50 protein-coding genes and 4 pseudogenes (1 of these 54 running past the window's edge) are annotated in these 57,671 nt (G+C 64.4%); 28 read left to right on the plus strand and 26 right to left on the minus strand.

Annotation, left to right across the window (positions count from 1 at the left end; translation table 11 throughout):
* The 3 genes and pseudogenes from FOY51_RS21845 to mftA form a co-directional block, all read right to left on the minus strand.
* Positions 1-165: pseudogene (locus FOY51_RS21845) on the minus strand (mycofactocin radical SAM maturase); the annotation flags it as partial.
* Positions 162-473 (minus strand): mycofactocin biosynthesis chaperone MftB, encoded by a 312-nt coding sequence (gene mftB, locus FOY51_RS21850; protein WP_149432389.1) that lies wholly within the window; start codon positions 471-473, stop codon positions 162-164. The pseudogene FOY51_RS21845 and the gene mftB, both read right to left, overlap by 4 nt.
* Before the next feature lie 2 nt (positions 474-475).
* Entirely contained in the window at positions 476-571 is a 96-nt protein-coding gene (gene mftA / locus FOY51_RS21855; protein WP_149432390.1) for a mycofactocin precursor MftA, read from the minus strand.
* 234 nt (positions 572-805) lie between these two features.
* Here mftA and mftM point away from each other — a divergent pair, with 234 nt between their 5' ends.
* The gene (mftM, locus tag FOY51_RS21860; protein ID WP_235916631.1) at positions 806-1,711 is read left to right on the plus strand and encodes a mycofactocin oligosaccharide methyltransferase MftM; all 906 of its coding nucleotides are present in this window, start codon (positions 806-808) and stop codon (positions 1,709-1,711) included.
* A gap of 19 nt (positions 1,712-1,730) precedes the next feature.
* On the opposite strand, the gene FOY51_RS21865 is transcribed toward mftM, so the two are convergent.
* From FOY51_RS21865 to FOY51_RS21895, 7 genes are all read right to left on the minus strand, one after another.
* A complete protein-coding gene (locus FOY51_RS21865; RefSeq protein WP_371830480.1) occupies positions 1,731-2,426 on the minus strand; it encodes a MadR family response regulator transcription factor in 696 nt (231 codons plus the stop codon).
* On the minus strand, positions 2,423-3,853 hold the full coding sequence (locus FOY51_RS21870) for a MadS family sensor histidine kinase (protein WP_149432392.1): 1,431 nt from the start codon (positions 3,851-3,853) through the stop codon (positions 2,423-2,425). Before FOY51_RS21870 ends, FOY51_RS21865 begins: the two co-directional genes overlap by 4 nt.
* Positions 3,850-5,157, minus strand: a complete 1,308-nt coding sequence (locus tag FOY51_RS21875) for an iron-containing alcohol dehydrogenase (RefSeq protein WP_149432393.1) — start codon at positions 5,155-5,157, stop codon at positions 3,850-3,852. The genes FOY51_RS21870 and FOY51_RS21875 overlap by 4 nt, the downstream gene beginning before the upstream one ends.
* A gap of 112 nt (positions 5,158-5,269) precedes the next feature.
* Complete coding sequence (gene madC, locus FOY51_RS21880; protein ID WP_149432394.1) at positions 5,270-6,769, minus strand: MadC family VWA domain-containing protein; 1,500 nt, start codon at positions 6,767-6,769, stop codon at positions 5,270-5,272.
* Between the two features lie 2 nt (positions 6,770-6,771).
* Positions 6,772-7,872, minus strand: coding sequence for a MadB family AAA-type ATPase (locus tag FOY51_RS21885; protein WP_149432480.1), 1,101 nt, complete (start codon positions 7,870-7,872; stop codon positions 6,772-6,774).
* A gap of 100 nt (positions 7,873-7,972) precedes the next feature.
* Positions 7,973-9,244: an NDMA-dependent methanol dehydrogenase gene (gene mdo / locus FOY51_RS21890; protein ID WP_149432395.1), complete on the minus strand. Its 1,272-nt coding sequence runs from the start codon at positions 9,242-9,244 to the stop codon at positions 7,973-7,975.
* 200 nt (positions 9,245-9,444) lie between these two features.
* Positions 9,445-10,866, minus strand: coding sequence for a neutral zinc metallopeptidase (locus FOY51_RS21895; protein WP_149432396.1), 1,422 nt, complete (start codon positions 10,864-10,866; stop codon positions 9,445-9,447).
* A gap of 150 nt (positions 10,867-11,016) precedes the next feature.
* Here FOY51_RS21895 and lpqN point away from each other — a divergent pair, with 150 nt between their 5' ends.
* Entirely contained in the window at positions 11,017-11,757 is a 741-nt protein-coding gene (lpqN, locus tag FOY51_RS21900) for an envelope biogenesis lipoprotein LpqN (RefSeq protein WP_149432397.1), read from the plus strand.
* 7 nt (positions 11,758-11,764) lie between these two features.
* Here lpqN and FOY51_RS21905 read toward each other — a convergent pair whose 3' ends face one another.
* On the minus strand, positions 11,765-14,836 hold the full coding sequence (locus tag FOY51_RS21905) for an ATP-binding protein (protein ID WP_187776424.1): 3,072 nt from the start codon (positions 14,834-14,836) through the stop codon (positions 11,765-11,767).
* A gap of 165 nt (positions 14,837-15,001) precedes the next feature.
* On the opposite strand from FOY51_RS21905, the gene FOY51_RS21910 reads away from it, so the two are divergent.
* Positions 15,002-15,652 (plus strand): LppU/SCO3897 family protein, encoded by a 651-nt coding sequence (locus FOY51_RS21910; RefSeq protein ID WP_149432399.1) that lies wholly within the window; start codon positions 15,002-15,004, stop codon positions 15,650-15,652.
* A gap of 65 nt (positions 15,653-15,717) precedes the next feature.
* Positions 15,718-18,339 carry a helix-turn-helix transcriptional regulator gene (locus FOY51_RS21915; RefSeq protein WP_149432400.1) on the plus strand — a complete coding sequence of 874 codons (2,622 nt, stop codon included), beginning with the start codon at positions 15,718-15,720 and terminating at the stop codon, positions 18,337-18,339.
* 5 nt (positions 18,340-18,344) lie between these two features.
* Here the strand turns inward: FOY51_RS21915 and FOY51_RS21920 are convergent, their stop codons facing one another.
* Positions 18,345-20,168 carry an ATP-binding protein gene (locus tag FOY51_RS21920; RefSeq protein WP_187776425.1) on the minus strand — a complete coding sequence of 608 codons (1,824 nt, stop codon included), beginning with the start codon at positions 20,166-20,168 and terminating at the stop codon, positions 18,345-18,347.
* A gap of 209 nt (positions 20,169-20,377) precedes the next feature.
* Here FOY51_RS21920 and FOY51_RS21925 point away from each other — a divergent pair, with 209 nt between their 5' ends.
* From FOY51_RS21925 to FOY51_RS21935, 3 genes are all read left to right on the plus strand, one after another.
* Complete coding sequence (locus tag FOY51_RS21925; RefSeq protein ID WP_149432402.1) at positions 20,378-20,749, plus strand: hypothetical protein; 372 nt, start codon at positions 20,378-20,380, stop codon at positions 20,747-20,749.
* 1 nt (position 20,750) lies between these two features.
* The gene (locus FOY51_RS21930) at positions 20,751-21,653 is read left to right on the plus strand and encodes a hypothetical protein (protein ID WP_149432403.1); all 903 of its coding nucleotides are present in this window, start codon (positions 20,751-20,753) and stop codon (positions 21,651-21,653) included.
* A gap of 74 nt (positions 21,654-21,727) precedes the next feature.
* Complete coding sequence (locus tag FOY51_RS21935; protein ID WP_149432404.1) at positions 21,728-22,534, plus strand: hypothetical protein; 807 nt, start codon at positions 21,728-21,730, stop codon at positions 22,532-22,534.
* Here the strand turns inward: FOY51_RS21935 and FOY51_RS21940 are convergent, their stop codons facing one another.
* A complete protein-coding gene (locus FOY51_RS21940; RefSeq protein WP_149432405.1) occupies positions 22,535-23,203 on the minus strand; it encodes a GntR family transcriptional regulator in 669 nt (222 codons plus the stop codon).
* Between the two features lie 84 nt (positions 23,204-23,287).
* Between FOY51_RS21940 and FOY51_RS21945 the strand changes: the two genes are divergently transcribed.
* Genes FOY51_RS21945 through purU form a run of 5 tightly spaced genes read left to right on the plus strand, consistent with a single transcriptional unit; the run spans position 23,288 to position 29,052 of the window.
* Complete coding sequence (locus FOY51_RS21945) at positions 23,288-24,490, plus strand: sarcosine oxidase subunit beta family protein (protein WP_149432406.1); 1,203 nt, start codon at positions 23,288-23,290, stop codon at positions 24,488-24,490.
* A gap of 15 nt (positions 24,491-24,505) precedes the next feature.
* Entirely contained in the window at positions 24,506-24,781 is a 276-nt protein-coding gene (locus FOY51_RS21950; RefSeq protein WP_149432407.1) for a sarcosine oxidase subunit delta, read from the plus strand.
* Entirely contained in the window at positions 24,778-27,624 is a 2,847-nt protein-coding gene (locus FOY51_RS21955; protein ID WP_149432408.1) for a glycine cleavage T C-terminal barrel domain-containing protein, read from the plus strand. The genes FOY51_RS21950 and FOY51_RS21955 overlap by 4 nt, the downstream gene beginning before the upstream one ends.
* Positions 27,617-28,207: a sarcosine oxidase subunit gamma gene (locus FOY51_RS21960; RefSeq protein WP_149432409.1), complete on the plus strand. Its 591-nt coding sequence runs from the start codon at positions 27,617-27,619 to the stop codon at positions 28,205-28,207. The genes FOY51_RS21955 and FOY51_RS21960 overlap by 8 nt, the downstream gene beginning before the upstream one ends.
* A complete protein-coding gene (gene purU / locus FOY51_RS21965; RefSeq protein ID WP_149432410.1) occupies positions 28,204-29,052 on the plus strand; it encodes a formyltetrahydrofolate deformylase in 849 nt (282 codons plus the stop codon). The genes FOY51_RS21960 and purU overlap by 4 nt, the downstream gene beginning before the upstream one ends.
* Here the strand turns inward: purU and FOY51_RS21970 are convergent.
* Positions 29,045-30,526 carry a cytochrome P450 gene (locus FOY51_RS21970; protein ID WP_235916636.1) on the minus strand — a complete coding sequence of 494 codons (1,482 nt, stop codon included), beginning with the start codon at positions 30,524-30,526 and terminating at the stop codon, positions 29,045-29,047. The two genes, purU and FOY51_RS21970, sit on opposite strands and share 8 nt — an antisense overlap.
* An 81-nt stretch (positions 30,527-30,607) precedes the next feature.
* Here FOY51_RS21970 and FOY51_RS21975 point away from each other — a divergent pair, with 81 nt between their 5' ends.
* Positions 30,608-31,351 carry a TetR/AcrR family transcriptional regulator gene (locus FOY51_RS21975; RefSeq protein ID WP_187776426.1) on the plus strand — a complete coding sequence of 248 codons (744 nt, stop codon included), beginning with the start codon at positions 30,608-30,610 and terminating at the stop codon, positions 31,349-31,351.
* Here the strand turns inward: FOY51_RS21975 and FOY51_RS21980 are convergent.
* Positions 31,312-31,677 (minus strand): nuclear transport factor 2 family protein, encoded by a 366-nt coding sequence (locus FOY51_RS21980; protein WP_149432411.1) that lies wholly within the window; start codon positions 31,675-31,677, stop codon positions 31,312-31,314. The two genes, FOY51_RS21975 and FOY51_RS21980, sit on opposite strands and share 40 nt — an antisense overlap.
* Before the next feature lie 132 nt (positions 31,678-31,809).
* On the opposite strand from FOY51_RS21980, the gene FOY51_RS21985 reads away from it, so the two are divergent.
* Positions 31,810-32,592: a helix-turn-helix domain-containing protein gene (locus tag FOY51_RS21985; RefSeq protein WP_149432412.1), complete on the plus strand. Its 783-nt coding sequence runs from the start codon at positions 31,810-31,812 to the stop codon at positions 32,590-32,592.
* Between the two features lie 98 nt (positions 32,593-32,690).
* The gene (locus FOY51_RS21990; RefSeq protein WP_149432413.1) at positions 32,691-34,082 is read left to right on the plus strand and encodes an NAD(P)/FAD-dependent oxidoreductase; all 1,392 of its coding nucleotides are present in this window, start codon (positions 32,691-32,693) and stop codon (positions 34,080-34,082) included.
* Here the strand turns inward: FOY51_RS21990 and FOY51_RS21995 are convergent.
* A complete protein-coding gene (locus FOY51_RS21995) occupies positions 34,079-34,435 on the minus strand; it encodes an ArsR/SmtB family transcription factor (protein WP_149432414.1) in 357 nt (118 codons plus the stop codon). The two genes, FOY51_RS21990 and FOY51_RS21995, sit on opposite strands and share 4 nt — an antisense overlap.
* 166 nt (positions 34,436-34,601) lie before the next feature.
* Between FOY51_RS21995 and FOY51_RS22000 the strand changes: the two genes are divergently transcribed.
* Together FOY51_RS22000 and FOY51_RS22005 are read left to right on the plus strand one after the other, a co-directional pair.
* On the plus strand, positions 34,602-36,029 hold the full coding sequence (locus tag FOY51_RS22000; RefSeq protein WP_149432415.1) for an NAD(P)/FAD-dependent oxidoreductase: 1,428 nt from the start codon (positions 34,602-34,604) through the stop codon (positions 36,027-36,029).
* A gap of 16 nt (positions 36,030-36,045) precedes the next feature.
* On the plus strand, positions 36,046-36,525 hold the full coding sequence (locus FOY51_RS22005) for a DinB family protein (protein ID WP_149432416.1): 480 nt from the start codon (positions 36,046-36,048) through the stop codon (positions 36,523-36,525).
* A gap of 464 nt (positions 36,526-36,989) precedes the next feature.
* Here FOY51_RS22005 and FOY51_RS22010 read toward each other — a convergent pair whose 3' ends face one another.
* From FOY51_RS22010 to FOY51_RS22045, 8 genes are all read right to left on the minus strand, one after another.
* On the minus strand, positions 36,990-37,439 hold the full coding sequence (locus FOY51_RS22010; RefSeq protein ID WP_149432417.1) for a DUF6158 family protein: 450 nt from the start codon (positions 37,437-37,439) through the stop codon (positions 36,990-36,992).
* Positions 37,436-37,765: a ferredoxin gene (fdxA, locus tag FOY51_RS22015; protein ID WP_149432418.1), complete on the minus strand. Its 330-nt coding sequence runs from the start codon at positions 37,763-37,765 to the stop codon at positions 37,436-37,438. The genes FOY51_RS22010 and fdxA overlap by 4 nt, the downstream gene beginning before the upstream one ends.
* Before the next feature lie 11 nt (positions 37,766-37,776).
* Positions 37,777-38,778: an NAD(P)/FAD-dependent oxidoreductase gene (locus FOY51_RS22020; RefSeq protein ID WP_149432419.1), complete on the minus strand. Its 1,002-nt coding sequence runs from the start codon at positions 38,776-38,778 to the stop codon at positions 37,777-37,779.
* Positions 38,778-40,349, minus strand: a complete 1,572-nt coding sequence (locus FOY51_RS22025; RefSeq protein WP_149432420.1) for a benzoate-CoA ligase family protein — start codon at positions 40,347-40,349, stop codon at positions 38,778-38,780. Before FOY51_RS22025 ends, FOY51_RS22020 begins: the two co-directional genes overlap by 1 nt.
* Positions 40,350-40,353: 4 nt before the next feature.
* Positions 40,354-42,042, minus strand: coding sequence for a 2,3-epoxybenzoyl-CoA dihydrolase (gene boxC, locus FOY51_RS22030; protein WP_149432421.1), 1,689 nt, complete (start codon positions 42,040-42,042; stop codon positions 40,354-40,356).
* Positions 42,043-42,075: 33 nt separating this feature from the next.
* A complete protein-coding gene (locus FOY51_RS22035) occupies positions 42,076-42,438 on the minus strand; it encodes a hypothetical protein (protein ID WP_149432422.1) in 363 nt (120 codons plus the stop codon).
* Between the two features lie 2 nt (positions 42,439-42,440).
* A complete protein-coding gene (gene boxB / locus FOY51_RS22040; protein ID WP_149432423.1) occupies positions 42,441-43,922 on the minus strand; it encodes a benzoyl-CoA 2,3-epoxidase subunit BoxB in 1,482 nt (493 codons plus the stop codon).
* A gap of 112 nt (positions 43,923-44,034) precedes the next feature.
* Positions 44,035-44,898 carry an amidohydrolase family protein gene (locus FOY51_RS22045; protein WP_149432424.1) on the minus strand — a complete coding sequence of 288 codons (864 nt, stop codon included), beginning with the start codon at positions 44,896-44,898 and terminating at the stop codon, positions 44,035-44,037.
* 173 nt (positions 44,899-45,071) lie between these two features.
* Here FOY51_RS22045 and FOY51_RS28020 point away from each other — a divergent pair.
* From FOY51_RS28020 to FOY51_RS22065, 5 genes and pseudogenes are all read left to right on the plus strand, one after another.
* A pseudogene (locus FOY51_RS28020) lies at positions 45,072-45,632 on the plus strand (PaaX family transcriptional regulator); the annotation flags it as partial.
* Between the two features lie 45 nt (positions 45,633-45,677).
* A pseudogene (locus FOY51_RS28030) lies at positions 45,678-45,938 on the plus strand (PaaX family transcriptional regulator C-terminal domain-containing protein); the annotation flags it as partial.
* 76 nt (positions 45,939-46,014) lie between these two features.
* Complete coding sequence (locus FOY51_RS22055) at positions 46,015-47,673, plus strand: AAA-type ATPase lid domain-containing protein (protein WP_149432426.1); 1,659 nt, start codon at positions 46,015-46,017, stop codon at positions 47,671-47,673.
* A 91-nt stretch (positions 47,674-47,764) separates the two neighbouring features.
* A complete protein-coding gene (locus FOY51_RS22060; RefSeq protein WP_149432427.1) occupies positions 47,765-49,225 on the plus strand; it encodes an aldehyde dehydrogenase in 1,461 nt (486 codons plus the stop codon).
* 33 nt (positions 49,226-49,258) lie between these two features.
* Positions 49,259-50,365: an NDMA-dependent alcohol dehydrogenase gene (locus FOY51_RS22065; RefSeq protein WP_149432428.1), complete on the plus strand. Its 1,107-nt coding sequence runs from the start codon at positions 49,259-49,261 to the stop codon at positions 50,363-50,365.
* Between the two features lie 9 nt (positions 50,366-50,374).
* Here FOY51_RS22065 and FOY51_RS22070 read toward each other — a convergent pair whose 3' ends face one another.
* Both FOY51_RS22070 and FOY51_RS22075 read right to left on the minus strand, forming a co-directional pair.
* On the minus strand, positions 50,375-50,767 hold the full coding sequence (locus FOY51_RS22070; RefSeq protein ID WP_149432483.1) for a PaaI family thioesterase: 393 nt from the start codon (positions 50,765-50,767) through the stop codon (positions 50,375-50,377).
* Between the two features lie 244 nt (positions 50,768-51,011).
* Positions 51,012-51,716 (minus strand): hypothetical protein, encoded by a 705-nt coding sequence (locus tag FOY51_RS22075; RefSeq protein ID WP_149432429.1) that lies wholly within the window; start codon positions 51,714-51,716, stop codon positions 51,012-51,014.
* 128 nt (positions 51,717-51,844) lie between these two features.
* Here FOY51_RS22075 and FOY51_RS22080 point away from each other — a divergent pair.
* The 6 genes and pseudogenes from FOY51_RS22080 to FOY51_RS22105 all read left to right on the plus strand — a co-directional run.
* Positions 51,845-52,849, plus strand: a pseudogene (locus FOY51_RS22080) (FecCD family ABC transporter permease); the annotation flags it as partial.
* Between the two features lie 2 nt (positions 52,850-52,851).
* Positions 52,852-53,901 carry a FecCD family ABC transporter permease gene (locus tag FOY51_RS22085; protein ID WP_353961384.1) on the plus strand — a complete coding sequence of 350 codons (1,050 nt, stop codon included), beginning with the start codon at positions 52,852-52,854 and terminating at the stop codon, positions 53,899-53,901.
* Entirely contained in the window at positions 53,898-54,773 is an 876-nt protein-coding gene (locus FOY51_RS22090) for an ABC transporter ATP-binding protein (RefSeq protein WP_149432431.1), read from the plus strand. The genes FOY51_RS22085 and FOY51_RS22090 overlap by 4 nt, the downstream gene beginning before the upstream one ends.
* A 78-nt stretch (positions 54,774-54,851) precedes the next feature.
* Positions 54,852-55,268, plus strand: coding sequence for a BlaI/MecI/CopY family transcriptional regulator (locus tag FOY51_RS22095; RefSeq protein WP_149432432.1), 417 nt, complete (start codon positions 54,852-54,854; stop codon positions 55,266-55,268).
* 63 nt (positions 55,269-55,331) lie between these two features.
* Complete coding sequence (locus FOY51_RS22100; protein ID WP_149432433.1) at positions 55,332-56,282, plus strand: M56 family metallopeptidase; 951 nt, start codon at positions 55,332-55,334, stop codon at positions 56,280-56,282.
* A 252-nt stretch (positions 56,283-56,534) separates the two neighbouring features.
* Positions 56,535-57,671, plus strand: partial view of a DEAD/DEAH box helicase gene (locus FOY51_RS22105; RefSeq protein ID WP_371830481.1) — the 5' portion only. It continues 441 nt past the right edge of the window; 1,137 of the gene's 1,578 nt are visible here — the first part of the coding sequence; its start codon is at positions 56,535-56,537; the stop codon falls past the right edge of the window.

Below are 57,671 nucleotides of genomic sequence, written 5' to 3' on the forward strand. Positions count from 1 at the left end.
CAACTCCCGCGGATCACGACGCCCCGACGACGACAAACAATGCACACACGACAAATTGCACGCATACGTCAACTCCCACGTCAAACAAATCGGAGCATCGAGCCCCAACTCGAACTGATCGACGAGACGGCCTACGCGCGGGGTGGGTTCGAGCACTGTTGTCATGGTGACGTCCTCTCAGGAAGTGGGGCGGAGTCGCGAACGAGCATGTGCGAATCGACGAGTGTCGACAACGCACGGACGTAGGTCGCCCGTGCGTTCGGCGCGATTCCGAGACTGTCGAATGCGGTTGCCGCATCGGCAGATCGGTCCAGCGACTGCACCAGTTCGACGATCGTTCGGTCTTTCAGGAACGACAATTTGCGGGTGCCGAAGTGGTAGAGCAGAGCACCGAACGATTCGGATCGAAGCGCTACCTGTGGATGCAGCCGCCAGCGACCCTCCAACTCGAATTCGATGCAGTCGGTGGACATGGTCAGTAGACCCCGCACATGCCGTCGATGGATACTTCCTCCACGAGCGTCTCTTCGACGAGATCCGCGTCGGTCACTGTCTCGTTGCGATCGGACATGATTGCCTCCGGTGTTGTGGGCGATACCTATGTGTCGTAACGGTATTGACGGCCGTGGGTCGTGGGAAGGCACGTGCGCCGATCCCGTCCGATGCTCAGCCCAAGACCGACCGATCGGGTAGGTAGCACGAGCACGATCTCCACCCGTTCGGCCGGATCGACAACACGCACATGCGATTAGCGTGTGATCGAAGCAGTAGTTCCGATCCGAAGGGCGCGTCGATGTCGGTCGCCATGCAGGCAGTAGATAGCGAGCTCGAGCCGGTCTCGGCATCCATCGATCCCATGTCCGAATGCCACGACGGCGAGTGGAACGTCGACGGCATACGAGTGCTGCGAGTCGCCGATTTCCTGCACATCTCGCTACTCGACCCCGCGACCGTGGAAACACCGCACTTTCGCGCGCACCGAAATCACGCCGGTCTCACCGTGCTGCACCGCTTCGCCTCGCACGACATCGCCGACGAGATCGCCGCGACCGTTGCCGACGAACTCGACGCGTCGGGAGTCCTGCACGGCGCGCACGAATTCGAGTCGGTCATGACCGGCATCGTCAGATCGGCGACGGCCGGCGCACTACCTGCGTGGAAGGCGTTCTACGAGAATTCGATTCGTTGCCTGGAGGACGGCAGTGCGTTGTTCGCACCGGTGCACCGTCACGCGGCGTCGCTGCTCATCGGTGACAGCGTGCTGGACCTGGGGTCATGCTTCGGGTTCTTCCCTCTTCGCCTGGCTGCGCTGGGGCACAACGTCATCGCGAGCGATCTGAGTGCGGCAGCAATGCGTTTGCTCGAAACCGTCTCGCCCACGATCGGTCGACCGATTCGGACCATGACGTGTGACGCTACGGCTGTCAGCGCACCGTCTTCGAGCGTGGACACCGTGACGGCATTGCACTTGGTCGAACACCTGAACTCGACCGCCACGATCGCGGCGCTCGACGAGGCAATTCGGGTTGCGCGGTCGCGCGTGATCGTCGCGGTGCCGTTCGAAAAGTTCGCTCGCGAATGTTATGGACATGTCCAGGCGTTTCATCTCGATGCGTTGACCGACCTGGGTCACAGTGTCGCGCAACGACATTTGGGCATTCGGGCGAGTGTGCACGAATACCACGGCGGCTGGCTGGTTTTGGACCTGTAGCGACTGGGTGTCCAAGAACTTAGATGAGTCCGCGCTTGCTGGCCGCATATACTGCTTCGGCACGGCGCGACACCTCGAGCTTGCGTAAGATGTTGCTGACGTGGAACTTTGCGGTGGTTGCCGAAATGAACAGCCGCTCGCCGATCGAGCTGTTCGACATCCCCGCCGCCAACAACCGCAAGACCTCGAGTTCTCGATCGGTCAACCGCTCCCGCGGTGTGGAGCGTCCGTTCATCGAACGAACGACGGCAGCAGCGCTACGCGCGTCGAACGCGCTCTCACCCGCGGACACGGCCCGGATTGCACGCACCAGTTCCGTCGTATCCACGTCCTTGACCACGTATCCCCTCGCGCCGGCATGGACCGCGCGGACCACGAGCTCGTCGTCGAGAAACGTTGTGAGCACCAACAGCCCGATTCCATCGTGTGCCGCCGACAGTTTGGCGCACAACGACAAGCCTTCGTACTCGGACCCGGCAGACAGCTTCAAGTCCATCAGCACCACATCCGGATCGGCCTCCCGGACTACCGATTCCGCCTCCGACTCGGACGACGCCTCCCCCACCACCCGCAGATCGGGCTCGCGCTCGAGGACCGATCGCAGACCTTGCCGGAGTATCGCGTGATCGTCGACCAACACCATACGAATCATCTTGGTAGGCAACGGTTGCCGCTGGCCACCTCTGGCGCCGAGATCTGCCGTGCCGACCATCATCGTTTCCCTTCACTCTTTTTCGCGAGCGCCGCTGACCGCCCAGCCGCCGGATCCGACCACGGAATGGTCGCCATGATCCGCACACCGCCGATTCGCGAACGGCGGACTTCCAACTCGCCGTGGTGTTCGACCGCACGTGCCTTCATGTTCACCAAGCCGCGGTGGTGGCCGTCGACATCGCCGCCCTCCGCCATCTCGAGCATCAGGCGCAACTTTCCCGGATCCCCATTACCGTCGTCGGCCACGGACAGCGCAACGCCACCGGAGCGGTACGCAAGCCGAACGATGGCGCGGGTCGCGTTGCCGTGCATCGCGGTGTTGAACAACGCCTCGCCCGCGATACGAAGCAACGCGTGTTCTATGTCGCTGGCCAATTCCACCGGTGTGCCTTCCACGCGAAGAGAAACGCGAAGGTCGTCGGGCATGTGAACTGTGCACAACTCTTCGAGTAGCTCGGGCAGTGTCGACGGCCCCGAGTCGCTGGGGTGATTGAGCGCGTAGATCGCCGAGCGCAGCTGTTCCACCGCAGTACGCGTCAGGTGCTTTGCCAGCTCGAGGCGCTGTTGCCGTTCCGCACCGGGAATATCGTTGCGGCACACTTCTATCTGCATACCGGCCGACAGCACACATTGCGTCACACTGTCATGCAGTTCACGCGCAATGCGATGACGCTCGGAGTCCAGTACCTGATGGCGTTGCGCCACACCCAGTTCGCGCTGTGTTGCGAGCAGTTCCGCATTGCGGGCGGCGAGTTCCGTCGCATGTCTGCTTGCCTCCGCATACGCTTGCTCGGCCCGATCCAGCAGAACTTGCGATCGCTGAAACAACGCCGAATTCTGTAGGGCCACAGCCGTTTGGCTGGACAGAATGCGCATCACCGCCTCGTCCGTCGCATCCATCACGCGATGCGATGGTGTCCAGGCGGCAAACGCGCCGACCACACCACCGTCGAGTTCTATCGGAACGTGAGCGTGGTGACCGTCGATCACCGGCGTCGTGAACTGATCGAACTCACCGCGCAGAATGTCGTTGAGTCTGTTCAGTACCGCGGTCGGCAGGTTTGCTCCCGGTGTCTGCGCTGCGGCCCAACCCTCGAATGCGTATGCGCGACCGCGGGCGTCGAGGATCAGATGCCGAGGTTGCGCTTCGGGAAGCGCACCGTCCGCGAGAGCAATCAGCACCCAGTCCGCGCTCAGATGGGTGCGTGCCGCATCGGCAACAGCGCGCACCAACTGCTCGGGCCCGTCCACTGTCTGAACCAAGGCCCGCGATATCGCGTCCAGTGCATGAACCACGCGTTCGAGCCGCTGGGCTGCACCGCGGAATTCGGAATAGAACGAGCTCTTGCCGGAGCGAACACCGGTGAGGCGCTCCAGGTTCGGCGGTGCTGGTGCCGGTGCGCGCCGTCCGCCAGGACTGGGGCTCACAGTGCGGCCCGAAAGAGCGATTGCATCTGCGCCTCGGTGGCAGGGCGCGGGTTCGTCGTCATACAGGCATCGTGCAGCGCCAATTCGGCCAATCGCGGCACGTTGCTGTCGGCCACACCCAGTGCCCGCAAGCCGGCCGGCACCCCGACCTGACGCGCAAGGTTCTGCACCCGGTCGGCCAACGCAAGTGCCGCTTCCGCGGGTGGACCGGCGCTCTCCGGAAGGCCGAGGACCGCGGCGATAGTTGCGTACGGCCGCGGGTCGGTTTCGGCGTTGTAGCGGATGACGTGCGGAAGCAAGATTCCGTTGATCACGCCGTGCGGCAGGTCCAACATGCCACCCACCTGATGGCTCATCGCGTGTGCCGCACCGAGAATCGCATTCGTGAAGGCCAGCCCGGCTTCCAAACTCGCTTGCGCCATGACGGTGCGCGCCGACATGTCGCCGGGCTGATCCATGGTTCGCACCAGGTGGTGCGTGACCATCGAGACCGCCCGCAGGGCATGGTGATCCGTCAACTGATTGTGGCCGAGGGACACGAACGCTTCGATGCCATGAGTCAGCGCATCGAGTCCCGTTGCCGCATTGAGCCATTCCGGCATGGTGGTGAGCAACCGCGGATCGATCACGGTGATGTCCGGGACCAACGATCGCCCGATGATGGTGATCTTGGTGCCGCGAGCGGTGTCGGTGACGATGCAGAATTGCGAGACATCGGCGCCGGTTCCCGACGTCGACGGCACCACGACAAGCGGCGGAATCGGGTTGGGAGCCTGATCGACGCCCTCGTAGTCGAGAATGCTGCCGCCGTTGGCGGCCAGGATGGCTATCCCCTTCGCAGCGTCGATGACAGATCCGCCACCAACGGCGATCAAGACATCGCAGCCTTGCTCGCGGTAGTACTCGTGCCCCGCCTGCACCTCGTGATCCTTGGGATTCGGTGTGAGCGCATGCCAGGTCCGCGCGTGCACGCCCTGTTCGGCAAGGTGCGCGAGCAGTTCGTTCGGCCAGCCCGCGTCGATGAGGCCGGGGTCGGTGACCAGCAATGGCCGTAGGGCGCCGAGACGGACAGCTGCGTGCGCCGCCTCCACGACCGAGTCGATTCCGAACACGATCTCCGGCGCGTGGAATTTCAGCAGCCGGTGCGGGGCCCCGTCGACCAGCGGACGTTCCGGAATCAGCAAGGGCGTTCGCGCGGGCGTGGCGCTGTCGTCCAGCGCCGATTCGGACGTGTCGAGCGTCAGATCACTGTCCGCGGTCCGCTCCACTTTCGAGAACAACGTCTTCCGCCCTACCGACTCCATCGAGTGTGATCCAGGTTACAACCTGACCACGACGCTACGTCCCGACGAGACAGTGCGCCAACCTGCGGTAGGACGGGCAGGTACCTACCCGATCGGACAGGTAGCGCGACCTTCACGAGAGTGCGTCTGCGAGCTCCGCCGCCTTCGCTGCCAGCTGCTCGGCGTCGCGCGCGATCACCACGCGGTCGCACACCTCCGCGTACGCCGTCATCGCACAGGTCGCTTGTGTCCAGTATCTGCGCGGCTCGGGCGTGATCCAGGCCAACCGGTGTACCCGGCGTCGCAACGCCTCGAGTTGTTCCACCTTCGGCGGCAGCCCGCCGGACCTGGCATCGCCGACGATCAACACGGCCGTCCGCGAATCGAGTGCATCGGCTTGCGTTGTCAGCATCTCGTCGAGCATGTGGCCGTAATCGCTGCTGGCCTCCAGGTCGAGTTGCTCGCACGCGAGGACCGACCCGAGTGCGTTGTCCCCGCCACCGCGCAACAGCACCTCGGTGACTTCCGTCGGGGTGTCGACGAACGCCATCACCCGACACCGATCCGCTCGTCGGTGCATCGCCTGCGCAAGTCGCAAGGTAAATGCGGTCACCGGTCGCACGGACAGCGACACATCGGCCAGTATCAGCAGCCGAACCCGGTCCGGACGCGGAGTTTTGATGATCAATCGGAACGGGACGCCATCGGTCCGCAAGCTCGCTCGCGTCGTGCGACGCATGTCGAGAGTGCCGCGACCATTCTCCCGTGGGCGCGGCCTACGAGCACCGCGCATCCGCCGCAGCACCTCGTGACACGCGAGATCGACATCCGCGTGCAGATCGCTCTCGGTGCCGACGAGTTGCGGTTCCGGTGCCACTGCGGCCGCAGTGGCAGCCAACGCCTCCACGAAAGTCTCGACCGCCGCGGTCAGACGCGCCAGCTGGTCGGCTGTCAATGCTTCGTCGTCGCCGGTGTCGACATAGGTGCTGTTGGGGTCGTAGGCGTCCAGCCACGCCAGAATCGACGCCGGATCGTCCCAACTCAACGAACCGGCAACGATCGGAACCATGGAGTCGGACAGGTCGCCTACGGCTGTCGTACCCGCACGGTCCACCTCGAGGGTGTAGGTGACACCGCGCCGCCCGGAGTCGTTCTCGGCGGACACCGTGAGGTCGGCGTCGGATCCGGAGACGCTGATGTCGTCGTCGTCCTTGTGCGGATTGAAGCCCTTCGCCGCCTCCTCGGTATCGAAGAATTCGCCGACTTCGGCTGCGCGCTCGTTGTATTCGGCATAACGCCCGATCTCCTGGTCCTCGGAAATCGCCAAATCGTCGGGCAGCCCCTGCGAGGCGCGAGCCGACGATCCGACCCGGTCCTGCGACGGCGGTGCCGCTTCGCCGCGCCGCACGAACATCGCGTCGAAGGCGCGGTCGAATCCTGCCTGCTCGTGTGCGTACTTGGCGCACGTTGCCCGTAGCGCGGCTCGAAGCACGTCGTGATCGCGAGCGCCGAGCAGTCCGAGAACGCGCCGGACTTCGATCACCTCGGCCGGCGAGGCGGCCACACCCGTCGAGCGGAGCACGCCGCCGAACGACGCCGCGATCAGATCCAGGATCAACCCCGGGCGGTCCATGATCAGCGCTTCCCGATGCCACCGTGGTCGCGGCCGCCACGGCCGCGGAAGGCCGTTGTCGTTGTGTTCGCCGGTCGTGCCGCGACGGTGTCGCGCACGGCCTTCGGTGCTGCGCTGGATGCCGAAGGTGCATCGGACCGCCTACCGTCGAATCGATCGACGGCGATCTTGCGATCCGACGTGTACTTCAGCAGCACCGCCAGCAGAGTGCTACGGGTGTGCTCGGTCAAGCCGACCCCCCTGTGCTGCAACACCATTGCGCCGCGGGCGGCATCGATCACTTCGGATATCGACGGGCTCTTGCGCAGCGGAAGTTCGCGCAGTGTGCGAGCCAGCTCGACGACGTCGGCGGCGACCTCGGCGGACACCTCGGGTGCCCTCGCCGTGACGATCTCCCGTTCACGATCCGGGCTCGGAAAGTCGAGGTGAAAGTGCAGGCATCGACGTTTGAGCGCGGCGGACAGTTCGCGAGTGTCGTTGGAGGTCAGGATGACCCACGGCACCGACCGAGCTTCGAAGGTTCCGATCTCGGGGATGGTGACCTGCTTCTCGGCGAGCACCTCCAACAGGAGGGCCTCCATGGATTCCTCGGTGCGGTCGACCTCGTCGATCAACAAGACGACCGGATCGTCGGACAGCACCGACTCGAGTAGTGGTCGCACCGAAAGGAACGACTCGGTGTACAGCCCGAAGTCGCGACCCGCGAGGTAGCGAGAGGCCTCATCGATATCGGTGATCTCTTCCGCGACCGCGGTGATCCGATCGCGCAACATCTGCACGTGCAGTAGCTGTTTGGCGTAGTCCCACTCGTAGAGCGCCCTGTTGTCGTCGAGCCCTTCGTAGCACTGCAGCCGAATCAGCCTGCGTCCGCTCGCCGCTGCGAGCGCCTTGGCCAGTTCCGTCTTGCCGACGCCTGCGGGACCTTCGAGCAGCAGCGGCCGCTCGAGCGCCGTAGCGAGGTGCACGACGGTGCTTAGGTCGTCGTCGGCGATGTATTCGACAGCACGCAACGCTTCTCGTAGATCCTGCGCCGACTCGAAGTTCGTCGTGTCGTCGCAATCGGTCTCGCCGCGGTCGGTCTCGTCGTACTCACTCGCCGACATTGCCATGGACATGGTTTCCTCCATCGAGCGTGGTGACCGGTGAACGGCCGAGGCGGCGGGCACCCTCATGCCCGCCGCCGCGACCGAAGTCGACAGTCCGTCAGTAGGTCTCGTTGATCGAGTGTCCAACAACGGGAATCATCGACTCGACGGTGACTTCGCGGGGGTTACCCGGAGTGCACCAGTCGTCTTGAATGTGCTCGGAGATCGCGCGCACAGTCTTTTCGTCGCCCTTGATCACGTCGCCGCGGCCCTCGTACTTGGCGGTGTTCATCCGGTTCTTCGCATAAGAGTCCGTGCGGACCTGTCCGAAGTTGTCCGGAATACCGACGTCGTTGGACAACCGAATCGCCGCCTCCACAGCGGCATCCGCTGCCTGCACCGTCGTCATGTTCTTCGTGTCGACGCCCAGCGCGGTCGCGATCTGCGCGTAACGCTCGTAGCGCGATGGCAGGTTGTACTCCCAGACCCTGGGCAACGCGATGGCGTTGTTCAAACCATGGTGGCTGTCGAAGAAGGCGCTCACCGCGTGCGAGATCGAGTGAACGATTCCCAATCCGCCGGAGTTGAACGCTTGTCCCGCAATGTATTGCGCGTTCATCATGCCCTCGCGCGCTTTCAGATTGCGTGGCTCGTAGACAGCCTCACGTAGATTCTTCGCAACCAGTTCGATGGAGTACAGCGCGTTGCCGAGCGACGGAGCGAAATCGAGGCGAGACACGAACGGCTCACTGCCGTGCGCCAACACATCGAAGCCGCAGAACGCGGTGAAATGCTGGGGGCACGTGTAATACAGCAGCGGGTCGTCGATCGCGACGGTGACGATGGTCGCTTCGTCGAAGCCGACCCACTTGTGCGGATGCTCCATGTCTGACGTATCGGTGATCACGTACGCCCAGGACGTTTCCGAACCCGTTCCGGCCGTGGTGGATACGGCGATGTGCGGAGGATTCTCCTTGTTCGTCGACTTCGAGAAGCCTTCGAACTCGTTGATGTTGCGACCATCGTGAGCGATGACGACGCGCGCGCCCTTGGCGGCATCGTGGCTGGAGCCACCGCCGACCGAGATGACGCTGTCGCACTTTTCTTTCTGGTAGAGGGCGGCCGCCTCCATCACGTTGTAGTCCTTGGGGTTGGACTCCACCTTGTCGTAGAGCACCACCTCGACGCCCTGATACTCGATCTTGCCGATCAGGTCTTCGATGATGCCGGATCCACGCAGTCCGGTGGTCACCAACAGGGAACGCTTGAAGCCGAGATTCTTCGCCTCGACACCGATGATGTCGTGGGCGCCCACACCGAGGAGTGCGCGCGGGAACGGGTGGAACTCCTTGATGGGAAAGTCCCAGATCTGGTTGAGCTCGATGGCCATTGGAGTGCTCCTTGGGCGGTCTGTGGGGACTCGGCGCCGTCCTGCGTTGTGCAATGACCGAGCGCCGCTGAGACCACAGTCGGCCGGTGTGCCTGCCGTCACAAGGAGTTCGAACCATTACCGTCCGGCCGCCGGAGCAGAACTGGCCGATCAGCCAGGGCGCACGGTCACGCGTCCCCGCCGGTTCGAGAGGTGGTCGGCTACTGCTCGGCCACGCACGCGTTGGCGCCGTTGACCACACCGTCGCGGAAAGCCTCCACGCGGGTGAAGCCCGAGCCTTGTCGCGCTGCGTCGTCCGCACCCCGGAAAATCAGCAGTGCGCTGATGGCCTCGTCGAGATCACCTGGCGATATCTGAAAGGAGCTCGTCTTGGACCGGTTACCGAGCAACACGCTCGCTGTCCATCCGCCTGCGAAGCAATCGGCCCGCAGCGAGCTGATCTTGGGGTCGGAGGTGTCGCCGAGACGACTGAGACCCGCCAGACCGTACTGGGTGGCAATCAGCGCCGCGACGGCGAAGTCGCCGCCCTTACGATAGAAGTCGGGCATCGCATCGACGTTGTCCCAGCCGATGTAATCCTCAGGTACGCAATAGAACAACACGTAGTCGTCGGTCGGCGAGCCGCCGCATTTGGGTGCTCGCTTGGGATCGAAGGGCTCGATTGCCTTGACCGGTGTCCACGGCTTGCCCGTCAATTCCGGGAACAGCTTGGACCAGTAGTCCTCCAGGTCATACGGCACACCGTTGACGATCTGTGCGTACGGGGCGTCACCGCCGCGCTTCTCGTCGGCCGCGTTGCCGAACGGCACTTCGACCACCGGCGGCGTGCCGTCCTTGTAGCCGGTGCAACTCTTAGCACCGTTGTCGAACCCGTCCTGGAACGACCCGACGCGATCGAATCCACTGCCGTGCGCGGACGGGTCGGACGCCTGCGTCCCCGGTTCGTCACGGAGGAACAGGAATCCGGCAAGAGCGTTGTCGAGATCGTTCGGGCTCGCCTTGAAGTCGCCACCGGACTGCGCGTGCGCCGCCCAAGCGCCCGCGAAGCAGTCCGCTTGAATTTCCCGCGTCACGGTCCGGCCTTCGAACTTGGCTCGCGCCTGGATCGCATGGCCCCACTCGTGCGCGAGCACGACGGGAATGACGAAGTCGCCGAAGCGTTGTCGTAGATCCGGCAGCAAGCCCTCGACATCCCACGCGACCACGTCTTTGCTCGGGCAGTAGAACGCATTGCCCGCGATCTCGTCCGCGGAGGCCGCGCATGGCGGAAGGTCACCCGACGACGGAGTCACTGCGAAGAAGCCGCCCGTCACCGGTTGGTAGGTGCCGCCGTACAACGTGGGAAACTCGTCCGCCCAGTACGACTGGAGGTCCGCGATCGCCGACGCAACGATCTTGTTGATCGGATTCGCCGCGTCACCTTCGATGTCGACGCCCTCGCCCCCGGCCGCGGCGAGGCCTTCCGTCGGCGCGCTGCCGCCCGACGGAGACGCGTCCTTCCCTGCGCAGCCACTCACGCTCACGACGGCCGCGATCACGAGAGCTGCCGCGCGCAGCGTCGACGCTCGCGTCGTCCCTACATAGCTCGTCCCGAGAGAGCTACGCCTCGTGTTCGTCGTCATGCGCGCAGACGGTAGCCACGTCGTGTTGGAGATCGGTTGGATCCGAAAGTCAACACGGTCCAATCCGAATCCAATGTTCGATCGCTACGCTCCGCACGAATTTACGTACCCGTGAGCGCCATGTCCGGCGACAACAGGAGGCCACGTCCCATGAAGTACTCGAAGATCGGAACTGCCACCGTCGCAGCAGCAGCGATGGCCGTCAGCCTCACCCTCGTCGGCTGCAGCAGCGATTCCAAGGACTCCGCATCCACCGCGACGTCGTCGGCTGCCGAGAAGTCCACGACGGCCAAGGCGACCGAATCGGCGTCCGGCGCACCGAAGAGCAAGTTGTCACCGCGTGAGGCGACCACAGAGACCGCGGGGGGCGCCAACTACTCGATCGCGGACTACATCAAGGACCAGAAGCTTGTCGAAACCCCCATCCACAGAGGCGATCCGGGTGCGCCGACGATCGATCTGCCCTTCCCCGACGGCTGGAAGGACGCAGGCTCGGACGCGCCGGATTGGGCGTACGGCGCGATCGTCTACACAGGCCCCGAAGCTGCCGAGTACACACCGAGCATCGTCGCCATCGTGTCCAAGCTCGAGGGCAATGTCGACCCACAGAAGCTGATCGACAACGCACCCGGTGAGCTGAAGAATTTGCCGGGCTTCACCGAGATGGGCGCGGGCTCGGTCACGACGTTGGGTAACTTCCCCGCCTACCAGCTCGGTGGCACGTTCGATTCCGAGGGTCAGCGAAAGGTGGTGGCGCAGAAGACCGTGGTGATTCCGGGCAAGGACGGCCTATACATTCTGCAGCTCAACGCGGACGGTCTGGAGGATCAGCTCGACGTCATCGGCGGGGCAACGGTCGATATCGACGACAAGACCACCATCACGCCCTGACCACGAGTCAGCTAGCGGCCCCGGCCCGACGACTTTCCGCGCGCAGGCATCGTCTGCGCGCGGAAAGTTGTTTCTCCCATACTCTTTCGCCTTGCGCGGTAGCCATGAGTTCGGCGCGGTGCAGGGTCGTCCTGGCACTGTCGACCGCCCCGTGCGCCGCCTCCACATCGGAGAGCAGAGCCAGATACAACGGCGTCCAGATTCTGGTTCCCCCCGCTGAATGCACTTCCAGTGACCGCCGTATCGCGGCCGCTGTATCGACCCCGTTCGGCCCCATCGCCCGGGCCCAGTCCCCCACGATCGACACCGATGCGGCAATCTGGTCCATACCCATACCCGCGAGTTCGGCGCAGATGCCGTCGGCGCGCTCGACAGTTCCCTCGACGGTGCCGGTCATCGCGTCGAGTTGGACGAGCGCGGTTCGGACCACTGCGGCACCGAAGCTGTCGCCTCGACCGACAGCAACGTCGATCCCGTTGTGCGCGAACGCCCTACCGCGATCAACGTCACCGCTCATCGCATACGCCCAGGCAGCAATCCCGTGGGCGCGCACATCGAACGTCAGCAGCGAATCCGTGCCTGGGTCGGGCGTGGGGACATCGCTGAACAACCGGTCGACCGATTCCAAGGCAGCGCCGAGATCGCCGTTCATGAATCGTGCAAGAGCCCGGATGTAGTATCCACCCGCACCGGCGGTCGGATCTCCGGACGACTCGAATTGCGCGATCAGGCCGGTGGCCAACGCGGCCGCCTCCCGGTACTGACCGGCGCCGACCATCATGAGGCAACGCAACGTCACCGCCGACGAGAATTGGCCGGACGTCGTATTCGCGGTACCGACGTCGAACGCCCGCTGCAACGCGGTCACCACCTCCGGGTCGTTCTGTCCGCGCACCACGGCAAGGACAGATGCGAGCTGCAACCACAGCTGGGTTTCTCGCTCGGCACGTTTCGGGCCCACCGGCAGGCGCGCGGCGATCTCGAGTGCCTTCGTGTCGAGATCGGCGATATCGCCGTAGGCCGAACGCGCCGTCGAGACCGCCAGCGCCCGATCGAACAACAGCAGCGCTGATTCCGGGTCCAATCGGTCACCGGCCCGCCAGCCGTGCACTGCCGCCGCGATCGCGTATTCCGCACTGCCACTTGCGACATTGCGAAGGCACGCGCGCGCCATGTCCGCGTGCACGGCGGTACGCGCCGGTCCGGTGATGAGCGCGGCGATGGCATCGCGAACCACGCTGTGGCTGAAGGAGAAGCGATTCGGTCTATTGCTCACCTCGGTCACCAGCCCCGCGCGCACGGCGGGTTCCAACCGAGTGAGCGCCAGCGCCGAATCGACGCCCAACACCTGCGCCAGAATGGTCGATCCGAATTCGGCGCCGATTATCGCGGCGACACTGAGCGCGGCACGAGTCGGTTTCGGCAGGCCTGCCATCCGCCGCCGAATCACGCCGGCAACGGCATCCGGAACTTCGTCGACGGCGATCTCACGGGTGTCGGAATCGAGATGTTCGTCGCTTCGCAGCAACCTGACCAATTCACGTACGTAGAAGGGGTTTCCACCGGTTCGGTGTCGAATTCTCGACACGAATTCGGGAGTCGGTGCGACGCCGGCCACGTGCTCGATCAGTTCGGCTACCGCAAGATGGTCGAGTCCGCGAATCTTGATCATCGTGATGTCGGACCGGCTGAGCAGCCGATCGAAGGCCTTCGGCCGGGCGGGCCGATCGGTACCGCCGTCGGGCCACGTCACGATGACGACCAGCGGCAATTGATGAATCCAGCCCGACAGCAGGGCGAGCACGTCGTGTGTCGCCTTGTCCGCGAGGTGCAGATCGTCGAGAACGATCAGCGAAGGGCGGGCGACGGCCAGCTCGCGTACCGCCAACGCCGTTCCCTCGATCAGCTCGAAGTTGGGCTCCGGCGTACCGCTCGCGTCTGTCGGCGGCGAATGCCATTCCGGGACCAGCGTCGAGATCACGCCCGGCGCAGCATCGTTCACGCGTGCGAGGCGGTCGGCTCCGATGCTGTCTCCGAGCCGACGCAGCACCTGTGTCCACGCCCACAACACCGGTTTGCGGACACTGTCGGTATGGCTCGACCATGCCGTCGCCAGACCGAGTCGGTCGGCCTCTGCCGTGATCGCCGCGGCTACTGCAGATTTGCCGGCACCGCTGTCGCCTGTCAGCACGACCGTCTGCCCCTGTCCTGCAAGCGCATTCGCGAGTATCGGTGCGACCTGCTCCACCTCGCCCGAACGCCCGAAGATGGCGAACGCATCCTCGCGCGCCGGCGGTACCACCAGCGTCGGGCGCGGCGGGACCCAATCGAGTTCGAGTGCTTGCACGCGGACGTCGTCGGCCAGTTGGCGCAGGGCATCGCCGGGCGGAACGCCCAATTCGTCATCGAGCAGTCGCTCGGCGCGGTCGTATGCGACGAGGGCATCCGCACGCCGACCGGAGCGGTAGAGCGCAAGCATCAATTGCGCCCACAAACGTTCACGCAGCGGGGTTCCGCGAATCTCGGCCTCGATGTCCGAGACCAAGTCCGTTGTCCGGCCCAGTAGCAGACACGCCTCGAACTTGGTTTCCACCACATCGCACCTGATCGACTCGAGGCGCTGAGCTTCGGTGAACGCAAAGTCCTGGCTGCGGAAGTCTGCCAACGGTGTGCCTCGCCACAAGTCCAGGGCGGCGTTCGCCGCTTGTTCGGCGGCAACCGCGTTGCTCGCCGCGAGCGCGTCGCGACCGGTTCGCGCCAAGGCTTCGAATTCTTCGATATCGATACGATCGGATCCGAGATCGAGGCGATACCCGTACGAATGGGTGACCAGCCGATGCGCGCCCGGTTTGGCCCGGTCGAGTATTCGCCGCAAGTTGGCGATGTAGGCGCGCAACGACGACATCGCCTTAGCGGGCGGGTTACCGTCCCACACGGCGTCGATGACGCGGTCGAATTCGACCACCATGTTGGCGTTCAGCAACAGCACCGCAAGGACAGCGCGCTGTTTCGCACCGCCCAGCGTCAGAGACCCACCGTCGCTCCACACCTCCATGGCGCCGAGCAGTCTGTAATCCAATGCGCGTTCCATTCGTGAGGTTGCGCTCCCACCTGCGCGTTTGCTCTACCGACTCGTTCGCTCGCGGAATCATAAACCGATCCGCGAATACCCGCTTTGCGCTTCCAATCCGATTCCAACACCTTCTCGTTACTGTTCGATCTCCCCCGCAGCCGAGGAGCGCCGATGAGCCAGCCCCCGAATTCCCCGAACTTTCCGAACCAGCCACCTGCCGGTCAGCCGTTTCCGCCGCAGCAGTTCCCCCAGCAGGGCCAATATCCCCAGCAGGGCTTCCCACCGCAGGGGCCTCCGCCCAAGAAGTCCAGGAAGAAGTTGTGGATCGCTCTCGGAATTGCGGCCGTGGTGCTGATCGGCATCGTTGCCGCAATCGGGGCGCTTGCCGTGAAGGGCGCCGCTGACGAGATCGCGGTCGGCGACTGCGTGTTCTTCAAGAGCTTGTCGGCAACGCCTGCCGACAGCAGCCACGAGGTGCGCGAGTGTTCCGATCCGACGGCGACGTACGAGGTGGCGACGGAGGCCGACGGAACGGCAACGTGCGACTCCAACGATCTGACGTATTCGCTCGTCCAGAAGTCCGACACGTCGAAGGTCGAGAAGACGCTGTGCATGGTGCCCAACCTGCGCGAGGGGAAGTGCTACACACACGGCGACGACGGCCGTTTCGTGGAGAGTGAGTGCTCCGGCAAGGATGTCGCTCAGATCGTGAAGCGCGTCGACGGCAAGGCCGATGAATCGCTGTGTGACGAATACCCGCCGGACTCGGCAATCGTCTATCAGAAGCCGGCCCGGACCTACTGCGCGGTGACCGAAGCGTGACGATGCGGTCGTGACCGTTATCCCGCCGGTCTTTCGTGGGGCCCGAGTATTGCGATACTTGTCCGATGCGACCCGGTCTGCACCTGCACAGCGCGCTGGTCGGTCGCGACCGCGAGCTCGCGCAGATACTGGCTGCGCCGGATTCGTACGGTGGAATCGCAATCAAGGGCCCCCCGGGCGTCGGGCGATCTCGACTGCTCGCGGATGCTGTCGAGCGGCTCGCTGATACTGGCCGAACCGTCTATCGAGTGATCACGACCGCCCCGGACGACGACACCGAACCGACCGCAGACCGCGCGGTGAGCCAGGTGCTCGACTCGATTCGTCCGGACACCCCTGTAGTGCTGGTGATCGACGACGCGCAATGGCTGTCGCGCTCCACCGTCGAGGTAATCGCGCATGCCGCGGCACGATCGGGGCTGTTCATCCTGCTCAGCATCGGTACCGGTAAGCGGCGAACACCGGTACTCGACGGGCTGTGGAAGGACCGGATACTCGACAGGCTGGACCTCGAGCCGCTGCCCGCGGCCGAGTCGGTCCGGCTGGTATCGGACTGGGTGGCAGCACCGGGCGAGAACGTCGACGGTGCGGCTGTGCACCGCCTCCTGCAGTTGTCCGCCGGCAATCTGGTCGTGCTGCGCGAACTCGTGGATACCGCCATCGGACGCAACGTCTTGATCCGGGACGGACAACTGTGGCGATTGAGCGCTGATGTGCCGCTGTCACCAGCGTTGATCGACATCGTCTGGTCCCATGTCGACGAAGTGATCTCGCTGTCCGACTACGCGCAGTCGGGCGACATTCGCAACGTGCTGGATATTGTGAGCCTGTCGGAATCGCTGTTGCTCACGGCCGCAACGACGCTCGTCGACTCGCGACTGCTGGAGGAGCTCGAGTCGACCGGCCTGCTGACGGTGACGACCAGAGACGGCGGCGAGCATGTCGAGTTCACCACTCCGCTCACGGGTCGGGTCATCGGCGCCGCGATCGGTCGACTCCGACGCCGACGGCTTGCCGGGCTGATTGCCGCGGCCTTGGACAAGGTTGCGTCGGAAGGCAATTCAGGACCGCGCGAACATGTCTTGTCGACACTCCTGCATGTCGACAGTGGTGGGCAGGTAGTAGCCGAACGCGTCGTCGAAGCAGCGCGGCTGTCGTGGCGCTATTACCCGCCGGAGGTCACCGAGCATCTCGCGTCTGCCGCAATCGACGCGGGCGGCGGCTTCGATGCGCAGTTGGTCATGGCAACTGCAGAAGGGCAACTCGGGCGTGTAGACGCAGCGCAGAGTCGGTTGCAGGCGCTGATGACGACAGCGGACAACGATGTCAGACGTGTTGCGGCAGTGGCTGCCTGCACCGACAACCTGGTCGTCATGATGGCCGACGGCGCAGGAGCTATGGCGTTGAGTCGTGAGACTGAACTCGCCGTGACGGATCCGGCGCTGCGCAGCCAACTGATCGCGCGCCGCGGCCTTGCCATGCACGCGATCGGTGATTCGGCAGGCGCGCTGGCCGTGCTGGAACCGCTGCTCGACCACTTGGAAGGCGAAACCCTCACCGCCGCATGCTTTGCCACGGCAGTAGGTGCGGCGATGATCGGCCATCTGGGCGTCGCGTTCGCCGCACTGGAGCGGGTGGACACGCTCGACGACGGCGGATCCGAGACCGATCCCCGCCGAACCGTTCTCGATCTCACGCGATGCCTCGTCCTGGGGTCCGCTGGGGCGTTTCCCGAGGCTCTGGTGCTTGCTCGCGAACGGTACGACAGCGCCGTCGAGCGATCCTCACAGCTGCATCAGGCATGGTTCGGTTGGGCACACGGCGGATTACTGCTGACTTGCGGTCGCGCGAACGAAGCGACACGTTGGCTCACCGAGGCGCACACGTTGGCCCGCGATCTCGGTCAAGGCTCGATGCGGCAGCTCGTGGCAGCGGATCTGATACGCGCCCTTGCGATTTCCGGACGCGCCGACGACGCCGAGAGGGTGCTACTGGGATCCGATTCCGCTGCCGCGGCGATGGGCGAACTGTTCGGCGCGGCAGCGGCCAGGCAGGTTGCGGTCGCTTGGTTGGCGGTTGCACGCGGCGACCTGGATGCCGCCGGTCGCGCCCTCCTGCTCGCAGCCGACACCTACCTCGGTAGTGGGCACAACATGCCTGCCTTGCATGCCTATGTCGACCTGGCGCGCCTCGGCTCGTTCCGCGAGTCCGTACCAGCCATCGAGAGGCTCGCCGCGGTGGTGGACGGTGGTTTCGCCGAACTCCAGATCGACATGGCTCGCGCGTTGGCAGGCGACGATCCCGAACGTTCCATCGCGGTCGCCGAGCGCTCCGAAGCCATCGGGTTGAACCTGCAGGCCGCTGAGATGCTCTCCAACGCCGCACGATTGCTCGAGGCGAGCGGTGACAAGACCGCGTCGGCTGCGACCAGGCGCAGAGCGTCTACACTCCTCCGGGCGTGCGATCATCCGCGGACTCCGTTGGTGCACAACGCGACCCTCGGCACACTGTCCGAACGCGAAAACGAAATCGCGACGATGGCCGCGCGTGGCACATCCAATCGAGACATCGCCGCGGCCCTCGTGATCTCCCCGCGCACAGTCGAAACACATCTCAACAAAGCGTTCGGCAAGCTCGGGATCGGTAGTCGTAGCGAATTGCCAGGAGCACTCGACCGGTTGGTATGACGCGATCAACGCACCAGTTGCAGTGCGTCCTGTCGCGCCGCCGGCGCACTCGACGAACCTACCCCGATGCGGGCGTGAATCTCGGCACGCCTCACCACACCGACTTGTGCGCCGACCGCTTGTCGCACAAGGTCGTTCGCGAAGCGGATCGTCGGTTCGGCTGCGACCATCAATCCCGCCGAAACGGCGGCATCGATGCCGCGCTGCACCGCAGCAACTGTGGAGCCTGCCGCGTCCGCGACGGTCTGTACGTCCACGTCGTCACCGATGACAGCCGCAACTTCGACCATGTGCCGGGCCGCCCTTGGCAACTGGGAGACACGACGCCGGATGACACCTGCGACCGAGTCCGGTACGCACGCGACCCCGATCACCGGTGGCAGCGCGAAACTACGGACGGTGCGCGCGATTTCCCTGACATAGAACGGATTTCCGCCGGTCCGACGGTGCAGGCGGGCAATCAATTCGGGCGTCGGTTCGCAGCCACCGACCGAACCGAACAGGTTCGCGACCTCGGCAAGCCTCAACCCCCGGAGACGCCGGGTGACGACGTCGCTCCGATCGACGATGCGGTCGAAAGCTGTTCGGCGCCCGGCGCTTGCGGAGTGACAGTCGGCGCAGAGAACGATCAGCAGGATTCGCGATGCGCACAACCGGCCGACGATCAGGTCGAGTACGTCCACTGCGGCCGCATCCGAGATTTCCAGATTGTCGAGGACGACGACGACCGACCGTTCGCGGCGATCGGCTTCGGCGAGCAGGGCTTCGACGATCGCGGGTGCGGTCGCCTCGATCGGGTCTTCGATACGCAGCTCCCGCAGGATGCGAGTCCAGGCCCACAGCGGCGACGTCGGCACACCGTCCGGCTGGCTGACCCAGACGGAGTCGAATCCGGTGCGCAGGATTTCCTCGGTGAAGGCCGACACCAGCGCCGTCTTCCCGATTCCGTTCTCCCCACAGACAACCAGCAACGACCCGTGCCCGGCGACCGCGGCTCTGTGCGCATCGTGCAGCTGCGCCGTCTCGGCAGTGCGACCGACGATCCGACGGCGACTTTCGTGTGTTGTCTCCCAAGCAGGTTCCACCACAACACAATTTCTCCGAATCCCGTCGGCGAGATCGCGAAGGAAGTCGCTGGGACCGACACCGAGTCGACACTGCAGAACATCGGTCGCGCGATCGTAGGCATGCAGCGCCTCGAATCCGCGATCTGCGGCGGTCAGCGCGCGCAGCAGGTATCCCCACAGTGGTTCGCGCAGTGGCGTCGCCGCCACGGCAGCCTCGAGTTGCGGTATCAGCTCGGTGTGCTTGCCGATCCGCAGTCCTGCATCGAATCGTGCATCGACGACGTCGACCAGCATCGCCCCGAGCCGCACGGACTCGACGCGGGCGAACTCGTGACCGTGAAATTCCGGGAGCAGATCGCCGCGCCAGAGTGTCATCGCCGCCGTCGCGGCGCGGAAGGCCGTATCGGCGTCGCCGACCGCCAACGCACTGCGCGCGGCTCTGGCCGATGCCTCGAATGCGTGCGTGTCGAGAGTGTCGTTGCCGAGGTCGAGCCGATAGCCGTGCTGTGTCGTGATCAGCCTATCCGCGTCGGCTCCGTGCGAGAGGAGGCGACGCAGATTCGCCACATAGGCGCGCAACGACGCTTTGGCCTTCGGCGGAGGCGCCGCACCCCACACGTCGTCGATCAGACGATCGAAGTCCACAACGTCGCCCGCGGCGACGAGCAACACTGCGAGCACCGCTCGCTGCTTCAGTCCACCGATCTCGATCGCGATGCCCCCGCGACTCACGTCGAGCGAACCGAACAGTTTGTATTCCAACAGGGCTCCTGGTCGAGACGGACACTGGCGCAACGCAACTGCGTCGGACTCAGCATGCGGGCGCGCGTGCCGATGCGCGGAAAAGATACGTAGTCCCGTTGTGCGAAATACGTAGTGCGGCGTGGGGGCGTCCGCCGGCGCGGTTTCCAATCCAGTTCCAACACTAGGTCGCTACCGTCGGCGCACCACTCGGACCGGAAAGGGCGCAGATGAACCCCCCAGATCAGACGTCGGTGTACGAGCCGCCGCAACCACAACGAGGACTCACTGCCGAGGAGCGGATCGCGGCGGCTGAGCAGCAGATCGCCGAGAATCCCGAGGATCAGCCACTGCCGCCGTCGATGTGGCGGCGCTTCGTCCAACACGCCGGAATTCGGCACGTCCTTGCTCAGGCAAACGGCTATCCCGTCGTGATCAAGCAGTTTCTGCAGTTCTGCCTGATCCTCATCTATCCGGCCTGGGTGTTCGCGATCGTCGCCGGAGCTGTCTTCTACTTCGTGTTCTGGGTGCTGTTCTGGCCGGTGCGCGCATGGATGAAGACCAACAAGCCCGAGGACTACGAAAAGGCGAGGCGGATCTGACGTGGGTCTGTTCAGCCGTTCCGCACCGGTCACCGTCACCGTCGAACCGCAGACCACACGCCCACAGCAGGTCGTTCGCGTCGACGTGGAGTCCACCAAACCCGTCGACAAGGTGCGATCGGCGCGAGTAGAGCTGGGCTACCGCAACTTCTTCCTCTATCGGTGGGCAGGCGCTGCGGATTCCGATGCCGCAATGGCCACCGAGGGCCTCTCGATGATGGGCGAGGTAGGCACCAACTACGGCAGCCACAAGAACACGTCGGAATGGGTTTCGGTCATGTCGACCGACATTGCGATCGCCGACGGCCGATTCCACAACGCGACAACGGATTTCCGAATTCCGTCGTGGGCACCGGGTTCGTCGTCCGACCTCGTCGCATGGGCGTGCCGCGTCGTGATCGAGCGCGACGGCCGCGACATCGAGGCCGATGGTGAGTTCACCGTGCTCGTCGGTCCGACGGATCCCAAAGGCGAAGCTCCGGAGTTCGAACGGTTGATGGGCGATTCGTCGACCATCGAGATCGATACCGAATCTCGCGTTGTTCGGTGCGGAGATCGAGTGCGGGGAATTCTGTCGATCACGGCAGGCCGCGAACTGCCGCGCGCCGACATCGCCGTCCAACTGCAGCGAGTGCGGCAATCGCATCCGCTCACCAAGACGGCCGGGCCTCCGATGGAACGCGATCTCCCCATCAGCAAGCTGGCTCCGAAGGCGGAACTGCGGCCCGGACAGACCTTGCGGTTGCCGTTCGATCTCGAGTTGCCCGCGGACACGGCACCGACGGCGACAGCCGTGCATTCGACTATCGATTGGTACGTGCACGCTCGGATTCTCTACGCGGGCTTCACCTCCGCGACGCCAGAAAAAGTGCGCCGACGGATCATCGTGGTGAACGCACCCTGATCGAGTATCTGGCGGACTGAACCCGGCGGGCCCTCGAATCGTGAATACGTACGACAGCCGATCCGAGGAGCACCATGCAGATACGAACCTGCCTTCGCGCCGCATGCGCATCCACCGCGATTGCCGTCGCGGCGATCACCGCGTCGGCAACGGCTTCTGCCGCTCCGGTGACAGCCCCACCGCCGCCGGTTCCGCCCGGCGGTCTCGTCACCAGCTTCCTGAACAACCAGTTGGTGTACTGCTCGATCATCTGCCCACTCGCCGTCAGGACTGCAGAGACTGTCGCCATCACGGCAGGTCAGGCACCGAGCACGTTCTCCACCGCCATGCAGGCGGGCGACCCGACGAAGGCGATCGGAATCACCGCCGCATCGATCACCGGACCCACCGACGCTGAGGCGGAGCAGACGATCGTCGCCGACGGCACGGTCGTTGCGCCGAGGGCATTGAACGCCTTCGAGGTCGGGGTGGTCGGGCTGCTCGACGTCGGCCCCGCTGCCGCGGGCGGGCCCTCGGCGATTGCCGATGCTGTCCAGACCGCGCGCCAGGACACCTACACCGCGATGAACCTGCCCATCGAGCCCAATCCCCCGCCGACCGTCATGCCGCACGGCGCCGCACAGGTCGCGACAGTGGCGGCGATCGATGTCGGTGCGGCCGTGGCCTTCCCGGCGTTCAACGACGTGCTCTCCGGCGCATTCCACACTCCCGACGCCATGGCGCAGGAGCTGGCGGCGACTGGCGATCCGGCACGGGCAATGGCTGCGGGGGCCGACAGCGTCACCGCCGCGGGGAAGGCCGCGAGTGGCGTCGTCGCCGACGCGATCGCAAACGCCGCCGACAAAATCGGTGTGGCCACCGGAGGATCTCCGGCGCGGTGATCAGAGCAGAGCGCGAATCGCGCGCTCGAATCCGACGACGTGATCGAGGGTGAGTGCGGCAGCGGATTCCTCGTCACCGTCGACGATGGCACGCAGCAATGCGGCGTGCTCGCGGACATGGCCCGCGACGTCGGGGAGCCGATCCAAGAACAAGCACCAGATACGCGTCGCGTGACCGTCCTGGACGATGAGGACGTCCTCGAGGTACGGATTGCCCGACGCTCGGTAGATCTCGCGGTGAATGCGGACGTCCTTGCGAAGTACGCCCCGGGGGTCGGGGGTGGCGGCGTCGACGTTGTCGATCTCGGTGGCGAGCTCGAGCAGTAGCGCCCTGGTCTGAGTCGACGCAGTGCGTGCGGCACGCCGAGCTGCCAGGGGTTCGAGTTCTGTTCGAATCTCGGAGATGTGGGCAAGGTCGGTGATGTCCACCGCGGTGGCGAAGGTCCCCCGGCGCGGAAATGCGACGACCAGCCGATCGCGTTCGAGTCGCTTGAGGGCTTCGCGAACAGGGGTGCGGCCGAACCCGAGTTCGCGGGCCAACGACTCGTCGTTGATCGGCTCGCTGGGGCGGATATCGAGCATGACGAGGCGCTCGCGCACGATCTCGTAGGCGCGGTCGGCATTCGATTCGTAGGCGGTCGGTTCTGCGACTTCCGCGATTTCGCCCATCGAGCCTCCTCTTGTTGACCTCGCGTCCGTGAAATCCTACTGTATCGATTACTGATATATCAGTCATGACGGGAGGTGTTGTCGATGAACCACCCCGACTTCCTCTGGCGTAATCCGGAACCGAAGCGCTCCTACGACGTGGTGGTCATCGGCGGCGGCGGGCATGGCCTCGCAACAGCGCACTACCTCGCCAAGAACCACGGAATCACCAATGTCGCTGTGCTGGAGAAGGGTTGGCTCGCGGGCGGCAACATGGCGCGCAACACCACACTGATTCGTTCGAATTACCTCCTTGACGCCAGCGCAGGCATCTACGAGCACTCGTTGAAGTTGTGGGAGGGCTTGGAGGAGGACCTCGATTACCCGATTCTGTTCAGCCAGCGCGGCGTTCTGAACCTCGCGCACAGCCTCCAGGATGTGCGCGACAGTGTTCGGCGGGTCGAAGCGAACGTCCTCAACGGCGTCGATGCCGAATGGGTCGGGCCGGACGACGTCAAGAAGCTCTGTCCGATCGTGAACGTTTCCGACGACATCCGTTATCCGGTGCTCGGCGCGACCTATCAACCGCGCGCGGGGATCGCGAAACACGATTACGTCGCATGGGGCTTCGCGCGGCGCGCCGATCAGGCCGGGATCGACATCATGCAGGGCTGCGAGGTCACCGGCTTCAGCACCGACGGCGATCGCGTCACCGGAGTACGGACGACGCGCGGTGACATCGCAGCCGGGCAGGTCGCCCTGTGCGCGGCCGGGCACACCAGCGTGTTGACCGACATGCTCGGGATTCCCGTTCCCGTGCAGAGTCATCCGCTGCAGGCACTGGTCTCGGAACTCCTCGAGCCCGTACATCCGACGATCGTGATGTCCAACGCAGTGCACGTGTACGTCTCCCAAGCCCACAAGGGCGAGCTGGTCATGGGCGCGGGCGTCGACTCCTACAACGGATTCGGCCAGCGGGGCGCCTTTCACATCATCGAGCGACAGATGGCTGCGGCGGTCGAACTGTTCCCGATCTTCGCGCGAGCGCATCTGCTCCGCAGCTGGGCCGGCATCGTCGACGTGTGCCCGGATGCCTCGCCGATCGTCGGCAGGACGCCCTACCGCAACGTCTATCTCAACTGCGGCTGGGGCACCGGCGGATTCAAGGCGACGCCCGGGCTCGGCTGGTGCCTTGCGCACACCATTGCCAACGACGAACCGCATCCGTTCATCGCACCGTTCGGCCTCGACCGATTCGTCACCGGCGCGTTGGTCGACGAACACGGCGCCGCAGCCGTTGCCCACTGAAACCGGAGCCCCGCAATGCAACTCATCGAATGCCCCTGGTGCGGTCCGCGCGAAGAGACCGAGTTTCATTACGGCGGACAGGCACACGTCCCCTACCCAGCCGACCCCGCCGCACTGACCGACGAGCAGTGGGCGCACTACGTCTTCTTCCGCTCGAATCCCAAGGGGCAGTTCGCCGAACGGTGGAGCCACACGGCGGGCTGCCGCCGGTGGTTCAACGCGATCCGCGACACCGCTACCTACCGATTCCACGCCGTGTATCGGCCGGGCGAGAAGCCGGTGCTGCCGTGACGGCGCCATTCCGCACCGTCGCGGGCGGCCGCATCGATCGCAGTATCGAGTACACGTTCACCTTCGACGGCGCGACCTACATCGGCCATCCCGGCGACACATTGGCCTCGGCCTTGCTGGCCCATGGCGTGCACCGGGTCACCTCCAGTGTCGATCTCGGCCGCCCTCGGGGGATTTCGGCCGCATGGGCGGAAGACACCGGCGGCCTGGTCCAGATCGACGAGCCGTTTCCCGAACCCATGCTGCTCGCCACAACGGTGGAGTTGCACGATCGTCTGGTCGCCCGTGGGATTCCCGGCCGCGGCCGCCTAGCCGACAGGGCCGATACCGCACGCTACGACGCCACTCACGCGCATGCCGATCTACTCGTGATCGGTTCGGGCCCTGCGGGATTGAGCGCCGCTCTCACGGCAGCCCGATCGGGTGCGCGCGTCGTCCTGATCGACGAACAGCGCGAGGCCGGCGGCGCGCTGCTCGGGAGCACGGACAGCATCGACGACACACCCGCCCTGGATTGGGTGCGCGCGGCGGTGGCCGAGTTGGCAATGTTCCCCGACGTCACGCACCTCCAGCGCACCACGGCGTTCGGACACTACGACGACGGCTTTGTCCTCGCTCTAGAACGCCGCACCGAGCACCTGGGCTTCGACGCACCGACGCACCTGGCGCGCCAGCGCGTCTGGCGAATTCGAGCGAAACATGTGCTGATCGCGACCGGGGCGCACGAGCGGCCGGTGGTCTTCGCCGACAACGATCGTCCGGGAATCATGTTGGCGCACAGTGCCCGAACGTTTCTGCATCGGTACGGTGTGCTGGTCGGGCGGCGGGCGGTGGTGTTCACCACGAACGACTCCGCGTACGACGCCGCCTTCGACCTCGCCGATGCGGGCGTCGACGTCGCAATGATTCTCGACGCCAGGACCACCGTACGATCACTGCTCGCGTCGGGGTGTGCGCAGCGCGATATCCCCCTGCGTACCGGCAACGCCGTCACCGGCACCGACGGCATTGAGCGCGTGACCGCCGCCCGTGTCGCCGAACTGCACGACGGAATGCTCGGCGAGAGCACACCGATCGACTGCGATGTTGTCCTGGTCAGCGGCGGCTGGAATCCGGCCGTCCATCTCTACAGTCAGGTGCGTGGTCAATTGCGCTACGACGAGTCGCTGGGTGCCTTCGTGCCGGACTCCACACTCGACTGTGTTTCCGTTGCCGGCGCGTCCAATGGAATCCTCGACCTCGAGGGCTGTCTCGACGAAGGACGCCGCGCCAGCTCGGCTGCCTTGGGCATCGAATGCCACACGGATGCAACACCTTCGACGCCATCGTCCCCGCCACTCGTGCTCTGGCGCGTTCCTGACGCGCCGGGCTGCGACGGCAGCACATCGTTCGTCGATATCCAACGCGATGCCACCGTCGCCGACCTGACCCGCGCGCTCGGTGCAGGCATGCGCTCGATGGAACATGTGAAGCGCTTCACCACCATCGGCACCGCCCACGATCAGGGCAAGACTTCCGGCATCATCGCTGTCGGGATCACCGCCGACTTACTGGACCTGCCGATCGATGCTGTCGGAACGACAACCTTCCGCCCGCCGTACACCCCCGTCGCGTTCGCCGCACTTGCCGGCCGCAATCGTGGCCGACTGTTCGACCCGGAACGCACTACCGCACTCCATGATCGGCATGTAAGCGCCGGAGCGGTGTTCGAAGACGTCGGCCAGTGGAAACGTCCTCGCTACTATCCCCGTTTCGGCGAGAACATGGAATCGGCGGTCCTGCGTGAATGCACGGCCGTTCGTGGCGGCGTCGGCATTCTCGACGGATCCACCCTCGGCAAGATCGATGTGCAAGGACGTGACGCTGCCGCATTCCTCGACCTGCTCTACACAAATCTGATGAGCAGCCTGAAGGTCGGCATGGTCCGCTACGGCGTGATGTGCGGCGTCGACGGCATGGTGCTCGACGACGGCACCGTCATGCGCCTCGCCGAAGACCGATTCATCGTGTTCACCACGACGGGCGGCGCGGCGAAGATCCTGGAATGGATGGAGGAATGGCTGCAGACCGAATGGCCGCACCTACGAGTGCGTCTCGCATCCGTCACCGAGCACTGGGCCACCTTCCCGGTTGCCGGGCCTCGATCGCGCGAGGTGATCGGATCTCTGTTTCCCGATGTCGATGTCAGTGCCGAGGCGTTTCCGTTCATGGCATGGCGTGACACCGAACTCGGCGGCGTGCCAGTGCGACTCGCCCGCATCAGCTTCTCCGGTGAACTCGCATTCGAGGTGAATGTCGGGTCTCACTACGCGCCTGCGGTGTGGGACCGACTGCTCGAAGCCGGTCGGACGTTCGACATAACGCCGTACGGCACCGAGACCATGCACGTGCTGCGCGCAGAGAAGGGCTATCCGATCGTCGGTCAGGACACCGACGGCACGGTGACACCGCACGATCTCGGAATGTCGTGGGCCGTGTCGAAGAAGAAGCCGGACTTCATCGGCAAGCGTTCTTTCGCGCGCGCATCGAATCAGGATCCGCTGCGCAAACACCTGGTGGGACTGCTCCCGGTCGACAGGCTGACAGTGCTGCCGGAGGGCTCGCAGATCGTGAACTTTGCCCGCGACGGCGTCCTCCCGCCGCCACCCGTTCCGATGCTGGGCCACGTCACGTCGAGCTACCGCAGCGCCGAGTTGGGAAGGCCGTTCGCACTGGCCCTGGTCGAGGGCGGACGCGACCGTATCGGCGAGACCGTGCACGTTCCGGTCGCCGGATCGCTTGTGCCGGTGGAGATCACCGGCTCGGTATTGGTAGACCCCGAAGGACGGCGCCGTGATGGCTGACCTGTTGACACCGACCAGCCCACTGCAGTCGTTTGCCGCGCAGTTCGCCGCACTCGGACCGACGACCCACGTTGCCGAGGAACCGTTCGCGGCCATGGTGGTGATCCGCTTCGACCCGAGTGGACCGGCACTCGATGCGGTCGCCGACGTACTGGCCATCGCTCCCCCACTGCAGCCGTCGACTTGCCTTCATCGTGACGGCGTCACCGTCATCTGGCTCGGACCGGACGAATGGTTGGTCACCTCGACGTCGCACGATCCGGTCGCTCTCGAAGAGCAACTACGCGAAGTGTTGGCACCCCACGACGGTTCGGCGGTGGACGTCAGTGGCCAACGAACCACCGTGCGGCTGTCGGGACCGGATGCGCCGCGGATGCTCGCGGGCGGCTGCTCGATCGATCTGCACCCCAGGGCTTTCGGCGTGAATTCCGCGGTGCAGACCACCGTCGGTGTGGTCGGTGTGGTGCTGATCGCGCTCGGTGGCGACGACTTTCGCATCCTCGTCCGCTCGTCGTTCGCTCGACACTTCGCGGCGTGGCTGTTGGACGTAGCCGTCGAATATTCGGACAGGACCACGCCGTGACAACACATTTCACGCTCACCCTCACATGTACCGAGCGACCGGGGATCGTGCACGCGATCAGCACATTTCTGTTCGAGCACGGTTGCGACATCGTCGAGCACCAGCAGTTCGATGACGTCATGACCGGGTCCGTATTCATGCGAACCGCCTTCGTATCCGCCACCGACATCGACGTGACACTCCTCACAACCGAATTCGGCAAGATCGCAAACGATTTCGGCACCACCTTCGCTCTGCAATCGGATCGACCGCAGCGCATCGTCGTCATGGTGTCGCGCCTGGGGCACTGTCTGAACGACTTGATCTTTCGGTGGCGCGCAGGCGGGCTCGGCGGCGACATCGTTGCCGTCGTGTCCAATCACCAGGATCTACGCCCGATGGCCGAAGCGGTCGGCTTGCCCTTCGTTCACATACCGGTCACACCGAACACCAAACACGAGGCAGAAAGGCGGCTACTGCGGCTTGTCGACGACTACCAGGCCGACCTGGTCGTCCTCGCTCGCTACATGCAGGTGCTCTCGAACGAGACCTGCGCAGCGCTGCATGCGAAGGCGATCAACATCCATCATTCGTTCCTGCCCGGTTTCAAGGGCGCGAAGCCCTACCACCAGGCCTACGACCGTGGCGTCAAATATGTCGGCGCCACAGCGCATTACGTCACACCGGACCTCGACGAAGGACCGATCATCGAGCAAGAGGTCATCCGGATCGATCACACCTACGATCCTCGTCGGCTCGCAACGGCAGGCAGCGATGCGGAGGCGTTGGCACTGTCGAGGGCAGTCCGCTGGCACTGCGAACATCGAGTGCTGCTCAACGGTCACAGCACCGTCGTATTCAGATGACTGGGTGAATTACTCGGAGCCGTGAACTCCTAGGGCGGCGACGCAGCACCATCGGCGCATCGTCGACCGGGAAAGGCATCGAGCTGAAGGCCCAAGGGATTTCGTAGTCTTGCGGCAGGCTCCATTCGTAGTGCCGCAGCATCGCGTCGAGTATGACTTTCACTTCCAGCGTTCCGAAATGCATACCGATGCATTTGTGGACGCCACCGCCGAACGGCACCCATGCATAGCGGTGCGACTTGTCCTCGTGACGTTCGGCCGAGAACCGATCGGGATCGAATCGCTCGGGGTCCGTCCAATATTCGGGCAGCAGCTGATTCACCCAGTGCAAGACGCTGACCGTCACACCCGCCGGGATGTAGTGGCCGAGTATCTCGGTGTCCTTGACGGTCCGGCGCGCGAAGCCCGGGACCGGCGACACCAGCCGGACGGTCTCCTTGATCACCTCGTCGAGGACGGTCGCCGTCTCCAACGCCGCCATATCGAGCGGCGCGTCACCACGTGCCAGCGACTCGGCTCGTGCCTTCTTCTGCCACTCCGGGTGCTTGCCGAGGAAGTAGGCAGCCGCGGTCGCCGTCGTGGTCGACGTGTCGTGTGCCGCCATGATCAGGAAGATCATGTGGTTGATGACGTCGCGATCACTGAACTGCTCACCGTCTTCGTCGCGGGCATGGCACAGTGCCGAGAACATGTCGTTGTCCTGAGAAGCGCGCTTGGCGGGCAGCATGCGAAAGAAATAGTCCTCCAGCACCTTTCGGCCGCGCAAACCTGCCCGCCAGTGCCCGCCTGGGATCGGATATCGGACGAAGGCCATACCGCCATGCGTGCACGCGATGAACGCCTTGTTCAACGAGTCGCGCTCGATGCCTACCTCGGCATCCATGAAGATATCGGCGGCGATCTCCAGCGTCATGGTCTTGATCGTGGGGTATACGAGCAGTCGATGCTCCGTCGGCCATGCGGCGACGGACTTGTCGACCAAACCTGTCAGTTCGGCGAAGTAGCCCTCGAGGCGCGGCCGCGTGAATGCCTGCTGCATCAACCTGCGGTGAAACATGTGCTCGTCGAACTCGAGCAGCAACAATCCGCGATCGAAGAACGCGCCTATGTAGTAGTCCCAACCTTGGCCGAACGCCTTGTCTTTGTTGCTCAGCACGACCTGGGTGGCCTCGGGGCCGGAAACATAGACATTCGGCTGCCCCAACGGTCTGGACCAGGTCACCGGTCCGACGCGGCGATATTCTGCCAGCGCCTGCGCCGGTCCCCACCGCATCGCTTTCAACAGGTTGCCCACGAAGGGCAGCCCTCGATCACCGAGTACCGGCTTCAAGCCACTCCCGGGAGGAGGCGTCGCCAACTCGGCTTCGCGACGAGGCGTACGCGCGAGGACGCGGTCCAGCAGCTGTCGGCGCGGGATTCGGACAAGTTGCGAGTTCTCCGAAATTGCACGTGCGGGGTACTCGGAAATCACCACGTCAGACCTCGTTGTCTCTACGTCGATTCTCGGCTCGGTGCGCTAAAGTACGAGACGTACATTACCCGCGAGGAGGTCGACGTGACAAGAACCACTCCCGCGACCGCGCCGCGTCGCCGGGGGCGGCCACCGGGTCCGCCAGTCGATCCCGAAATACGTCGCGAAAACATTCTCGATGCGGCCGAACGCGTGATCGCACGAACCGGACCAGCCATCGCATTCGCGGACATCGCAACCGAAGCCGGGTTTGCCCGCACCGCCGTGTACGCCGTCTTTCCGGACAGGGACAGCCTGCTCAGCGCGCTGACGGTGCGGCACACCGATCGAATCATTGCCGTAGCCAACGACATCCTGGCGCGGCCACTCCCCCTTCGAGAGGTTTTTCGCGAGCTGGTCGAGATGATCTGCACGTTCGTTGCAGACAACCCCCAGCTGCATCCGGCCCTGATGCAAGGACTGCACGCACCGCAGAATGGCGGGCACCGACCGCTGTTCACCCGTAACGCGGATTGGGCGACGGCGGTCTTCGAAGTGGTGCTGGACTCCGTCGGAGCCGACCGACGGAGTGCCCGCACGTGGGCAGGCGCAACGGTCGGCGCCCTCCTGCTCGCCGCCGAAGATTGGTCCGCGGAACCGCGGGTGAGCAAGACCGAATTGGTCGATCAGCTCACCGCATTCATCTGGCCCGCAATCGAATCCGTCGGCGGCGATGCACTCAGCGGTCCGCTGATTGCGTGTGTTTCCTTCCGGAATCCGGGAGGAAACACACGCGATCAGCTTCCAGCTCAGGCAGCCGGAACCTTGTCGAGAAATCCCAATACCTGAGTCAGCTGACCGTCGCTGTTGGCCTCGACGACGTCGAACCCGACGATCGGTGCCTCGACACCGTCAGGGCCGAGCTCCCACTGGAACCTCGCCTGATCGTGGTGCGCATCGACTGCTCCGACGAGCCGAAACGTCAAGCCCGCGAACTGTTGTTGCACAGCACCGATGGTCGCGTCGATCTCGTCGCGTCCGCTGGCCGCTGCCATCGGGTCGACGTAACGCCCATCGGCAGCCCACAGGGTGTCGATTGCCTGCCGCCGCTTGACCGCGTCGGTCTCGTTCCACACCGCGATGTACTGTGCTGCAATCTGATCGAAGTCGCTCATTGCTTTGCTCCTGTTCGTTGCTGTCCCGGTCCCGTCGACCGGCTCGAGATCAGCTTGCGGTGACGAGCGCCGCGCGTCGATTACCCACGAGGTAATGGCGAGACCGCATGTGGCGCACTTACGCTCGTCGGCATGACCGTTCTAGAAGAAGCTCCCCGCCACGTCGGCGTACTCCTTCGCCATTGGCGTGAGAGCAGACGGATGAGCCAGCTCGACCTGGCGACGCGAACGGAGGTCTCGGCGCGGCATGTCAGCTTCGTCGAGACTGGGCGCTCCAAGCCGACCCGCTCGATGTTGCTGAAACTCAGTGAGCAGCTGGAGATTCCACACCGCGAGCGCAACTCGCTACTGCTCGCCGGTGGGTTTGCACCCGCGTACCCCGAGCATCCGATCGACGCCTTCCCGATGGCCGCGGTCTCGGACGCGATCGCAAAGATTCTGGATGCACAGCTGCCCTATCCCGCCATCGTGGTCGATCGGCACTGGAACATGATCGACGGAAACGCTGCCGTCGAGTTGCTGACGGCCGGCTGCGCGCAGTACCTACTGGAACCCCCTGTCAACGTGCTCCGCCTCAGCCTGCATCCGGACGGCATGGCTCCGCGCATTCGCAACCTCGGTCAGTGGCGTGCACACGTGCTCGATCGGCTCACCCACCAGATCAACACGACGGGCGATCAGCAGCTCGTTGCACTCCATCGCGAACTCGGTAGTTATCCCGGTTCCGACGAGCCCGGCACACACGACACGCGTGCACTGGTCGTGCCGCTGACCCTCGCCGGTGCGACCGGTGATCTGTCGTTCTTCAGCACCACGACAGTCTTCGGGACCCCCCTCGACGTCACACTTGCCGAACTTGCGATCGAGTCCTTCTATCCCGCCGACGATCGGACAGCACGCGCGTTCGGCCGCTGAACCGGGAGGTTGCCGCGACGACCGCACCCGGGCCGACTACCGTTCGAGTCGTGATTCCCGCGTTGCGGGACGAGGAGACTTTGGAGGAGCGCGAACCTATGAGCAAGCAGTCGGTTGACACGCAGCGCCATCGTGTTGTGGTCATCGGATCCGGCTTCGGCGGATTGTTCGGTACCAAAGCACTCAAGCGGGCCGACGTCGACGTGACGCTCATCGCGAAAACCACACACCATCTCTTCCAGCCGCTGCTCTATCAGGTGGCCACCGGAATTCTCTCGTCGGGCGAGATCGCGCCCGCCACACGGATCATTCTGCGGAAGCAGAAGAACGCAAAAGCGCTGGTCGGAGATGTCACGGCGATCGATCTAACGGCACAGACGGTCACCTCTCATCTGTTGGGTCAGCAGACGGTGACACCGTTCGACAGCTTGATCGTCGCTGCGGGGGCACAGCAGTCGTACTTCGGCAACGATCAGTTCGCCAGGTACGCGCCAGGCATGAAGACGATCGACGACGCCCTCGAGCTGCGCGGTCGCATCCTCGGATCGTTCGAGCAGGCAGAGCTCGCGACATCGCAGGAAGAGCGCGATCGACTGATGACGTTTGTCGTTGTCGGCGCAGGTCCCACCGGCGTCGAGTTGGCCGGCCAGATCGCCGAGCTGGCGGATCGCACTCTCGAAGGCGCCTTCCGAAACATCGATCCGCGTGATGCGCGAGTGATTTTGCTCGATGCCGCTCCTGCGGTGCTGCCGCCGATGGGCGAGAAGCTCGGCCTCAAGGCACAGCGCCGACTGGAGAAGATGGGCGTCGAGATCCAGCTCAACGCCATGGTCAGCGACGTCGACGCAGACGGGATCGTCGTCAAGGAGAAAGACGGCACCGAACGCCGGATCGAATGCGCATGCAAGGTGTGGTCGGCGGGCGTGCAGGCCAGTGCACTCGGCAAACAGCTGGCGGAACAGTCGGACGGTACCGAGATCGATCGTGCAGGCCGCGTGATCGTCGAACCGGATCTGACCGTCAAGGGTCATCCCAACGTCTTCGTGGTCGGCGACCTGATGTCGGTCCCCGGCGTTCCGGGCATGGCACAGGGAGCGATCCAAGGTGCCACCTATGCAGCGAAACAGATCAAGCACGAGTTGGGTGGCGCTGACCCCGCGGCACGCAAGCCGTTCAAGTACTTCGACAAGGGCAGCATGGCCACCGTGTCCCGCTTCAACGCGGTCGCACAGGTGGGCAAGCTGGAGTTCGGCGGCGTCATCGCATGGGTCGCCTGGTTGGCCCTGCACCTCTACTACCTGGTCGGCAGCCGAAACCGGCTGATCACCGTCATCTCCTGGTTCGTCACCTTCCTCGGACGCGGACGCGGTCAGATGGCAGCGACCGAACAGCAGGTGTTCGCGCGACTCGCGATCGAACAGGTGGAAGCACACCGGGCAGCGGAGGAACGAGAACGGCACGAGATCGCGGAGCGACAAGCAACGGGCTAGTGACTGTGCGTTGCGCCCACATCGTGCAATAGGCGATGGATGAGGTCGTCGCGCAGGCTGTACGTCATCTTCTTGCCGTCGCGCTCCACCGCCACCCAGCCCTGATTTCGCAGCAGCCGTAGCGCCTGCGATACAGCGGTGGGACTCATGGACAGCGCCGCCGCGAGATCGGACACACAGATACCGGGCGCGCGATGCATGCACAGCAGGATCTGCAGTCGAGTCGGATCGCCGAGCAGCTCGAACCGGCGGACCCACAGTTCCAGATCGGGAGCGGCGGCCACGGCGGCCCGGGCCTGCGCGACGTGCTCGACGTCGAAGATCCGCGGCTCCTCGCGCGCTGTGTCTGCCATGGCTCTACGGTAGCCACGCGATACCGACTGCACGCGTATCGGATGAGAGAAAGCCGACATCGAATCGAAATTTGGGTGGTTGGCGCGCCCGCCACGAGTCCTACGACTACCGTTTGGGACGAATCGTCCCGGGTGGGGCACCGTTCGAGTTCGAGGAGTGCGACACATGAGCAGCGAATCTGTCGAAACACGACGCCATCACGTGGTGATCATCGGATCCGGTTTCGGCGGGTTGACGGCGGCGAAGTCTCTCAAGCACGCCGATGTCGATGTCACCCTCATCGCAAAGACCACGCACCACTTGTTCCAGCCGCTGCTCTACCAGGTGGCGACCGGCGTGTTGTCCGAAGGTGAGATCGCACCGGCCACACGCCTGATCCTGAAGAAGCAGAAGAACGTTCAGGTGCTGCTCGGCGAGGTGGACAACATCGACCTCGCGAACAAGACGGTCCACTCGCACCTGATGGAGATGGAGTCGGTGACGCCGTACGACAGCCTCATCGTGGCGGCGGGTGCGCAACAGTCCTACTTCGGCAACGACCAGTTCGCCACCTTCGCGCCAGGCATGAAGACCATCGACGACGCCCTCGAGTTGCGCGGCCGCATCATCGGCGCCTTCGAGGCCGCCGAGGTGACCACATCGCAGGCGGAGCGCGAACGGCGCCTGACCTTCGTGGTCGTCGGCGCGGGTCCCACGGGCGTCGAACTGGCCGGCCAGATCGCCGAGCTGGCCGATCGCACGTTGGCCGGCGCGTTCCGCACCATCGAGCCCAACGACTGCCGTGTGATCCTGCTCGACGCTGCCCCCGCGGTGCTGCCGCCGATGGGCGAGAAGCTGGGCCTCAAGGCACAGCACCGGCTGGAGAAGATGGGCGTCGAAATCCAGCTCAACGCCATGGTGAGCGATGTCGACCGCATGGGTATCACCGTGAAGGAGAAGGACGGCACCACCCGACGCATCGAGTGCGCCTGCAAGGTGTGGTCGGCGGGCGTCCAGGCCAGCGGTCTGGGTAAGCAGCTCGCAGAGCAGTCCGACGGCACCGAGGTGGACCGCGCAGGGCGCGTCGTCGTCGAACCCGACCTCACCGTGAAGGGCCACCCCAACGTGTTCGTCGTGGGCGACCTGATGTCGGTGCCCAAGGTTCCCGGCATGGCGCAGGGCGCGATCCAGGGTTCGAAGTACGCGACCAAGCTGATCAAGGCATCGCTCAAGGGCGACGACGATCCGGCAAACCGCAAGCCGTTCAAGTACTTCGACAAGGGCAGCATGGCCACCGTGTCCCGCTTCAACGCGGTCGCGCAGGTGGGCAAGCTCGAGTTCGCCGGCTTCTTCGCGTGGGTGGCATGGCTGGGCTTGCACCTGTTCTACCTGGTGGGCCACAAGAATCGCTTCACCACCATCATCGCGTGGGCGATCGCCTTCATCGGCCGGGGTCGTGGCCAGATGGCGATCACCAGTCAGATGATCTATGCCCGCTTGGCGATGGAACAGCTACAGAAGAACGGCACACCGCTAGCGATGAATATCTCGCCGGACGTCGCCGCTGCCGAGCCGGAGAAGGCGGAGCCCTCCGAACAAAAAGCGGCAGGCTAGCGAACGGGAGTCTCCGATGAGTTCGTTCGACGTGCTGCTGGAAGACGAGCGGACCCAGTTGGACGCGTTCGTCGACGACTACCGGGGTGCATTCGAGGCCTCCCTCGTAGGCCTGACCGAAGCGCAGGTTCGAGAGCGGCTCGTTCCGTCGGAGACAACGCTGCTGGGTCTCGTAAAGCATGTGACCTGGATGCAGCGGGTGTGGTTCGAGGAGTGCGTCGGCGGCACATCCCGGCTGGAGGCGGGCCTCGTGAACAGTCCACTGGAGTCATTCCAGCTCACGGACGACGACACCATCGCCAGCATCACGGCGGCCCACCGGCAGGCGTGCACGACGGCGCGGGCGATAGTCGAAGACATTCCGCTCGACGCCGTCGTGACGGGCCACAGGAACGGGCCCCGGACGTTGCACTGGGTGTACCTGCAAGTGCTGCGGGAACTTGCCCACCACTGCGGTCACGCCGATATCTTGCGTGAACAGATCCTTGCCCGCTGAACTCTAACCCCAACGGCCCCAACAGTTTCAGAAGTTGTCGACGACGACTTCACGCCACTGGCCGACGACGAGATCGCCGAAGCAATGCGGATCGTCGAACGCGTGAACCGGAAAAGCTGGCCGCTGTCTCCACACGGCTGCCGGAAGTGGCTACCCACGCCGACGTCGAAGGCGCCAGTCCCCGTCGGCTGATCTGCTCGCAAATGGAGGCCCCCGCCGACGACACCGAACAATTGGTTGCCGAAATCGCCAAATCTGCCACCCTTTGCTCTTGATCACGAAGGTCGAGTGCTCGCGCTAACCCCTCGAGCCCCAATAGTTTCAGAAGTTTCGTGTCGGTGGGTGCCGCTAGAATCGGCAGCATTCGATCACCGAAGGACCCGTCGCAGCACTCGCTGCTGACGTGTCCGCGGTGCTCGACGCCATCGATCGCCTCACCGTTCAGGACGTCCCTGGAATTACAGCTAATCAGCGTTCGACACCGCGGCCCGACCATGCTCGGTGATGACCCGATCAGCTCGATCGGCAGTGATCATCGGCGGATCCGAGTTGTACAGCGCGGCAAGCCGTTCACGAGGTACTCCACATTCGCGAGCGACCTGGTGGAGTTCCAGTTTGTGCATCCGGCCATCGGGCTGGTCGGCAAGTCGTCTCAGCAAGGCGATCGTCGGCTCCTCCCCCGGATTGTCGCCCTCCGCGGGAGCGCTCGGTGCGCCGCCGGAACCCTGCCACGTCCGTTTCGGATACCGCAGTAGGTATTCCTGCTCCAATGCCAACATCCGGGTCGTGTGATTGGCGAACTGCTCAGCGGTGCCGTGCAAGAAGACCCAGTTTCGCGTTTCGTGAGCTTGCTTGCCCTGACTCTCCAACTCTTCGTCGGAGAGTTCGCTCACCGGACGACCTGTAGTGGTCATCGCTGCGCCACCATCGGCGTATCGATTCCTATCGGCCCGGTCTTGTGCGAGCCGCCAGGGGTCCCGATCGGCTCGTCGCGGCCTGGCAACACCTCGGTGAAGAATTGGCGGTTGTCCTCGATGAACGCGGAATCGTCGTCCGGCACTCGCCGATCCTGACTGATCGCCTCCACTGGGCACACGGGTTCGCATGCGCCACAGTCGATGCACTCTTTCGGATTGATGTAGAGCTTGCGCTCGCCCTCGTAGATGCAGTCGACCGGACACTCCTCGAAACAGGACTTGTCCATGATGTCGATGCAGGGACCGGCAATCACGTACGGCATGGTCGTCCTCTCTATGCGTGGGTGAGAGCGGGCTGCTCGTCGGTGGAATGGCCCGGAAAGAGCTGCGCCGCCGGATCGATGAGGACCGCAGCGTTGTTGACTGCCGTTGCCACCTCGCCGAAGCCGACGGCGATCAGTCGGACCTTCCCGTCGTACTCGGTGATATCGCCGGATGCGAAGACTCCGGCGCGAGTGGTGCGCATCGCCGAGTCGACCACCACGTGCCGGTTGTCGCGCAGCTCCATTCCCCACTCACGCAGCGGTCCGAGATTCGCCAGGAAACCGAGCGCGGCCACCACGCGGTGACACTCGACCGTTCGCGGCTGATCGACGCCCTTGATCGTGATCACCGCCCGTTCCACTGCGGTCGTGCCGCCGAGATCACTCACCTCCGCGTCGGTGATCAGCTCTACTCGGGATGCCTCGACCTGACTCACCGTTGCCGGATGCGCGCGAAACGCCTTGCGGCGGTGCACCACTGTCACCGTGGCCGCGACCGGTTCCAGCATCAATGCCCAATCCAGGGCCGAGTCACCGCCACCGACCACCACCACATGCTTACCGGTGTATGGCTCGGGATCGGGGACGAAGTAGTCGAGCCCCCTGCCCAGAAAGTCTTCGCCCGCCGGAAGCTTTCTCGGAGTGAACGTTCCGATCCCAGCGGTGACGACGATGGCACCGCAATCGATGATGTCGCCTTCGCTCGTCGTGACGCGGTGCCTGCCGTCGGCGTTGGTGCTCAGATCCTGCGCCTCGCGTCCCAGCAGAAAGGTCGGCTGGTACACCGACGCCTGAGTGAGCAACGCCGACACCAGATCGCGACCCTTCACCGCCGGAAAACCGGCAACGTCGTAGATGATCTTCTCCGGATACAGAGCGCTTACCTGACCGCCCACCTCGGACAGCGAATCGATCACCAACGTCGACAATCCTCGTACCCCTGCGTAGTACGCGCCGTATAGCCCGACCGGTCCGGCGCCGATGATCAGCAGGTCCACCGAGTACGACGACATCACCGCACTCCCGTCGCAGCAGTGGCAATCGAGTTCGACAGCAATTGCTCCTTCACACGGAAACGCTGCAGCTTGCCGGTCGCGGTCTTCGGCAGGTCGTCGGCGAACACCACTTCGCGCGGCCGCTTGAACGACGCCAAACCCTCACGGCACCAATCGATCAATTGCTCGGGCGTGACGGGCTCGTGGTCTTGTGAAAGCACCACGACGGCAACAGGTTTGTCCAACCCCGCGGCATCCGCCAACCCGACCACGGCTGCCTGCCCGACGGCCGGGTGTTGAAGTAGCCGCGCCTCCACTTCCGTTGGCGATACCCAGATTCCGCCGGCTTTGAGCAAGTCGTTGGAGCGACCCATGCATTTGTAATACCCATCGTCGTCGCGCACGTACGTGTCACCGGTCGACAACCATCGTCCTTCGAACACCGTCCTGGACGCCTCTGTTCGATGCCAGTAACCCAATGCAATGGACTCGCCGCGAACGAAGAGATGCCCCGGAGTGCCGGCGTCGACGAGCTTGCCATCGTCGTCGCGGATCTGAAGCTCGTACCCGGGCACCGCTTTTCCGGTCGTCCCGTGCTTGATGTCCCCCGGCGAATTCGAGAGGAAGATGTGCAATGCCTCGGTCGATCCGATGCCGTCGAGAATCTCGGAACCGAATCGGGCAAGGAACTTCTCCTGCAGGGCGGCAGGAAGCGCCTCGCCCGCCGAAACACCCAGGCGCACCGACGAGAACGCATCGGCGGAGACGACCGAGTCAAGCAGCGTTGCATAGAACGTCGGCACAGCGAAGAACAGCGTCGGCCGGGTGGCGAGCAGACGCGACTCTACGATCGTCGGCGTCGGTCGCGCCCGCTCGAACACCGACGTGGCACCGACGCAGAGCGGGAAGAACAGGCTGTTGCCGATCCCGTAGGCAAAGAACATCTTCGCGATGGACAGGCAGATGTCGTCGGATCTGATGCCGAGCGTCTGCTTTCCGTACGTCTCGCACACCCATCTGACGTTTGCGTGCCGGTGCATCGCGGCCTTCGGACTTCCCGTCGTTCCTGAGGTGTACAGCCACAGTGCCCACGAATCCTCACCTGTGGGATGCACTTTCGCGACATCCCCGCATTCGGCGACCGACTTCCAACTGCGAACGGACACATCGGATCGCACCTGCGGCTCGGACGCACCCGCTACGAGGAGAAACTCGACATCGGGCGAACGATCGACGGCGGTAGCCGCGGTTGCAACGAACTCGTCGGTCGTCACCACTGCTCTCGCGCCTGAATCCGCCATCACAGCCGTCAGCTCGTCGCCGCCGAACATCGTCGATACGGGGACCGCTACCAAGCCTGCGTGGAAGGCGGCGAGCACGGCGACTGCCATGTCGACGTCGTCGGCCATCACCAACATCACCCGATCGTCCGAGTGCAGGCCCAGCCCGCGCAGTCCGGCGGCGGCGTGCGAAACCTCCTCGGAGAGTTCGGCATAGGTACTCGTTCGCGTGCCGACAACCGCCTGCTTGCCACCGATTCCGTCGCGGACTCGCGCGTGCAGGAGATAATCGGCGGCATTGAAGGTCATGTCGCTACACCCTCTTGGTATCGAAGCTAGCGCGTTCGCCGGTCCCGTACCGTCTCAGCGCCCCTTCCGGCCCAGCCGCGTTGGGCCGGATGAAGATCCAGTTCTGCCATGCAGTGAGTCGACCGAAGATCTTGGTCTCCACCGTCTCCGGCCCGACGAAGCGATGGTTCGCCTCCATGCCGGTCAGTGCGTCCGGCGACAGGGACGCGCGCTCTTCCAGAGCAATGCGAATTTCGTCTTCGAAATCGATGTCATCGAGTGCCATGGTCACCAGCCCGAGCGCATCGGCATCGGCCGCGGTCAAAGGATTTCCGATTCCAGCGTGCGCCGCCTCGAGTTGATCCTTGTGGCCGTAGAACCGAGATTCCACGCGACTCAGTCCATTGCTCATCGGGTACGCGCCGAAGTTGGCTTCCGAGAGGGTGATTGCGGCAGGCGTCGCGTCTGGATTCACATCTTCATACACACCGTCGAGCATGTACTGACGGTCGCACGCGAACGCCAACTCGGCGAGGAAACCGACAAACGCACTACCGGGCTCTATCACCGCGAACAAACTCCGACTGGTCACATCCAGTCGTTTCACGGTGCGTTTGTAGTACTGCCGAATCTCGTTGACCAGCCAGTCGTCGGACAGATCTGCGAGCTGATCGTCATATGCCGCAACCAGATCGCTGTCGCCTTCAACGCGAATCACCCAGGTACCCAGCTCCGGCTCGTTGGTCCGCAAGCGCAGAATCAGGTCGTCCAATTCGCGAGTCACGGCCAGCGGCCAGTAATCCACACCTTGCTCCGAAACTCCCGCCGCGTCTGCGGGCGGTGGCCCGTCGGGTCCGCTGACGACGACGTCGACGCGGCGTTCACCACGCTTGCACTCGGCGCTGACGTAGCGATAGCGCAAGGCGTCGCCCGTCTCGTCACGCTCGATCGGCGTGAGTATCACTCCCGTTGCGTCGTCCGGCCGATTCGATTTCGCGGCAGCGGCATCGGCGCGCCCACGAACGGTCTCGTCGAATTTGCCGCGCGGAACAGTCTCGTCCACCAGCCCCCACTCGACGGCGGTCGCACCTCGGACGCCCTCGGACTTCGTCGCGAAAATGTCCGCACGATCCTTGCGCACCTTGCGCTTGTCCACGACGCGCGTGAGTCCGCCCGTACCGGGTAATACGCCGAGCAGCGGCACCTCGGGTAGCGACACCGCCGACGACCCGTCGTCGATCAATACGATCTGATCACATGCAACGGCGAGTTCGTAGCCACCGCCTGCGGACGTTCCGTTGACCGCCGCAATATAGGTCTGCCCCGAGTTCTGCGTCGCGTCCTCGATGCCGTTGCGCGTTTCGTTGGTGAACTTGCAGAAGTTCACCTTCCACGAGTGCGTCGACTGCGCGAGCATCCGAATATTGGCTCCAGCGCAGAACATTCGTTCCAGTCCGCCGGTGACCACCACCGACTTGACCTCTGGATGCTCGAATCGCAGTCGCTGGACAGCGTCGTACAACTCGATGTCCACGCCCAGGTCGTAGGAGTTCATCTTCAGTTCGTAGCCAGGTACCAGGCCACCTTGTGGATCGACCGCGAGCGTCAACGTCGCTACTACGCCGTCGACATCGAGGCTCCAGTGCTTGTAGTCGGACGGCTTCGTGTCGAAGTCGACCTCGAGTGTCTCAGGCGCCGGGGCTGTGACGGTCATCGTGTACCTCTCGTATGTGCTCTCAGTGACGCTTCAGAAACGCTGCTGATCCGGGTCGACGTAGCCGCCCGCCTCTTCGTTTCCCGGCCCACGATCGACAGCGGCATCGAACACAGGACCCACTGTCCGCGTGGCCATGTCGTGCGAAGGTGCAGCACCGACGCGTTTGCTCAGCGTTGCCGACCGATCGGCGCCGCTGAAGCCGCGATCCTCCAACCATTGCCGGACTGCATCGAGATGAGGGTGCTCCGGGGCGAATCGTGTTGTACACGTAGTTGACCCGCGCCGCGATGCTTCGCGTTCGAGTCCGTCGAGGACGAAACTGCCGACTCCCCTACTCATCGCTGACGAATCCACGGCAAGGAGCACCTCGGCGTCACCCCAGTGCAGCGTCACGACTACGCCAGCGCTTCCTCGCGCAGGTGCACGTAATCGAATTCGACTGGCTGATCGTTGATTCCGGTCTGCGGCGGCGCGATCCAACCCGCGAAGTCGCCCAGGTCGTAGTGCGGAACCATCAAAGCGGCGACAGCGGCGCGGTCGTCGTCGTTCGGCAGCCATCCGACAGCTTTACCCTGCCATTCCGCCTTGCTCAACAACTCACCATCGGGCGACACGAAGTGTTCGGCGAAGGTTCCGACGCGACGGTTGAAGCCCTCGTGCGGCAGATACAAGCGCTCTTCGAGGCCGGCGTCTTCGAGCGCCTGATTCCAGCGCCGTACACCGTTCTCACAGTCGGCCACGTATTCGTCACGCAGATCGAGGTTCAAGGCCGTCAGTGCGGGCACGTCCTCTTCGACGATCTTGCCGTCACGGACCAGACGCACCCGATACGTCGCATCCTTGAGTTCGTGATCATCTTTGCGTCGGGTCTCCTGCCACCGCCCCTTGAGACCGCCGGTGTAATAGGCCGCAACGTTGGTGGACTGTTCCGAGCCGAAGAGATCCATCGACACCGAGAACTGAAAGTTGAGGTACTTCTGGATCACGGTCAACGGAATTCCGCCGTGCTCCAGAATGTCAGCGGTCTTGTGCTGCACCATCAATTCGGCGGTGCGCTCGACTGTGCGCTGCACGCCGGTGGTCCCGACGAACATGTGATGCGCTTCTTCCTTGAGCATGAATTCACAGGTCCGAGCGAGCGGGTCGAACGCAGATTCCTTGAGCGTGCCCAACTGATACTTGCCGTCGCGATCGGTGAAGTAGGTGAACATGAAGAACTGCAGCCAGTCGGTGGTCTCCTCGTTGAACGCTCCGAGAATGCGAGGCGAGTCGAGATCGCCGGAGTTTCGCTTGAGCAACTGCTCCGCCTCTTCACGACCTTCCCTACCGAAATACGCCTGAAGGAGATACACCATTGCCCAGAGGTGACGACCCTCTTCGACGTTGACCTGGAACAGGTTTCGCAAATCGTAGAGGCTCGGCGCGGTGTTGCCGAGGACACGCTGCTGTTCGACCGATGCGGGTTCGGTGTCGCCCTGCACGGTGATCAATCGCATCAACTCGGCGCGATACTCGCCGGGAACCTCCTGCCACGCCGGCTCGCCCTTGTGCTTCCCGAACGCCACCGTGCGTTCGGGATTCTGCTCGGCGAGGAATATCCCCCAGCGATATTCCTCCATGGGCACGTGGTCGAAATGCGCCCAGCCGTCACGCCCCACGGCGATCGCGGTCCGCAGGTAGACGTCCTTGGTCGGCAGCGCCGGTCCAAGCGTCCTCCACCAATCCAGAAACTTCGGTTGCCAACTTTCCAGCGCACGCTGCAGGCGACGATCGCCGGCCAAGTTCACGTTGTTGGGAATTCGCTCGGAGTAGTCGATAGTGCTGACCGGGCCCGTTGGGGCCGGTGCCGAGCCGGTGCGTTCGTCGCGAACAGTCATGGATTGGCCTCCTGAGAGAGCTGATCGGCGCTACTCATACTCTACAGTCCTATTGCGATACGTACAGCGTTCTGTAGAACTTAATGTCGAGTATCCGGTCTCTCGTAGTCGGTCACGTCGTGACCGTCAAACGCGGGAACACTCGAAGTGCGTTGCCTGCCAACACATTGGACAACACGTCGTCTGGGAGGCCGATGCCGGCGAGCGCCTCGACATTGCGACGAACGCCAGGCACGCCCGGCCAGTCCGTTCCGAAGATCATCTTCTGGGCGAGTCGTGCGAGATCGAATCGCTGGTAATACTCCGGCAACTTCTTCGGTGGCAGTCCTGCAAGGTCGAGCCACACATTGGCCTTCGCCTGCGCCAGATACGCCGCGACGTCGTACCACCAGCCGCGCCCTCCGTGCGCGAACACGAACTGCAGATCGGTGAAGTAGTCGATCGCGTCCAGCAATAGTTCCGGATTTCCGCGACTGGTCTGCGACCCTGGAAAACTCGATGTGCCCGAGTGAAAGATGACGGGGACACCGTTGTCGCTACAGTGCGCGTACACCGGATAGAGGTCTTTGTCGCCCGGATCGAAGGCACCGTGCACCGGATGCAACTTCAGTGCGACCGCGCCGAGGTCGAGCTGCCGGCGCACTTCACCGACAAGCGGAAAGTGCAGATGCGGATTGACATTGGCGACGAGCGCGAATCGTTCGGGATTGCATTCGACGATGGGCAGGTTGTGTTCGATCGGCTGAATTCCGGTGGCGCGCGGGCTGTATTCGCAGAACAGCAGTGCGCGATCGACGCCTTCCTCGGCGAGCAACCGATCGAGACGCTCGGGAACAGGTTCACCAGCGGCGTCGTACACATCCCGCCACGGGTAGTCCTTGGCGAACGTCTCCGCCCACTCCACCCAGGACGGGGCGAGAGTGGCGAGGTGCGGAGTGTGTACGTGCGCATCGATAACGACTCGGCCGTCGATCATCAACAACACTCTACAGTTGATTTCCGAACCAGTCCGCGAATGTCATACTTCGAACCGACCGGCTCGCGACACGACAGGAAGCTCCACAGCTTGCCGATCCGACGCAGTAGGTTGGGCGAACGCACGATCGAGTTGACGCGGTCGAACCGAGTCACGCCTGTAGGGGGCGCAACATGACACTTGTCGAAGATGCCGAGGAAGGCGTGCAGGCCGCGGGTTCGCGACGGCGCCAAGCCGGATCTGCCAGCGCGCGCGGATTGCTGTTGACCGTCCTCGGCGAATTCGTCCACCCACGCGGTGTACCGGTGTGGACAGCGACGGTGGTCGAGGCCCTCGCGATGCTCGACATCGAAGAGAAGTCCGCACGGCAGGCCATAGCGCGGTCGGCGAACGAAGGCCTGCTGGAGTCCGAGCGATCCGGTCGGCGTGTGTGCTGGCACATCACCGCACCGGGAACTCGGTTGCTCTCGGAGGGAACTCGTCGGATCTACACGTTTCTGACCAACACGCCACCGTGGGACGGCCGCTGGCTCGTACTGTCCGTCGCAATTCCGGAGACGCAGCGCCAACTGCGCCACAAACTTCGCACACGGCTGACCTGGCTCGGAATGGGATCGCCGAGCCCTGGTATTTGGATCCTGCCCGATGTCGGCAGGGAGAGCGAGGTTGCCGAGGTGGTCAGCGACCTCGGGCTCGACGAGCGCGCGTTCGCCTGGACCGGATCGGTTGCGTCCATAGGCAATCCGTCGACGATGATCGCCGACGCTTGGTCGCTCGACGAGGTCGAGCGGCTCTACGACGAGTTCATCTCGACCTTCACCGACGCCGATGGCGCGACACCGCAGGCCGCGTTCATCTCTCAGATACGCCTGGTCCAGGCGTGGCGCCGGTTTCCGTTCCTCGATCCGGCTCTCCCCCGTGAGCTCCTCGACCACGACTGGCCAGGACCCGACGCCGCCGTTCTCTTCCATCGCAAGCACGACCGGCTGCACGCCAAGGCGCAGAGCTTCTGGACAGACCTCGTGAGCCGGACGTCATAGTTCGACACTTGCCTTGACGTCGGCGCAATCAGTGTAGAACATTGAAGGTGACCCACACCACGCCGAGCGGAACCCTATGACGAACTCCCTTGTCCGCGAGGAAATCGCGCTGTCGTGGCGTCGTGCGCGCCAAAGCGGGTTGCAACCAGCCGATTCCCTCGACAGCGTTCCGGTGTCCGACGTCGACCGACGTAGCCGCCTACTTGCCGCAGCCAATCCGGTACTCGACGGCATGGAGAGCGTTCTCGACGGTTCCGGATATTGCGTCCTGCTCGCCGATCGCGACGCCGTTCTGGTCGATCTGCGATTCGGCACCAACACCAGATTGCACGACGTGGTGTCCGATACCGGCGCTGTCCTCGGTCGACCGTTCACCGAGCAGACATCCGGCACCAACTCCATCGCGACGGTGCACGAATTGCATGCTCCGCTCGCAGTTCGCGGAACCGAGCACTACATCGAAGCGATGAAGCGGTTCAGTTGCTACGGATATCCCCTGCTGCATCCCGCGACGCGAAGACTCGAAGGCGTCTTGGACATCACTTTCCTTGCAGCGGAGGACAATCCATTGTTGGAACCGATGCTGACGCACGCCGCACGCGACATTGCCGGACGGCTGCTGGAAGAGACGCGGTGGAGCGAACAGTTGCTTTTCAGCGCGTTCCAACAGGCATCGGCCCGCCGACGCGGGCGAGCGGTGATCGCCATCGCCGACGAGTTGCTGCTGGAGAACACCCATGCCGGTCAGATCGTCGACGCCGTGGACCATGCCGCACTGCGTTCCCTGACCGATCGCGCCGTACGCCGGAGCGGCGTAGTGCAACAGATGACGCTCAGTTCGGGACTTCGCGCATCGGTTCGGTGGGAACGACCGGTCTCAGGCGCGGGAATCGTCATCGAGATCGACCCGTGCGACGACACCCACAGTGCGCTCATCGGCGCCTGGGTCCCCAAGTCCAGGCGCGCCGAGATCCCCGACGTCGACAGCCACGTCGCCGACGTCCGTCGCGACCGGACCACTGTGTGCGTGGTGGGCGAACCGGGCTCGGGGCGTACCACCACACTGGCGGCGATCATGGCCGATCACGAGCCGCGACAGTTCGACAGCGCCGACCTGGTCGGCCGCCAACCCGCTGCGTGGCTGGCAACCGTGGAGCAGGCGTTGGCGGATCCCGAGCGACCGATCACCATCGAGAACGTGCACCTGCTGCCGTCGATCGTGGCCCGCGATCTGTACGAGAAGCTGCATGCATCGACAGCCTGGTTTGCGCTGTCCAGCACCCCAGCGGAGGCGCTCGATCACGAGCATCGGCATCTGGTAACCGGCTGCCGAACCACCATCGCGCTGACGCCACTTCGCATGCGCAAGCACGACATTCCCGAATTGGTCCGCGCGATGCTCACCGGACTCCCACACGGCGACAAGATCCGCTTCACCCCCGCAGCCATGACCGCGTTGATCGGATACGACTGGCCGGGCAACATCGCCGAACTCGCCGCCGAAGTCGCGGCGGCGGCAGGCAGGCACTCTGCGGGCGACATCACGCCGGACGATCTGGTACGCCCGCGCCAGACTCCGCCGAACGGGCTCACCGCGTTGGATACCGCGCTGCGTGAGGCCATCGTCGCGGAGTTGGCCCGCAACGGCGGCAACAAGCGCAACACCGCACAGCGTCTGGGCATCAGCCCGACGACGCTGTACAAGCGGATGCGCGGCCTCGGCATCGCAGGCTGATTTCGTCCAGAACCTGGACACTCACGGAGCGTGATCGGCGTCACCATCGGTATATGCACACCCGTGCACCGATGCAAGGAGACGTTCCACAATGACTGCAACGACCGCCCTGTTGAACGTAGAGAATCTGTACATCGGCGGTGACTGGGTCAGACCCAGTTCGTCGGCTCGAATCGAGGTGCGTTCCGCAAGCACGGAACAGGTGATCGGGTCTGTTCCCGAAGCCGCCGAGGCCGATGTCGACGCCGCCGTCGCCGCCGCCCGTGCCGCATTCGACGATCCCACCGGCTGGAGCACGTGGGAGCCCGCCAAACGTGCCGACACCCTCGACCGCCTCGCCGACGAGCTCGAATCCCGCAGTGAAGAGATGTCCCAGCGCGTTGCTGCACAGAACGGCATGCCGATCGCCATTGCGCGACAGCTGGAAGGCGGCTTTCCGCTTGCCGTCATCCGCTTCTACTCGGGCCTGCTGCGCACCACGTCCTTCGAATCGTCACACCCCCACATGCTGGGCGGCACCACAACCGTTGTGCGCGAACCGATCGGCGTGGTCGGCGCGATCGCACCGTGGAACTTCCCCCAGACCCTCGCCGCATTCAAATACGCACCTGCTCTTGCCGCCGGTTGCACCCTGGTGCTGAAGCCGTCCCCGGAGACCGTCCTGGACTCGGCGTTGTTCGCCGATGCCGTGCAGGCTGCTGGAGTTCCTGCCGGTGTGATCAACGTGGTGCCGGGCGGCCGCGAGATCGGCGCCTATCTTGTGTCGCACCCAGATGTCGACAAGGTCGCGTTCACCGGTTCCACGGCTGCCGGTCGGTCGATCGCGGAGACGTGCGGCAAGCTGTTGCGTCCTGTCACGTTGGAGCTCGGCGGAAAGTCGGCGGCCATCGTGCTCGACGACGCGGAGTTGGACCTCGCGACCATCGGCGAGAAGCTCTTCGGCGCAACGCTTCTCAACAACGGCCAGACGTGCTTCCTCGGGACCCGCGTTCTGGCTCCCCGCAGTCGCTACGACGAGGTGGTCGGCGTATTCGAAGCCTTGGCCAATTCGCTCGCAGTCGGCGATGCCCTCGATCCGGCCACGCAGATCGGCCCGATGGCCAGCGAAAGACAACGCGAGCGGGTGGAGGGCTACATCGCCAAGGGCAGCGGCGACGGCGCCCGCCTTGTCACCGGCGGCGGTAGGCCGAAGGGCCAGGACCGCGGCTGGTTCGTCGAGCCGACGATCTTCGCGGACGTCGACAACAACCACACCATCGCCCGTGAAGAGATCTTCGGACCTGTGCTGTCGGTGATTCCGTACAGCGACGACGACGACGCCATCCGGATCGCGAACGATTCCGCCTTCGGACTCGGCGGCACCGTGTGGACCTCGGACGACGACCGCGGGCTGAGCGTCGCGAAGCGAGTCCGCACCGGAACCATCGGCATCAACACCTACCTGCCCGATCCGAGTTCGCCGTTCGGCGGCGTCAAGGACAGCGGCATCGGTCGCGAACTGGGACCGGACGCGATCGGAAATTTCCAGCAGGTCAAGTCCATCTACCGCTGACCGCACACGAACCTCTACAAGGAGCACCCGCACATGAAAACCAAAGCAGCAGTACTGATGGCAGCCGGAAAGCCTTTCGAGATCATGGAACTCGATCTGGACGGGCCGGGACCGGGCGAGGTATTGATCAAGTTCGTCGCCGCCGGACTGTGTCACTCGGATCTCCATCTCACCGACGGGGACCTGCCACCGCGATTCCCGATGGTCGGCGGCCACGAGGGCTCGGGCATCATCGAAGAAATCGGTCCCGGTGTCACCAAGGTCAAACCAGGCGATCACGTCGTCTGCAGCTTCATTCCCAACTGCGGAACCTGCCGCTACTGCGCAACGGGGCACCAATCGTTGTGCGACCTCGGCGCGACCATCCTGGAGGGCTGCCTGCCCGACGGCACCTTCCGATTCCACGGTGGCGGTGAGGATTTCGGCGGCATGTGCATGCTCGGTACCTTCTCCGAACGCGCAACCATCTCGCAGCACTCGGTGGTGAAGGTCGACGACTGGCTGCCGCTGGAGAAGGCAGTACTGGTGGGCTGCGGCGTCCCGACCGGCTGGGGTACCGCTGTGTACGCGGGCAACGTGCGAGCCGGCGACACCGTGGTGATCTACGGCATCGGCGGGATCGGCATCAACTCGGTTCAGGGCGCCGTGCACGCAGGCGCCAAATACGTGATCGTGGTGGATCCGATCGACTTCAAACGCGAGACGGCACTGAAATTCGGTGCGACACATGCCTTTGCAGACGCGGCGAGTGCGCAGGAGAAGATCACCGAACTCACCTGGGGTCAGGGAGCGGATGCCGCGCTGATCGTGGTCGGTACGGTCGACGAGGACGTGGTCTCTGCAGCGACGGCCGCGATCGGCAAGGGCGGAACGGTCGTCATCACCGGGCTTGCCGCTCCGGAGAAGCTGACGGTCCACGTCTCGGGCCTCGACCTGACGCTGAACGAGAAGACCATCAAGGGCGCACTGTTCGGATCGGCGAATCCGCAATACGACATCGTGCGGCTGCTTCGCCTCTACGACTCGGGCCAGTTGAAGCTCGACGAGTTGGTGACCAACACTTACACCCTCGAGCAGGTGAACGAGGGCTACCAGGATCTACGCGACGGCAAGAACATTCGCGGGGTGATCCACTACTGAGATCCGGTGCTAGTCGCCCGTGGCCGTGAGGTTCTGCAATCGCACCTGGCCGCGGGCGATCGTGCGCTCCTGCTCGTCGGTGATGTACACCTGCCACAGCTGCTGTGACCGGCCGCGGTGAATCGGGGTCGCTTCGCCGAAGAGCTTCCCCGTGCTGACCGCACGCAAGAAATCGGTGTTGTTGTTCACGCCGACCACCCGGCCGCGCTCGCCGAACCACGTGGCTCCGGCAACACTTGCCAGCGACTCCACCACCGAGCAGTGCACGCCCCCATGGACGATCCCGTTCGGTTGATGCATCGCGGGCCCGACCGTCCATTGCGCTCGCACCCGATCGCCGCTCACTTCGGTGAATCGCAATCCGATCACGCCGTCGAACCCCTGCCCCGTCCATTTGGTCATCTCTTCGGGGGTCACAGCGGCAACACTCGGATGGGTCGGTCCGTCGCTCTCGGTCACGCGCGTCTCCTGTCGATGCGAGAAATTGTTCTCTCAGCAGTACACGACGCCGCAAGGAAAAGTGCGACGGGCCCCGCACCGGTAATCGGTAGGAGGCCCGTCGCGGGAAGGACCGGGGGTCTCTGCAGCCCTCAGGACTCCGGCTCGGTCCGTTCGTCTGTTGCGACTATAGGCAAGGCTGCCCTAACTACGCAACTCTTTCGCGGCGAACAGGCACACCGACAGCCGTCATCGCATCGAGGATGCCTTGACCGCGGCGCGCCGCGCGCGATTCGGCCGAGTTCGCAAGGATCGGCACGTAGGTCGCAGCACCGACGATCGCTTCCCCGACGATCGACCAGAATCGCTGCCGGTCGAAGTCCACACACTCGTCGAGGCGCTCGAGCACGGCATCCAACGACGTGATGCAGCGATGAGCAAGCCAAACGAACAACGCTTCCTCGCACGGCAACGTCACGGTGCCGGGATCACCCGCGAAAACGTCGTCGGGCAACACCCGGATCGTCGTGTCATCGACTCCGGCCCAATCGATTCCACCGTCGCTGTCCATGTGGATCCACAGATTCTCGATACCCGGATCCCAGGCGCGGCCGTCCAGCACGACGGATGCGACGACTCGACCCACGATCGCGTGGATCAACGACGTCGCCACCGCCACAGCTGCCGCGTCGTTGCTCAACATCTCTTCGGAGGCCCGCGCATACATCTTCTCGATTCGGCCCCCGTCCAGACCTGGCTGCAAACGCCACCACCGCCGCTTGCCCTGATCGGCCATCGCCGCAACGGCGTACACCCGGGGGCATTCCGGGTAGAGCCTGCGCAGCCTGTCGGACGCATCCACAAATACCGACTCCCGTCGGCGGATCGGCGATGCGGTCGCGGCGTCGAACATCGGGGCACTCCTCGGGTCGGCGATTGAAGATAGGTTAGGCTTACCAGACAAATATGTGGGATGCACCCCTTCCCCGCACCGAATGCGCCAGGAGCACCCCGACCGTGACTCTCGACTCGACCACGCGGATCACTGCCGCCCGACGTCGACGCCTTCTCGGCCTCGGCGTCGTGCTCGCACTACTGGTCGTTGCTGTCGCCGCCAGCGTTGCGATCGGCGCACAACCCTTGGGGCTCGGTCAGATTCGGCACGCGCTGCTCGATCCCACCGGCTCCGACGCAGACCGGATCGTTCGTGAGCTCCGGGTCCCACGCACTGGGCTCGCCTTGATCGTCGGCATCGCACTCGGCGTGGTCGGCGCCTTGATTCAGGCTCACACACGCAACCCGCTCGCGGACGCCGGACTTCTCGGACTGAACGCAGGTGCCGCCTTCCTTGTCGTCCTCGCGATTCACTTGTTCGGACTCACCGCATCCAGCCAGTACCTGTGGTTCGCGTTTGCGGGATCGTTCCTGGCCAGCATCGTCGTGTTCGGCACCTCGTCGATAGGCAACGGAAAAGCCAGTCCGCTCAGCCTCGCGCTGGCCGGTGCCGCAGTCACGTTCTTTCTGCAGGCGATGACCAACGCCGTCGTCCTCAGCAACACGATCGCACTGGACACCTTTCGATTCTGGATCGTCGGATCGACTGCCGGTCGTGGCCTCGACGTGTTCTGGCAGGTTTTGCCGTTCCTCGTCGTCGGCGTGGTCATCGCGCTGGCGACAACGCCCAGCCTGAACACTCTCAGCCTCGGCGAGGACGTCGCGCGCTCGCTCGGCACCAATGTCGCACTGAGTCGGGGCATCGGGATCCTCGCGATCACACTCCTCGCGGGCGGTGCGACAGCCGCGTGCGGACCGATCGTGTTCGTCGGTCTGGTCGTCCCGCACATTGCTCGGGCGATCACCGGGCCCGACTATCGCTGGCTCGTTCCCTACGCCGGGTTGATCGGCGGACTCCTACTCCTGATCGCAGACGTGATCGGGCGAGTGGTCGTGCGGCCGAGCGAACTGCAGGTCGGGATCGTGCTCGCAATTGTCGGCGCACCGTTCTTCATCGCCATCGTGCGACGCCGAAAGTTGGTCAGCCTGTGAGCATCGACTCCCGTCCCGCGCTCCGGGTCGGGCCCGTTTCGGTGGTGCGACGGCCTGCGATGGTGGCCGTCACGCTGATTCTCGCCGGCGTGCTCGCAATCGCGTTGTGCGTCAACATCGGTCGAGGAGACCTCCCGCTGTCGATCACCGACGTGACAGACATCCTGTTCGGCGGAGGAACTCGCGCACAGCGTTTCATCGTGCTGGACCTGCGCTTGCCTCGCGCAGCGACGGGTCTCGCGGTCGGTGCGGCGCTGGGTATCGCGGGCGCACTCTCCCAATCCATCCTGCGCAATCCGTTGGCAAGTCCGGACCTGCTCGGCATCACGTCAGGAGCCGGGGTGGCGGCGGTCGCGCTGATCGTTGCGGGAACAGGTTCGGCCACAGGCCTTTTCGCGACGATCGGACTTCCGATGGCTGCGTTGGGTGGTGCCGTGCTCACTGCGGTCGCTATCTATCTGCTTGCCTGGCGAAACGGCGTCGACGGCTACCGCCTGGTGTTGATCGGCATCGGTGTGAACGCCATGTTGGTCGCCGTCATCAGCTGGCTGTTGGTCAACGCCGACATCGCCGACGTTGCCACCGCCCAGAAGTGGCTCAACGGCTCGCTCGTCGACGGCGACTGGACGACGCTGTGGCCCGTTGCCGCAGGCCTCGCCGTCGCGGGAGGCGTTGCACTGCTGTCGGTCTCGACACTCGGAGTCATCCGCCTCGGCGACGACAAGGCGCGATCACTCGGCGTCGCCCTACAATCTCGCCAAGGGATACTCCTGCTCGCGTCGGTGATTCTTGCGGCGGTCGCCACCTCCGCTGCTGGCCCGGTCGGCTTCGTCGCTCTCGCGGCACCGCAGATCGCCCGACGTGTCCTGCGGTCCGCGGGCGAGCCGATCATCGGGTCTGCGCTGGTCGGCGCGATCTTGGTGGTCGGCAGTGACGTGATCGCGCGAACCTTGCTTCCGGTGGCATTGCCCGCAGGGATCGTCACCTCCGCACTCGGCGGACCGTTCCTGCTCTATCTGCTCGTTCGCAACAACCGGAAGGTGTCGGCATGACGGCAAGCTCCGCGCCCTCGACGACGAACCACAGGACGATAAAACACAGTCTGTCGGCCACCGCCGTCTCCCTGGGATACGGCGATCGCGTGGTGGTCGACGGTCTCGACGTCGACATTGCGGCAGGCGTGGTGACCACGATCATCGGCCCCAACGGCTGCGGAAAGTCGACGTTGATACGCGCTCTCGGCCGATTGCTCCGGCCGAAGGCGGGCTCGGTCCTGCTCGACGGCAACGCCATCTCCTCGATGAAGACCCGTGACGTCGCGCGGATTCTCGGGGTACTCCCCCAATCGCCCGTCGCGCCGGAAGGCATCACCGTCGCCGATCTCGTCGCGCGTGGCCGACACCCACATCAGTCCTGGATCCGCCAATGGTCCTCCGACGACGAAGGCGCGGTTGCCGACGCTCTGAGCCTCACCGGCATAGCCGACCTCGCCGACCGCCCGATCGACGAACTGTCCGGCGGCCAACGTCAGCGGGCCTGGATCTCGATGGCGCTCGCGCAAGGAACCGACATTCTGCTGCTCGACGAGCCGACGACGTTCCTCGATCTCGCACACTCCGTCGACGTGCTGGACCTGGTCGATCGGTTACACGAGGAACTGGGCCGCACGGTCGTCATGGTGCTGCACGATCTCAATCTCGCCATCCGCTACAGCGACCGGCTCATCGTCATGTCGAAGGGCGCAATCGTCGCATCGGGGTCGCCGAAGGAGGTCATCTCCGCCGAACTGCTCGCCGAGGTGTTCGACCTGTCCGCGACAGTCATCGACGATCCGGTGTCGGATCGGCCCCTGATCGTCCCGATCGGAACCCGGCACGTATACGGCGCTGTCGGCGGTCCTGTCGCGCACCGAGCCGAACTATGACCATTACCACACTCGATTTTCTTAGATACGACAACATGTAGTACGCAATTGCGTCGGACCGAACGTAGAATCGGTCAAATGGCAGGTTTGGGCGAGCTAGAACGAGCAGTAATGGATCACCTGTGGGCATCCACGGAACCGCAGACGGTACGACAGGTGCACGAAGCCCTTGCCGCACATCGAGAGCTGGCTTACACGACGGTGATGACCGTGTTGCAGCGGCTCGCGAAGAAGGACCTCGTCAGCCAGCAACGCGATGATCGCGCCCACCGCTATGCGCCCATGCACGGTCGCGACGAGTTGGTCGCCAGCCTCATGGTGGACGCACTGCAGCAGGCAGATCAATCCGGTAGCCGCGAGGCGGCCCTGGTTCACTTCGTCGGGCAGGTCGGCCCGAGTGAAGCCGACGCCCTTCGCGAGGCGCTCGCGCAACTGGAAAAGTCCGAGGCGGCCAAGGTCTCCCAACGCGGTCAAGCGCCGCCATCGGACGGTTAGAGTGACCGCCGTGTCCATCTCGCGCAGATCCGTCCGGCAAAGCTGTCCGGTGATCATTACGCGATGAACGTCACCGCCCTGGTATTTGCCGTGTTGGCCCTCGTACTCGCGGGTCCGGCACCGGCAGTTCTCAGCAGGGCAACGTGGACCCATCATTCGCCACGGGCCGCCCTCGTCCTCTGGCAGGCGATCGCGCTGGCCGCGGTCCTGTCCGCGTTCGGGTCCGGTCTGGCGATCGCCAGTCAGCTCCTGGTTCCCGGCCCCAACGGTCGCCCGACGACCTCACCCACCAGGGAAATCGACGTTCTCGGTGTTCCGCTGTGGACCACCTATGTCGTGGTGCTCGCGCTGACCTTGCTGGTCGGTGCTCGCCTGATCTACGCGATTCTGCGGGTGGGCGTCCGGACGCGACGACGCCGTTCGCGCCACCGAATGCTGGTGGATCTGCTCGATCGCACCGACGCAGGTGGTGGGTCGCCGCGCTCGTCGGACATCCGGGTATTGCAGGCCGCCGAGCCGATCGCCTACTGCCTCCCTGGGATCCGGCGACGAGTGGTGTTGAGCGAGGGCACCTTCGCCAACCTCGACGAATCCGAGATCACCGCGATCCTCAGCCACGAGCGATCGCACCTTCGGGCACGTCACGACTTGGTCCTCGAGGCCTTCACCGCTGTCAACGAGGCCTTTCCCCGCTTCGTGCGCAGCGACTCGGCGCTCGGCTCCGTGCAATTGCTGATCGAACTACTTGCCGACGATTCCGCTGTGAAGGTCACCGGACCCACTCCCCTTGCCCGGGCGCTCGTGACGTGTTCGCGGTCGACGGCCCCACAAGGCGCGCTCGCTGCAGGCGGCCCGAACACACTGATCCGCGTCCAGCGTCTCAGCGGCCCGCAGGGCGATGCCCGCAAGTCGTCAGCGGCGTATCTTGCTGCCGCGGCAATTCTCGTGCTACCGACAATTGCGGTCGCGGTGCCGTGGTTGGTAGAGCTGAATCGGCTGTTCCAGAGCCGGTAGTACCAAGTAGTCGGAGCACCGAGCAGTCGGCCAGGTCACACTCGGGCGACACCCGCGAGACGGCGCCGGTCGCGTAGACTCGACAACGGCCGCCATCGCGGCCGATTTCCATGAAATGGCCCATTCGCCCGTATTTGCGCGTCGACGGACTCGTCGACCGGGCGGAGAGTGCCCAGGCTCGTCCCACTGTGCGTGCTGCATGACAGCTACCGCTCCGCGACGTGCCCTATGTCCGGAGAGGTACCACCCCGCGTGACTAACGCTGTGCAAGATACTGCTGTTCAAGATAATGCTGTTCACGAGACGGCCGCACCGACCACACCCGAGATCACCTTCACCGACCTCGGCTTGCCCGACGCCTTGGTGAACGCACTCTCGAAGAACTCCATCACCGTTCCGTCGCCGATTCAGGCGAAGGCACTCCCCGACGCGCTCGCGGGCCGCAACGTCCTCGGCCGCGCACAGACGGGTTCCGGCAAGACGCTCGCGTTCGGTCTGCCGATGCTCACCCGGCTGGCGCGCCACACCGATCGCCCCGCTGCCAAGCGTCCCCGCGCACTCGTCCTGGTTCCGACCCGCGAGCTCGCCTTCCAGGTCGTCGAATCGCTCGGCACCTACGCGGGTGCACTCGGCCTCACCGTGCGTCCCGCCGTGGGTGGTACGCCGTTCGGCAAGCAGGCCGATCAGCTGCGTCGCGGCGTCGACATCCTCGTCGCCACCCCCGGTCGCCTGGGCGATCACCTGCGTCAGGGCACCGCCATACTCGACGCCATCGAGATCACCGCGCTCGACGAAGCAGACCAGATGGCCGACATGGGCTTCCTCCCCGAAGTGCGCTCCATCCTCGGCGACACGCGAGACGACGGCCAGCGTCTGCTGTTCTCGGCAACCCTGGACCGCGAGGTCCAGTCGTTGGTTCGCCAGTTCCTGCCCGACCACGTCCAGCACTCCACCGCGGACGGTCGCGCGAGCGTGAACACGATGGACCACTACGTCCTGCTCGTCGACCGCGGCAACAAGGACAAGGTGCTCGCCGAGATCGGCGCCCGATCGGGCGGTCGCACCATCATGTTCGCCCGCACCAAGCTGGGCTGCGAGGGCATCACGGATCGCCTTCGCGCAGTGGGCATTGCAGCCGAATCACTGCACGGCGGCAAGGCGCAGAACCAGCGCACCCGCGTGCTCGAGCGTTTCAAGAACGGTCGCACCCCGGTTCTGGTGGCCACCGACGTCGCCGCCCGCGGCATCCACGTCGACGGGATCGACCTGGTCGTTCACGTGGACCCGCCTGCCGATCACAAGGACTACCTGCACCGAGCAGGCCGGACCGCTCGCGCAGGCGAGAAGGGCACCGTCGTCGCGATCGTGCTGCCGAACCAGCGCAACATG

Origin of the sequence: Antrihabitans cavernicola (assembly GCF_008297975.1) — a bacterium.
Lineage (GTDB): Bacteria > Actinomycetota > Actinomycetes > Mycobacteriales > Mycobacteriaceae > Antrihabitans > Antrihabitans cavernicola.

Excerpts from the sequence above, each read along its gene's own strand:
- mftB (WP_149432389.1), bottom strand. The coding sequence starts at position 473 with ATGTCCACCGACTGCATCGAATTCGAGTTGGAGGGTCGCTGGCGGCTG.
- mftA (WP_149432390.1), bottom strand. The coding sequence starts at position 571 with ATGTCCGATCGCAACGAGACAGTGACCGACGCGGATCTCGTCGAAGAG.
- mftM (WP_235916631.1), top strand. The coding sequence starts at position 806 with ATGCAGGCAGTAGATAGCGAGCTCGAGCCGGTCTCGGCATCCATCGAT.
- FOY51_RS21865 (WP_371830480.1), bottom strand. The coding sequence starts at position 2,426 with ATGATGGTCGGCACGGCAGATCTCGGCGCCAGAGGTGGCCAGCGGCAA.
- FOY51_RS21875 (WP_149432393.1), bottom strand. The coding sequence starts at position 5,157 with ATGGAGTCGGTAGGGCGGAAGACGTTGTTCTCGAAAGTGGAGCGGACC.
- madC (WP_149432394.1), bottom strand. The coding sequence starts at position 6,769 with ATGGACCGCCCGGGGTTGATCCTGGATCTGATCGCGGCGTCGTTCGGC.
- FOY51_RS21885 (WP_149432480.1), bottom strand. The coding sequence starts at position 7,872 with ATGTCGGCGAGTGAGTACGACGAGACCGACCGCGGCGAGACCGATTGC.
- mdo (WP_149432395.1), bottom strand. The coding sequence starts at position 9,244 with ATGGCCATCGAGCTCAACCAGATCTGGGACTTTCCCATCAAGGAGTTC.
- FOY51_RS21895 (WP_149432396.1), bottom strand. The coding sequence starts at position 10,866 with ATGACGACGAACACGAGGCGTAGCTCTCTCGGGACGAGCTATGTAGGG.
- lpqN (WP_149432397.1), top strand. The coding sequence starts at position 11,017 with ATGAAGTACTCGAAGATCGGAACTGCCACCGTCGCAGCAGCAGCGATG.
- FOY51_RS21910 (WP_149432399.1), top strand. The coding sequence starts at position 15,002 with ATGAGCCAGCCCCCGAATTCCCCGAACTTTCCGAACCAGCCACCTGCC.
- FOY51_RS21915 (WP_149432400.1), top strand. The coding sequence starts at position 15,718 with ATGCGACCCGGTCTGCACCTGCACAGCGCGCTGGTCGGTCGCGACCGC.
- FOY51_RS21925 (WP_149432402.1), top strand. The coding sequence starts at position 20,378 with ATGAACCCCCCAGATCAGACGTCGGTGTACGAGCCGCCGCAACCACAA.
- FOY51_RS21935 (WP_149432404.1), top strand. The coding sequence starts at position 21,728 with ATGCAGATACGAACCTGCCTTCGCGCCGCATGCGCATCCACCGCGATT.
- FOY51_RS21940 (WP_149432405.1), bottom strand. The coding sequence starts at position 23,203 with ATGGGCGAAATCGCGGAAGTCGCAGAACCGACCGCCTACGAATCGAAT.
- FOY51_RS21945 (WP_149432406.1), top strand. The coding sequence starts at position 23,288 with ATGAACCACCCCGACTTCCTCTGGCGTAATCCGGAACCGAAGCGCTCC.
- FOY51_RS21950 (WP_149432407.1), top strand. The coding sequence starts at position 24,506 with ATGCAACTCATCGAATGCCCCTGGTGCGGTCCGCGCGAAGAGACCGAG.
- FOY51_RS21960 (WP_149432409.1), top strand. The coding sequence starts at position 27,617 with ATGGCTGACCTGTTGACACCGACCAGCCCACTGCAGTCGTTTGCCGCG.
- FOY51_RS21980 (WP_149432411.1), bottom strand. The coding sequence starts at position 31,677 with ATGAGCGACTTCGATCAGATTGCAGCACAGTACATCGCGGTGTGGAAC.
- FOY51_RS21985 (WP_149432412.1), top strand. The coding sequence starts at position 31,810 with ATGACCGTTCTAGAAGAAGCTCCCCGCCACGTCGGCGTACTCCTTCGC.
- FOY51_RS21990 (WP_149432413.1), top strand. The coding sequence starts at position 32,691 with ATGAGCAAGCAGTCGGTTGACACGCAGCGCCATCGTGTTGTGGTCATC.
- FOY51_RS21995 (WP_149432414.1), bottom strand. The coding sequence starts at position 34,435 with ATGGCAGACACAGCGCGCGAGGAGCCGCGGATCTTCGACGTCGAGCAC.
- FOY51_RS22000 (WP_149432415.1), top strand. The coding sequence starts at position 34,602 with ATGAGCAGCGAATCTGTCGAAACACGACGCCATCACGTGGTGATCATC.
- FOY51_RS22005 (WP_149432416.1), top strand. The coding sequence starts at position 36,046 with ATGAGTTCGTTCGACGTGCTGCTGGAAGACGAGCGGACCCAGTTGGAC.
- FOY51_RS22010 (WP_149432417.1), bottom strand. The coding sequence starts at position 37,439 with ATGACCACTACAGGTCGTCCGGTGAGCGAACTCTCCGACGAAGAGTTG.
- fdxA (WP_149432418.1), bottom strand. The coding sequence starts at position 37,765 with ATGCCGTACGTGATTGCCGGTCCCTGCATCGACATCATGGACAAGTCC.
- FOY51_RS22020 (WP_149432419.1), bottom strand. The coding sequence starts at position 38,778 with ATGTCGTCGTACTCGGTGGACCTGCTGATCATCGGCGCCGGACCGGTC.
- FOY51_RS22025 (WP_149432420.1), bottom strand. The coding sequence starts at position 40,349 with ATGACCTTCAATGCCGCCGATTATCTCCTGCACGCGCGAGTCCGCGAC.
- boxC (WP_149432421.1), bottom strand. The coding sequence starts at position 42,042 with ATGACCGTCACAGCCCCGGCGCCTGAGACACTCGAGGTCGACTTCGAC.
- boxB (WP_149432423.1), bottom strand. The coding sequence starts at position 43,922 with ATGACTGTTCGCGACGAACGCACCGGCTCGGCACCGGCCCCAACGGGC.
- FOY51_RS22045 (WP_149432424.1), bottom strand. The coding sequence starts at position 44,898 with ATGATCGACGGCCGAGTCGTTATCGATGCGCACGTACACACTCCGCAC.
- FOY51_RS22055 (WP_149432426.1), top strand. The coding sequence starts at position 46,015 with ATGACGAACTCCCTTGTCCGCGAGGAAATCGCGCTGTCGTGGCGTCGT.
- FOY51_RS22060 (WP_149432427.1), top strand. The coding sequence starts at position 47,765 with ATGACTGCAACGACCGCCCTGTTGAACGTAGAGAATCTGTACATCGGC.
- FOY51_RS22065 (WP_149432428.1), top strand. The coding sequence starts at position 49,259 with ATGAAAACCAAAGCAGCAGTACTGATGGCAGCCGGAAAGCCTTTCGAG.
- FOY51_RS22070 (WP_149432483.1), bottom strand. The coding sequence starts at position 50,767 with ATGACCAAATGGACGGGGCAGGGGTTCGACGGCGTGATCGGATTGCGA.
- FOY51_RS22075 (WP_149432429.1), bottom strand. The coding sequence starts at position 51,716 with ATGTTCGACGCCGCGACCGCATCGCCGATCCGCCGACGGGAGTCGGTA.
- FOY51_RS22090 (WP_149432431.1), top strand. The coding sequence starts at position 53,898 with ATGACGGCAAGCTCCGCGCCCTCGACGACGAACCACAGGACGATAAAA.
- FOY51_RS22095 (WP_149432432.1), top strand. The coding sequence starts at position 54,852 with ATGGCAGGTTTGGGCGAGCTAGAACGAGCAGTAATGGATCACCTGTGG.
- FOY51_RS22100 (WP_149432433.1), top strand. The coding sequence starts at position 55,332 with ATGAACGTCACCGCCCTGGTATTTGCCGTGTTGGCCCTCGTACTCGCG.